57 protein-coding genes and 2 pseudogenes (2 of these 59 running past the window's edge) are annotated in these 55005 nt (G+C 63.2%); 25 read left to right on the plus strand and 34 right to left on the minus strand.

Annotated elements, in window-relative coordinates:
• Positions 1-858, plus strand: the 3' portion of a protein-coding gene (locus NKH71_RS13875) for an NAD(P)/FAD-dependent oxidoreductase (protein WP_023720634.1). 363 nt of this gene lie to the left of the window's left edge; 858 of the gene's 1221 nt are visible here — the last part of the coding sequence; its start codon lies off the left edge, out of view; it ends in the stop codon at positions 856-858.
• Positions 859-981: 123 nt separating this feature from the next.
• Here NKH71_RS13875 and NKH71_RS13880 read toward each other — a convergent pair whose 3' ends face one another.
• The 8 genes from NKH71_RS13880 to NKH71_RS13915 all read right to left on the minus strand — a co-directional run bounded on the left by NKH71_RS13880 (position 982) and on the right by NKH71_RS13915 (position 6351).
• Positions 982-1146 carry a hypothetical protein gene (locus NKH71_RS13880; protein WP_352589569.1) on the minus strand — a complete coding sequence of 55 codons (165 nt, stop codon included), beginning with the start codon at positions 1144-1146 and terminating at the stop codon, positions 982-984.
• A gap of 113 nt (positions 1147-1259) precedes the next feature.
• Positions 1260-1826 carry a hypothetical protein gene (locus NKH71_RS13885; protein ID WP_023720632.1) on the minus strand — a complete coding sequence of 189 codons (567 nt, stop codon included), beginning with the start codon at positions 1824-1826 and terminating at the stop codon, positions 1260-1262.
• Entirely contained in the window at positions 1823-2602 is a 780-nt protein-coding gene (locus tag NKH71_RS13890) for a DsbA family protein (protein ID WP_352484015.1), read from the minus strand. The genes NKH71_RS13885 and NKH71_RS13890 overlap by 4 nt, the downstream gene beginning before the upstream one ends.
• A gap of 51 nt (positions 2603-2653) precedes the next feature.
• The gene (locus NKH71_RS13895; RefSeq protein WP_023720630.1) at positions 2654-3337 is read right to left on the minus strand and encodes an SCO family protein; all 684 of its coding nucleotides are present in this window, start codon (positions 3335-3337) and stop codon (positions 2654-2656) included.
• A gap of 67 nt (positions 3338-3404) precedes the next feature.
• Entirely contained in the window at positions 3405-3932 is a 528-nt protein-coding gene (locus NKH71_RS13900; RefSeq protein WP_352494452.1) for a TlpA disulfide reductase family protein, read from the minus strand.
• Positions 3933-3939: 7 nt separating this feature from the next.
• Positions 3940-4380, minus strand: coding sequence for a DUF411 domain-containing protein (locus NKH71_RS13905; protein WP_023720628.1), 441 nt, complete (start codon positions 4378-4380; stop codon positions 3940-3942).
• A gap of 28 nt (positions 4381-4408) precedes the next feature.
• Positions 4409-5845: a multicopper oxidase family protein gene (locus tag NKH71_RS13910; protein WP_352494451.1), complete on the minus strand. Its 1437-nt coding sequence runs from the start codon at positions 5843-5845 to the stop codon at positions 4409-4411.
• Between the two features lie 131 nt (positions 5846-5976).
• Positions 5977-6351, minus strand: coding sequence for a hypothetical protein (locus NKH71_RS13915; protein ID WP_023720626.1), 375 nt, complete (start codon positions 6349-6351; stop codon positions 5977-5979).
• Positions 6352-6497: 146 nt separating this feature from the next.
• On the opposite strand from NKH71_RS13915, the gene NKH71_RS13920 reads away from it, so the two are divergent.
• On the plus strand, positions 6498-7094 hold the full coding sequence (locus NKH71_RS13920; protein ID WP_023720625.1) for a cation efflux transmembrane domain-containing protein: 597 nt from the start codon (positions 6498-6500) through the stop codon (positions 7092-7094).
• A 198-nt stretch (positions 7095-7292) separates the two neighbouring features.
• On the opposite strand, the gene NKH71_RS13925 is transcribed toward NKH71_RS13920, so the two are convergent.
• Positions 7293-7715 carry a hypothetical protein gene (locus NKH71_RS13925; protein WP_023720624.1) on the minus strand — a complete coding sequence of 141 codons (423 nt, stop codon included), beginning with the start codon at positions 7713-7715 and terminating at the stop codon, positions 7293-7295.
• A gap of 188 nt (positions 7716-7903) precedes the next feature.
• On the opposite strand from NKH71_RS13925, the gene NKH71_RS13930 reads away from it, so the two are divergent.
• The 4 genes from NKH71_RS13930 to NKH71_RS13945 all read left to right on the plus strand — a co-directional run bounded on the left by NKH71_RS13930 (position 7904) and on the right by NKH71_RS13945 (position 12953).
• On the plus strand, positions 7904-8716 hold the full coding sequence (locus tag NKH71_RS13930) for a class I SAM-dependent methyltransferase (protein WP_031194473.1): 813 nt from the start codon (positions 7904-7906) through the stop codon (positions 8714-8716).
• A 611-nt stretch (positions 8717-9327) separates the two neighbouring features.
• Positions 9328-10857 (plus strand): DUF2778 domain-containing protein, encoded by a 1530-nt coding sequence (locus NKH71_RS13935; protein WP_023720621.1) that lies wholly within the window; start codon positions 9328-9330, stop codon positions 10855-10857.
• A gap of 196 nt (positions 10858-11053) precedes the next feature.
• A complete protein-coding gene (locus tag NKH71_RS13940) occupies positions 11054-11839 on the plus strand; it encodes a ThuA domain-containing protein (protein ID WP_352788121.1) in 786 nt (261 codons plus the stop codon).
• Between the two features lie 55 nt (positions 11840-11894).
• The gene (locus tag NKH71_RS13945) at positions 11895-12953 is read left to right on the plus strand and encodes a Gfo/Idh/MocA family protein (RefSeq protein ID WP_352589575.1); all 1059 of its coding nucleotides are present in this window, start codon (positions 11895-11897) and stop codon (positions 12951-12953) included.
• A gap of 103 nt (positions 12954-13056) precedes the next feature.
• Here NKH71_RS13945 and NKH71_RS13950 read toward each other — a convergent pair whose 3' ends face one another.
• Positions 13057-13755 carry a TetR/AcrR family transcriptional regulator gene (locus NKH71_RS13950; protein ID WP_352548881.1) on the minus strand — a complete coding sequence of 233 codons (699 nt, stop codon included), beginning with the start codon at positions 13753-13755 and terminating at the stop codon, positions 13057-13059.
• Between the two features lie 183 nt (positions 13756-13938).
• On the opposite strand from NKH71_RS13950, the gene NKH71_RS13955 reads away from it, so the two are divergent.
• Positions 13939-14415, plus strand: coding sequence for a RidA family protein (locus NKH71_RS13955; protein WP_352494445.1), 477 nt, complete (start codon positions 13939-13941; stop codon positions 14413-14415).
• A 306-nt stretch (positions 14416-14721) separates the two neighbouring features.
• Positions 14722-15153: a DUF6841 family protein gene (locus tag NKH71_RS13960; protein ID WP_352788226.1), complete on the plus strand. Its 432-nt coding sequence runs from the start codon at positions 14722-14724 to the stop codon at positions 15151-15153.
• A 24-nt stretch (positions 15154-15177) separates the two neighbouring features.
• Here the strand turns inward: NKH71_RS13960 and NKH71_RS13965 are convergent.
• Positions 15178-15375 (minus strand): annotated as a pseudogene (locus NKH71_RS13965) (polar amino acid ABC transporter ATP-binding protein); the annotation flags it as partial.
• Between NKH71_RS13965 and NKH71_RS13970 the strand changes: the two are divergent.
• Positions 15349-15564, plus strand: a pseudogene (locus NKH71_RS13970) (Gfo/Idh/MocA family protein); the annotation flags it as partial. The pseudogenes NKH71_RS13965 and NKH71_RS13970 overlap by 27 nt on opposite strands.
• Positions 15565-15866: 302 nt before the next feature.
• Positions 15867-16289 carry a hypothetical protein gene (locus NKH71_RS13975; protein ID WP_023720612.1) on the plus strand — a complete coding sequence of 141 codons (423 nt, stop codon included), beginning with the start codon at positions 15867-15869 and terminating at the stop codon, positions 16287-16289.
• A gap of 143 nt (positions 16290-16432) precedes the next feature.
• On the opposite strand, the gene NKH71_RS13980 is transcribed toward NKH71_RS13975, so the two are convergent.
• The 6 genes from NKH71_RS13980 to NKH71_RS14005 all read right to left on the minus strand — a co-directional run bounded on the left by NKH71_RS13980 (position 16433) and on the right by NKH71_RS14005 (position 21209).
• Positions 16433-17161, minus strand: a complete 729-nt coding sequence (locus NKH71_RS13980; protein WP_031194468.1) for an amino acid ABC transporter ATP-binding protein — start codon at positions 17159-17161, stop codon at positions 16433-16435.
• Positions 17162-17190: 29 nt separating this feature from the next.
• A complete protein-coding gene (locus NKH71_RS13985) occupies positions 17191-17865 on the minus strand; it encodes an amino acid ABC transporter permease (RefSeq protein ID WP_023720610.1) in 675 nt (224 codons plus the stop codon).
• The gene (locus NKH71_RS13990; RefSeq protein ID WP_352494443.1) at positions 17862-18533 is read right to left on the minus strand and encodes an amino acid ABC transporter permease; all 672 of its coding nucleotides are present in this window, start codon (positions 18531-18533) and stop codon (positions 17862-17864) included. The genes NKH71_RS13985 and NKH71_RS13990 overlap by 4 nt, the downstream gene beginning before the upstream one ends.
• A 113-nt stretch (positions 18534-18646) precedes the next feature.
• Positions 18647-19435: an ABC transporter substrate-binding protein gene (locus NKH71_RS13995; RefSeq protein WP_023720608.1), complete on the minus strand. Its 789-nt coding sequence runs from the start codon at positions 19433-19435 to the stop codon at positions 18647-18649.
• Between the two features lie 110 nt (positions 19436-19545).
• Positions 19546-20709, minus strand: a complete 1164-nt coding sequence (locus NKH71_RS14000) for a saccharopine dehydrogenase family protein (RefSeq protein ID WP_352641020.1) — start codon at positions 20707-20709, stop codon at positions 19546-19548.
• Positions 20706-21209 (minus strand): Lrp/AsnC family transcriptional regulator, encoded by a 504-nt coding sequence (locus NKH71_RS14005; protein WP_023677254.1) that lies wholly within the window; start codon positions 21207-21209, stop codon positions 20706-20708. Before NKH71_RS14005 ends, NKH71_RS14000 begins: the two co-directional genes overlap by 4 nt.
• 385 nt (positions 21210-21594) lie before the next feature.
• On the opposite strand from NKH71_RS14005, the gene NKH71_RS14010 reads away from it, so the two are divergent.
• Complete coding sequence (locus tag NKH71_RS14010; protein ID WP_023720606.1) at positions 21595-22449, plus strand: hypothetical protein; 855 nt, start codon at positions 21595-21597, stop codon at positions 22447-22449.
• Positions 22450-22613: 164 nt separating this feature from the next.
• Here NKH71_RS14010 and NKH71_RS14015 read toward each other — a convergent pair whose 3' ends face one another.
• From NKH71_RS14015 to NKH71_RS14025, 3 genes are all read right to left on the minus strand, one after another.
• Positions 22614-23660: an acyltransferase family protein gene (locus tag NKH71_RS14015; protein WP_352788128.1), complete on the minus strand. Its 1047-nt coding sequence runs from the start codon at positions 23658-23660 to the stop codon at positions 22614-22616.
• Between the two features lie 207 nt (positions 23661-23867).
• On the minus strand, positions 23868-24593 hold the full coding sequence (locus tag NKH71_RS14020) for a 3-keto-5-aminohexanoate cleavage protein (RefSeq protein ID WP_023720602.1): 726 nt from the start codon (positions 24591-24593) through the stop codon (positions 23868-23870).
• Between the two features lie 180 nt (positions 24594-24773).
• Complete coding sequence (locus NKH71_RS14025; RefSeq protein WP_352895124.1) at positions 24774-26660, minus strand: tetratricopeptide repeat protein; 1887 nt, start codon at positions 26658-26660, stop codon at positions 24774-24776.
• Between the two features lie 37 nt (positions 26661-26697).
• Here NKH71_RS14025 and NKH71_RS14030 point away from each other — a divergent pair, with 37 nt between their 5' ends.
• Positions 26698-27441 carry a 2OG-Fe(II) oxygenase gene (locus NKH71_RS14030; protein WP_352549784.1) on the plus strand — a complete coding sequence of 248 codons (744 nt, stop codon included), beginning with the start codon at positions 26698-26700 and terminating at the stop codon, positions 27439-27441.
• 24 nt (positions 27442-27465) lie between these two features.
• Here NKH71_RS14030 and NKH71_RS14035 read toward each other — a convergent pair whose 3' ends face one another.
• Both NKH71_RS14035 and NKH71_RS14040 read right to left on the minus strand, forming a co-directional pair.
• Complete coding sequence (locus NKH71_RS14035) at positions 27466-28821, minus strand: sigma-54-dependent transcriptional regulator (protein WP_352788133.1); 1356 nt, start codon at positions 28819-28821, stop codon at positions 27466-27468.
• A 6-nt stretch (positions 28822-28827) separates the two neighbouring features.
• Positions 28828-30687 carry a sensor histidine kinase gene (locus NKH71_RS14040; protein ID WP_352895125.1) on the minus strand — a complete coding sequence of 620 codons (1860 nt, stop codon included), beginning with the start codon at positions 30685-30687 and terminating at the stop codon, positions 28828-28830.
• Between the two features lie 236 nt (positions 30688-30923).
• On the opposite strand from NKH71_RS14040, the gene NKH71_RS14045 reads away from it, so the two are divergent.
• The 3 genes from NKH71_RS14045 to NKH71_RS14055 all read left to right on the plus strand — a co-directional run bounded on the left by NKH71_RS14045 (position 30924) and on the right by NKH71_RS14055 (position 34217).
• Positions 30924-32255, plus strand: coding sequence for a dicarboxylate/amino acid:cation symporter (locus NKH71_RS14045; protein WP_352788138.1), 1332 nt, complete (start codon positions 30924-30926; stop codon positions 32253-32255).
• 474 nt (positions 32256-32729) lie between these two features.
• Positions 32730-33794 carry a glycosyltransferase family 2 protein gene (locus tag NKH71_RS14050; protein WP_023720595.1) on the plus strand — a complete coding sequence of 355 codons (1065 nt, stop codon included), beginning with the start codon at positions 32730-32732 and terminating at the stop codon, positions 33792-33794.
• A 114-nt stretch (positions 33795-33908) separates the two neighbouring features.
• Complete coding sequence (locus NKH71_RS14055; protein WP_352788141.1) at positions 33909-34217, plus strand: HigA family addiction module antitoxin; 309 nt, start codon at positions 33909-33911, stop codon at positions 34215-34217.
• Positions 34218-34258: 41 nt separating this feature from the next.
• Here the strand turns inward: NKH71_RS14055 and NKH71_RS14060 are convergent, their stop codons facing one another.
• The 6 genes from NKH71_RS14060 to NKH71_RS14085 all read right to left on the minus strand — a co-directional run bounded on the left by NKH71_RS14060 (position 34259) and on the right by NKH71_RS14085 (position 39590).
• A complete protein-coding gene (locus tag NKH71_RS14060) occupies positions 34259-34546 on the minus strand; it encodes a DUF982 domain-containing protein (protein WP_352481695.1) in 288 nt (95 codons plus the stop codon).
• A 90-nt stretch (positions 34547-34636) separates the two neighbouring features.
• Positions 34637-35443 carry an ABC transporter permease gene (locus NKH71_RS14065; protein WP_023720592.1) on the minus strand — a complete coding sequence of 269 codons (807 nt, stop codon included), beginning with the start codon at positions 35441-35443 and terminating at the stop codon, positions 34637-34639.
• 4 nt (positions 35444-35447) lie between these two features.
• Entirely contained in the window at positions 35448-36281 is an 834-nt protein-coding gene (locus tag NKH71_RS14070) for an ABC transporter permease (RefSeq protein ID WP_031194462.1), read from the minus strand.
• Positions 36282-36298: 17 nt separating this feature from the next.
• The gene (locus NKH71_RS14075) at positions 36299-37414 is read right to left on the minus strand and encodes an ABC transporter substrate-binding protein (protein ID WP_352494434.1); all 1116 of its coding nucleotides are present in this window, start codon (positions 37412-37414) and stop codon (positions 36299-36301) included.
• Positions 37415-37481: 67 nt separating this feature from the next.
• Positions 37482-38576 carry an ABC transporter ATP-binding protein gene (locus tag NKH71_RS14080; RefSeq protein WP_352788144.1) on the minus strand — a complete coding sequence of 365 codons (1095 nt, stop codon included), beginning with the start codon at positions 38574-38576 and terminating at the stop codon, positions 37482-37484.
• Between the two features lie 123 nt (positions 38577-38699).
• Complete coding sequence (locus NKH71_RS14085; RefSeq protein ID WP_352641004.1) at positions 38700-39590, minus strand: LysR substrate-binding domain-containing protein; 891 nt, start codon at positions 39588-39590, stop codon at positions 38700-38702.
• A 75-nt stretch (positions 39591-39665) separates the two neighbouring features.
• Between NKH71_RS14085 and NKH71_RS14090 the strand changes: the two genes are divergently transcribed.
• Positions 39666-41258, plus strand: a complete 1593-nt coding sequence (locus NKH71_RS14090) for a zinc-binding metallopeptidase family protein (RefSeq protein ID WP_352788228.1) — start codon at positions 39666-39668, stop codon at positions 41256-41258.
• Positions 41259-41291: 33 nt separating this feature from the next.
• On the plus strand, positions 41292-42224 hold the full coding sequence (locus tag NKH71_RS14095) for a dimethylarginine dimethylaminohydrolase family protein (protein ID WP_352788147.1): 933 nt from the start codon (positions 41292-41294) through the stop codon (positions 42222-42224).
• Between the two features lie 80 nt (positions 42225-42304).
• Here NKH71_RS14095 and NKH71_RS14100 read toward each other — a convergent pair whose 3' ends face one another.
• Positions 42305-43312, minus strand: a complete 1008-nt coding sequence (locus tag NKH71_RS14100; RefSeq protein ID WP_023720585.1) for an ornithine cyclodeaminase family protein — start codon at positions 43310-43312, stop codon at positions 42305-42307.
• Between the two features lie 158 nt (positions 43313-43470).
• On the opposite strand from NKH71_RS14100, the gene NKH71_RS14105 reads away from it, so the two are divergent.
• Positions 43471-43932, plus strand: a complete 462-nt coding sequence (locus NKH71_RS14105; RefSeq protein ID WP_023720584.1) for an Lrp/AsnC family transcriptional regulator — start codon at positions 43471-43473, stop codon at positions 43930-43932.
• 106 nt (positions 43933-44038) lie between these two features.
• Here the strand turns inward: NKH71_RS14105 and NKH71_RS14110 are convergent, their stop codons facing one another.
• Both NKH71_RS14110 and NKH71_RS14115 read right to left on the minus strand, forming a co-directional pair.
• Entirely contained in the window at positions 44039-44422 is a 384-nt protein-coding gene (locus tag NKH71_RS14110) for a YybH family protein (RefSeq protein WP_023722391.1), read from the minus strand.
• A 160-nt stretch (positions 44423-44582) separates the two neighbouring features.
• Positions 44583-45332, minus strand: coding sequence for an SDR family NAD(P)-dependent oxidoreductase (locus NKH71_RS14115; protein ID WP_023722390.1), 750 nt, complete (start codon positions 45330-45332; stop codon positions 44583-44585).
• Between the two features lie 97 nt (positions 45333-45429).
• On the opposite strand from NKH71_RS14115, the gene NKH71_RS14120 reads away from it, so the two are divergent.
• Positions 45430-46323 carry a LysR family transcriptional regulator gene (locus tag NKH71_RS14120; protein WP_352788150.1) on the plus strand — a complete coding sequence of 298 codons (894 nt, stop codon included), beginning with the start codon at positions 45430-45432 and terminating at the stop codon, positions 46321-46323.
• 72 nt (positions 46324-46395) lie between these two features.
• Here NKH71_RS14120 and NKH71_RS14125 read toward each other — a convergent pair whose 3' ends face one another.
• Positions 46396-46818 carry a VOC family protein gene (locus NKH71_RS14125; protein ID WP_023722388.1) on the minus strand — a complete coding sequence of 141 codons (423 nt, stop codon included), beginning with the start codon at positions 46816-46818 and terminating at the stop codon, positions 46396-46398.
• Between the two features lie 217 nt (positions 46819-47035).
• On the opposite strand from NKH71_RS14125, the gene NKH71_RS14130 reads away from it, so the two are divergent.
• Positions 47036-48238 carry an MFS transporter gene (locus NKH71_RS14130; RefSeq protein WP_023722387.1) on the plus strand — a complete coding sequence of 401 codons (1203 nt, stop codon included), beginning with the start codon at positions 47036-47038 and terminating at the stop codon, positions 48236-48238.
• Positions 48239-48325: 87 nt separating this feature from the next.
• On the opposite strand, the gene NKH71_RS14135 is transcribed toward NKH71_RS14130, so the two are convergent.
• The gene (locus tag NKH71_RS14135) at positions 48326-49228 is read right to left on the minus strand and encodes a sigma-70 family RNA polymerase sigma factor (protein ID WP_352788153.1); all 903 of its coding nucleotides are present in this window, start codon (positions 49226-49228) and stop codon (positions 48326-48328) included.
• Positions 49229-49434: 206 nt separating this feature from the next.
• Between NKH71_RS14135 and NKH71_RS14140 the strand changes: the two genes are divergently transcribed.
• Positions 49435-50841, plus strand: a complete 1407-nt coding sequence (locus NKH71_RS14140; protein WP_352589600.1) for a DHA2 family efflux MFS transporter permease subunit — start codon at positions 49435-49437, stop codon at positions 50839-50841.
• Between the two features lie 56 nt (positions 50842-50897).
• Here NKH71_RS14140 and NKH71_RS14145 read toward each other — a convergent pair whose 3' ends face one another.
• Positions 50898-51197, minus strand: a complete 300-nt coding sequence (locus NKH71_RS14145) for a P-loop NTPase family protein (protein WP_156948281.1) — start codon at positions 51195-51197, stop codon at positions 50898-50900.
• Positions 51198-51402: 205 nt separating this feature from the next.
• On the opposite strand from NKH71_RS14145, the gene NKH71_RS14150 reads away from it, so the two are divergent.
• From NKH71_RS14150 to NKH71_RS14165, 4 genes are all read left to right on the plus strand, one after another.
• Positions 51403-52596 carry an acyltransferase family protein gene (locus tag NKH71_RS14150; protein WP_352788157.1) on the plus strand — a complete coding sequence of 398 codons (1194 nt, stop codon included), beginning with the start codon at positions 51403-51405 and terminating at the stop codon, positions 52594-52596.
• A 3-nt stretch (positions 52597-52599) separates the two neighbouring features.
• Complete coding sequence (locus NKH71_RS14155) at positions 52600-53703, plus strand: glycosyltransferase family 2 protein (RefSeq protein ID WP_023722381.1); 1104 nt, start codon at positions 52600-52602, stop codon at positions 53701-53703.
• Positions 53704-53766: 63 nt separating this feature from the next.
• Positions 53767-54738, plus strand: coding sequence for a glycosyltransferase family 2 protein (locus NKH71_RS14160; protein ID WP_031195092.1), 972 nt, complete (start codon positions 53767-53769; stop codon positions 54736-54738).
• Between the two features lie 9 nt (positions 54739-54747).
• Positions 54748-55005 carry the 5' end (the start) of an ABC transporter ATP-binding protein gene (locus tag NKH71_RS14165; RefSeq protein ID WP_502895814.1) on the plus strand. 1527 nt of this gene lie beyond the right edge of the window, so only the first 258 of its 1785 coding nucleotides appear in the window; the start codon lies at positions 54748-54750; the stop codon falls past the right edge of the window.

Here is a 55005-nt window from a genome sequence, read left to right on the forward strand (position 1 = left end):
CGATCGGCGGGTGTCGAAATCTTCCAGCCCTGCCGCGCCGTCGCCATCGACCGGGACGGCGAGATGCAAAGGGTACGAATTCAAGCCGGGGACGAAACGGCGATGTTGCGCGCCCCGGTGATTGTCGCCGCACACGGCTCCTGGGAACCGGGGCCGCTGCCCAGCCAGCTCGCAAAGGCCAATCGCCCGTCGGACCTGCTCGGCTTCAAGGCGCATTTCACCGGGTCGTCGCTGGCGCCGGATTTGATGCCTCTGCTGGCCTTCCCCGGCGGCTATGGCGGCATGGTCTCGGCCGATCATGGCCGCTTGTCGATCTCGTGCTGCATTCGCCGCGATATGCTGGCGCGGTTGCGTAAACAACATGGCCCCAAACACCGGAGCCATGTGCCGGCCGCCGATGCGGTCTCCCGCCATCTCGTCGACTCATGCCGGGGCGTGCGGGACGCTCTGGAACCGGCGCTTCTCGACGGTCCGTGGCTTGCCGCAGGTCCGATCCGGCCGGGAATTCGCTCGTTCTACGAAGAGGACATCTTCCGCGTCGGCAACGCAGCCGGAGAGTCTCATCCTGTTATCGCCGAGGGTATCTCGATGGCGCTGCAGTCCGGCTGGCTGCTGGCTTGCGAACTCGCATCCGCGCCAGGTGGCCGAGCAGGGCGCGAGGCTGCCGCCAGGCGCTATGAGGCGGCCTGGAAAAGACTGTTTTCGACACGGGTCTACGCTGCCGCGGCCCTTGCCGGAATTGCCCTTCGCCCCGGCAGCGCCACCTTGATGGCGGCGATCGTCCGGAATTTCCCGCAGACACTGACACTGGGCGCGCAACTGAGCGGCAAGACCAAGCGGGTTCCCGGCTTTGCCTGACGAGTGACGCGGCGTCGTGCTGCCCTGGTCGCCTTACATGCCACCGCCACAGTTGGCAGCAGCTGGCTCCTTCTCCCCGGAATTTGTCATCGCATAGTCGTATACCTGACTGCGTCCGCGGCTTCAGGTTCGCAGGTATTTGACCAAGGCTGCAATCGCGAGCAAGAGGGCGACGAACACCAGGACCCAGACGAGTGCCATGCCGCCCATCATCCACGTATCCATTGGACCATTCATCATTGCAATCACCTTTACGGTCAGTGAAGGCCCGCCTTCGTCGGTAAGCATCGGCGACTGCGAAGGCAATTAGCTCGCCGGGGACTTCGGTCAAGACGACCAGGAAACCGATCGGCCGCCTGTCGCCTTGTCCCGCCAACCGGAAGTGTCCTGTCCTGTCCGTCTCACATACCTCCGCCGCAGCCGTCCGAGAGATCCCAGACGTCGACGACCTGCTTGCCGGTGAAACCTTGCTCGCGGATCAGGAACTTCGCCAATCCGCCATACACTTTCCAGCGCCAGCATTGGCAGCAGCAAGGGCCTTTCTCGTTGGAATTGGCCATCGCATAGTCATAGGCCTGCTGCTCGTCGCCGGAGAGTTTCACATCGTAGTAGGGCATCATCTTCTGTGCGATGCCGGCCGGAATATCGTACGGATCGTTCGGGATCATCGCGATCTCGCGGTACCTGGCCAAACCGTTCACCTGCTCGGCATAGCGCTTTGTCTCCATTGGGCTGCAGCACGAGCCCGTGATCCGCGACATCGCCGGCATGGTCGCAATCGACTCCGTGAACTTGGCCGAACACGTGCTGTTGCCGTTCTGGCTGAGATATTTGAAGCGGCGCACCAGATCGGAATCCTCCGCGGCGATCGTCAAATCCGGCCCCTTGAGCAAGCCGACGACCGCAGCGACGCCAAAGGCGCTGCCCAGAACAACCGTCCGTCGGGTTGGATGGCATATCCGGCTCATTTGCTGTTCCTCGCTTGCTCGATCAGTTTCTTCATCGTTGCGAGGTCGGTCGCGCCGGGGAAAATCTGCTCGCCAACGACGAAGCTTGGCGTTCCACTGATCTTCAGCGCCTGTGCCAGTTGCGTATTCCGGTCGATCGACGCCTGGATATCGGGCCGCTGCATGTCGGTCTTCAGCTTAGCCACATCGAGACCGACGTCGGCAGCAACCTTCAGCACGACCGCTTCGGTCACCCGCGTCTTCACCGCATACAAGGCCTTGTGGAATGCCATGTACTTGCCCTGGCGCATTGCGGCGAGAGCCGCCTTGGAAGCAAATACGGAATCCGTGCTGAGGATCGGGAATTCCTTGTAGACGATTTTGAGCTGCGGATCGTCGGCCACGGCTTGCGCCAGGATCGGCGCAACCTGGCGGCAATAGGGGCAGTTGTAGTCAAAGAACTCGACCATGATGACGTCGCCTTCGGCGTTGCCGCCGACCGGGCTCGCCGGGTCCCGGAAGATATCGTCGGCCTTGGCCGCCAGGGCAGCCTTCGCCTCTTTTGCCGCGGCCTCGCGCTGGCGGGCATCGAGGCTCTGCAGCGCCTCCATGACGACCTCGGGATGCGCGAGGATATAATCGTGGATGCGCTGGTCGAACTGGTCCTGGGACATCTCGCCCGCGGCGATCGCCTGACCGTGGATACCGAGCGCGAGCCAGGCCGTCGCACCGGCCAGGACGAAGGCACGGGCCATTTTGCCGATGGCTCCGCGCCATGAATTGGATTTGTGGATCACAGGGTTCTCCTTCCCTCTGTTTCGCCGGACCGCCGGCATGTGAATGGTGCCTCAGAACATGCCCTTGATCGTCGCCCACCATCCCGTTTCCGGCTCATGGTGCGGGCGCTCGACATTGTTGGTGAGCGCATTGACGAAGGTGACGAGATTGACCGCAGCGAAATTCAGGCCATGGAAATTCGCCCGCCAGCGGCCCTCCTTGTCGATCACATGGGTGACGGTGCCGTGCATCTGATAACCATCGTCCGTCAGTGTGAACTTGTGGCCGAAGGCCTCCGCCAGTCTGCGGGTCGCATCCTCCGGCTGATCCGCCGTCGTGGTCAGGAACAGCCAATTGACGGGATCGAGCCCGTGCGTCTGCCCGTAGCTGCGCAGCACGTCCGGCGTGTCCCTGGCGGGGTCGGTGGTGATGGTCACAAAGCTGACCTGGCCTCTCATCGGCGTGCCGTTCACCATTTTCTGGACCTCGGCGATCTTCTCGGCATGCAGGGGGCATACATCCGGGCACGATGTGTAGATGAAGTGGAGGACGACCACCTTGCCGCGCAGATCTGCCGTTCGCACGACACGCCCATCGGCGGTGCGCAGCGTGAATTCAGGCGCCGGCTTGTCGATCGTTTGGAAATATTTCTCGTCGCCCTCAAGCATGGTGTCGATTTCGTCGAGCGAGTGGGCTTGCGCCCGATACGAAAACCCCACGGTCAGCGCCGCAATGGCAATGGCGCCCAGCAGCAAACATCTCCACTCGTTCAAAGCCGATGCAAGGCAGTGAGCCTTCAACCCGGACATATCTGTTCCTTTCTCACTCGGCAGCGATGCGGCTGCCGATGAAGTCGACCATGTCGGGCGCGTCCCATTCGGCCGGCCCAATCAGCCGGCCGATCTCCTTGCCGTCGCGATTGATCAGCAGGGTTGCCGGAAGGCCGACGGAGCCGATGGCGAACATGGCCTTGCCCGAGGCATCGATGTTGAGGGCGAGGTGCTTGATGCCGATCTCGGCAAAGAACTTCTTCACAACCTCCGGACCGGCACGGTCCATGGACAGCGCGACGACCTCGAAATCCGGACCGCCCAGTTTGGCCTGCAGACGATCGAGCGTCGGCATCTCCTTGCGGCAAGGCGCGCACCATGTCGCCCAGAGATTGAGCAGCACGACCTTGCCGCGGAAATCCGCAAGCGTTTTCGGCTTGCCATTGCCATCCTCGAAGCTGATTTCCGGTACGGGGACGGGCGCCTCGTGAACGACAAAGTTCTGCGGCGGCTCGGCGGCTGATACCGGCAGCGAAAATGCCAGCAGCATGCCAATCAGGACCATGGCCAGTTTGCTCACAATAGCCTCACTCTGTCGCGTAGACGGTGGGCGCCTTGCCGTCCTTGGTGAAGGCGTAGACGACGAAGGGGCCTTGCTTCTCACCACCCATGCCTGGAGCGCCCGTCGGCATGCCGGCCAGCGTTATGCCGGTGATGGCAGGGCGTTCGGTCAAAAGCTTCTTGACGATTTCGACCGGCACCAGGCCATCGACGACATAGCCGTCGACCATCAGCGTGTGGCAGCCTTCGAGGTCGGCCGGCACGCCGGCATCGCTGCTGATCTGAGAGAGATTGTTGACCGGCTTGATGTCGACCTTGAAGCCGTTGTGCTCGAGATAGTTGGCGTAGGATTCGCAGCAGCTGCATTGCGGGTTCTTGTACATGACGGCGTTGATCGTGGCGGCAAAGGCAGGCAGCGGCGTTGCGATCAGCAGGGACAGTGCGGCTAGGCGGTAGGTCAGTTTCATTGCAGTTCTCCTTGGTTGGACAAAACTTTCAGGTCACGCGGAACACTGTCATCAGGCCGGCCATCTGGTGATCGGCGACATGGCAGTGCAGCATCCAGTCACCGGGATTGTCGGCAACGAAGGCGCATTCGATCGTGTCCTTGGGGGCGAGCAGCACCGTGTCCTGCCATTGCCGGTGCGGTACTGGCGAGCCGTTGCGCGAAAGCACCGACAGGCTGAAGCCGTGGACGTGCATGGGATGCCACCACGCGGTTTCGTTGCGCATGGTGAGACGGCAGGTGGCGCCGCGTTCCAGCGTGAACTGTGGCGCCATGCCCGCGTGGCCGTCGCCGGTCATCGACATGCCGTTGATTGCCCAGGCGGCGGCGCCGCTCATGCCGGGCATCGCCATGCCCATCATGCCGCCGACGCCGGCCAGCTTGCCGCCGCCCATCATGCCGCCCTGCAGGACGATTTCATGCCGTTCGGCCTTGGCCAGGTCGGGGGCCGGCAGCGGATTGGCCGGCAGACGAAGCGGCGCATCGAGAGGATGGTCGCGCAGCGGCGCGCCGGCGTCGTAGGCGAGCGTGGTCAGGGAGTAGGCAAGGCCGTCGTAGAACTCATCGATCACCGCGTAGCGCTTGCCCGGGTCGCCCTGCATGTCGAGCACGACATCGATGCGCATGGCAGGCGCCAGCACCAGGCGTCCGCCCTCCGGCTCATGCGGGTCGCAGGGCTGGCCGTCGATGGCGACGATGACCGGACGGTGGACTTCGAAACGCAAAGCCATGATGCGAGCGAGTGACGCATTGGCCAGCCGCAACCTGACGCGCTCGCCGGCCTTCACGGTCAGGTCGGCCGGCGGTGCACCGTTGACGGTGACGACATTGCCGACGCGGCCCGACATCGCTGCATCCATCATGTTGCCGAAGCCGGCAGCGATTTGCCCATCCTTGGTGAGCCGCCAGTCCTGCAGCAGCCATAGAAGCTCGCGGTCGACCGCGACCGGTTCGGCTTCCTCGACGATCAGTGCGCCTGCAAGGCCACGGCCAAGCTGAACCAGGCTGTCGGCATGCGGATGGTACCAGAAGGTGCCGGCATCGGGCGGGGTGAACTCGTACACGAAATTTTCGCCCGGCCTGATCGGCGGTTGGGTCAATCCCGGCACGCCGTCCATCGCGTTCGGCAGCCGGATGCCGTGCCAGTGAACCGTGGTGTCCTCGCCCAGTCCGTTCTCAACGATGATGCGAGCGGGCCGCCCCTGGCGTAAGCGCAGTGTCGGGCCGGGGACCGTGCCATCATAGGCCCATACCGGAGTGCGCGGACCATCGGGGCCGGTGAGCCGTGCCTGGCCTGGCGCCACCCTGATCCGGTGTTCGCCGGTAGCCAGCGCCAGTGCAGGGCGGATCGGCACGGAGGCGGCAATGCTCGCTGCCGCAAACAGGAATTTGCGGCGCGTTATGAACGGACTTGAAACGGAATTCACCCTTGTGACCCCTGCGGTAACCGACGGCGAACGTCGCGACGTCGATTGGATTGCTGCCGCGCCCGCTGCGCATTGTGCGCAGCCGGACGATCAAACGCCGCCAATCAGCCGCGGAAACGGCAGAAACGGCGTCAGACGAGAGCGCTGGGTCTTGGAGGGAATGGCTCGGGCAACAGACTTCGCCCGTGCAGGAACGCGGCGGGAAGCGCCGGCGGCAGCTCTGCCCGCAGCAGTCCCGTCACGGGGAGAGCTTCCGGCAGCACCGCCAGAACCGGTGCGACGCAGGTCGGCGCACATTGCATCGGTTTGTCGTTGTCGGCCGAGCTCTTGAGGCAAGCGCTGCAGTCGCCGCCCTTGGCATCGGCCATCTTGGCCATGTCGGCGTCGGTGGTGCCGGCATCTGCGGCCATGGTCATGCGGCTGTCGATCGCCATCCTGGCCGACATGACGGCAGCCTGAGCGGCGGACAGGCTGAACCCGGCGATCACGAGGACCGCGAGCAGCATAGTCAGGAGGTGTTTTGGTGACAGACGTGCCATGTTCGGCCTAGGCTGGCCTCAAATAGCGGTTTTTGCAAGCCCCTGCGAGATCGAGACCATCGAGAGCCGGGGCGGCCAGCAATAACATCAACACCATCACATCGGGACAGACCATGCAGCAAGCCATTACGTCGGACGGCCTTCGCCGGGTGGTGCTTGTCGTCGCGCTGCTGAACCTCGGTTATTTCGGCATTGAATTCGCCGTGGCGCTGGCGATCGGCTCGGTGTCGCTGTTCGCCGACAGCGTCGATTTCCTGGAAGATGCCTCGGTCAACCTCCTGATACTGCTCGCCATGGGATGGTCGCTGCGTGCCCGCTCGCGGGTCGGCATGGCGCTGGCACTTATCCTTTTGGTGCCGGGCCTGGCGACGCTGTGGACCGCGTGGGAAAAGTTCAACATGCCGGTGCCGCCGCAGCCAACGGCCCTGACGCTGGCGGGGTTGGGCGCCTTGGCGGTCAACCTGTCATGCGCCTACATGCTGGCGCGCTACCGCCACCACAGCGGCAGTCTTACCAGGGCGGCATTCCTCTCGGCCCGCAACGACGCCGTCGCCAACATCGCGATCATACTGGCCGGACTGGTGACCGCCTTCCTATGGCGCTCGGCATGGCCGGATCTGATCGTCGGGCTGGGAATTGCGGCACTGAATGCAGACGCGGCGCGCGAGGTCTGGGAGGCTGCCCGGGAAGAGCACCGAGCCGTTTCGTGAAGCCAAACGCTCAGCGCGCTGCCGGATTGCTAATCCGCCAATGCAGGGCGCATACCGGCCGGCAGTGATCCAGAAACTTGCGTGATCTCTAATATAAACGCACACTTGCAAAGCGGACCGAGAGAGAAACCGCCACGAACATCATCAAAAAGGCCCGCGTCCCGGACGAGGACGCGGGCCGGTTTTCGTTGGCATGCGCTAGGCAGGTATCAAGACGGCGATGCGGTGGATGCCGACCACCTTGCTGGTGTTGGCTGCCGCCTCGGTCTTGCCCTTGGAGCAGGTATACATGTCACCTTCCTTGAGCTTGAATTGCTTGTCGGCTTTCTTGATCGTGAATTCACCGGCGGCAATGGTACATACCATGTCGTTGTCCATTACCATTGCGGGAGCGGCTGCTCCCGGCTGAAAGACCACATCGACAATTGAGATGCTCTTGTAGGCGGGGATATCGGAATTGCCGGTGCCGACCTCAACTACCCTGACGCCGGGGGCTATTTCCCTGCCTTCCTTCGGGCCGTATTTCTTGGCCTTTGCAGCTGCCGCCAGCGTGAACAAAGGCGTTACCGCGGCCGCCGTCACGCCGAGCGCAATTGCAGACCTGCGATTTATGGTTTTCATCGCGTCCTCCCATTATGTTGGCCGCGCACCAATGTGCATGGCCACTCTATGTTAGCACATTTGCAGATAACTGCAGAACGCCGTTTCGGAGGGTCCATGAGCGAACCGCCGCTCGGTCGAATGCGACCGAAAAACAGACAATTCCATGCTATGCTGACGAGCCATAAAACGGACGGCGGGGGATAGCAATGTTGGAAACGGACAAGGTGTTCGCTGGCTCGATTCCGGAAAACTACGACCGCTATATGGTGCCGTTGATTTTCGAGCCGTTCGCCGCAGATCTTGCACGACGGGCCGCGTCCTTGTCGCCCAGGGCCGTTCTGGAAACCGCCGCGGGCACCGGTGTTGTGACCCGCGCATTGGCGCCAAAACTGTCCTCCGGTGCAAGCTATGTCGTAACCGACCTCAACCAGCCGATGCTCGACTACGCCGCTTCGCGGCAAGCTCCCGACGATCGCATCGAATGGCGCCAGGCCGATGCTCTGGCGCTGCCGTTTGAAAATGCGGCCTTCGATCTCGTTTGTTGTCAGTTCGGTGCGATGTTCTTTCCCAACCGCTCATCTGCCTACCGCGAAGCCCGGCGAGTTCTGAAGCCTGGCGGACATTTCCTATTCAGCGTATGGGATCGCATCGAGGAGAATGTATTTGCCGACGATGTGACGAATGCTCTGGCGCGGATTTTTCCGAACGATCCGCCGCGCTTTCTGGCCCGCACGCCGCATGGCTACCACGATACGGCACTGATCCGCCGCGAACTGGAGGACGCAGGTTTTTCCGGTGTGGTGATCGAGACGAGGGCCGAACAAAGCCGTGCCTCCTCGCCGCGCCTTCCGGCCGTTGCTTATTGCCAGGGCACTCTCCTTCGCAACGAAATCGAGGCCAGGGAGGCGGGAAAACTGGATGCTGCAACCGACTACGCCGCAGCCGCGATTGCAGACAGGCATGGCAGCGGCGGGGTTGCTGCCAAAATCCAGGCTCACATAATCATGGCTGTGGTCTGAACGGTTCATCGTTTTCCGGGCGGAAAACCGTTTCACACTTTTCCTGGAATTTGCTTGAGGTGCTGGATATTCCGTTCCAGCGCTGAGCAGCAAACGTCTTGCCGCTATCCTGAATTCCCGGACGTTAATCGTTCATTCGCCCGAGTGGCAGGTCGACAAGTGGCAGGTCGATAATCGCCAGTTCGACCGATCGCCGGGGCTTGATGGCGGCGGCTGCCGGCGGCGCGATTCTGGTCGGCCTGGCTTCACTTTGGCAGCCGTCGCCGACTCCGCCCAGCAAGGTCTAGTCATTTCGCTTTCTTGACTCGGCCGACAAAAACGGGCAGCAAAGTCATCATTGGAGGGCAGTTTTGCCAACTATGCAGGTTTTGGAGGGCGTTTTTCGGTGTGACCGTCGCCCAATCGGCGGTCGGTAGAGGGATTGGTTAACCAACTTTGTCCATCTTTTGAATCAATCGGCAACAGACGCGAAGTGTGCTGGGGGCACCAGGCGAACTGTGAATGTCACGGCTGCGAAATCCGCTAGCCGGCAACGGCCGATTGAGAGTGGTTGAATGGCGTTTGTAAGTGCGAAAACCCGGGGTGACAGTCCTGCAACTGGATTGACTTCGATGAGGCCCGGCCTGCGCTGGGTCGCGGTTCCGGCCGTCGGCGCAGCCATTGCTTTATGGTCGGTGGCGACCTTGGCCGGCCTTTATTCGATGGGAACCTCGCTCACCGCCGCTTCCAACGGTCTCCCGCAAAGCCTGCTCGCGCCGCGCACCATCGCGCTCGCCGATCCTCGCCGCAGCCTTGCAAAGGCGCAGGCCCCGACATGGGCCGCGGCAAACGCAGCGCTGTCGGCCCAGTTGCTGCAGCACGGATGCGATGCCAACTGCCTGCGGTCGGCGTCGAACTTCGTTCACCAGGGAAAATCGGCGCGTCTCAAGCGCAATACCGTGCCGCTTGTCGCCGATGCATCGCGGCAATCCAGCTTCGACGACGTGGTGGCCAAAGCCGCGCTGTCGCCGCAAAAGCTTGCCGCTGCCTTTGCCCGTGCCTCCTCCGGCTCACCCGTCATGCTCGCCAGCCTGCCGGCCGATGCCCGGTTCGCCGAGCCGGTACGCATACCCGACCCGAATGGCCCGCCATCGGTGCGCTTCGGGCCGGCGGTGGCGGAGATCGAACGCTCGTCGCGCCTGGCGCTGGCGCTGGCGAATACGTTGCCGGAGCAGATGATCGACGTGCTCCCGGCAGCCGTCATGGCAAGCGAGCCCGCGGCTTCACAAGAGCCGCAAGAACCTGAGGTCCAGTTGGCCTCGCTGCCGCCGCAGGACGACATGCCCGACAGCATTCCGCTGCCGACGCTGCGTCCGCGGGCGGTCATCGATCAGCCGGCGCCCCAGACTCAAGCCTCGAAAGACCGGGCGCCGAAAGACCGGACGCCAAAGGATCAGGCAGCAAAAACGGAGCCGCCCCAGGCATCCAAGGCCCAGGCATCGAAGACCCAGGCATCCAGGGCGAGCAAGGTCCAGACGGCCGATGCTCCGCCGGTCGAGACGCAACCCGGCAGCCTGTCGCCTCGCAATTCGTCACAAGCGGCAGTGCCGGCCGTGTCGGGCAAGCCGGGCAAACGGTCGAAGACGCAGGGCGGCGACATGCTGGCCTATGCCAAGCCCGACATGCCTTCCGGCGGACTCGGCGGGGCCTTCAGGAACCTGTTCACCACGCCTGGCATGGGCAGCGGCGTGGCCGTCTACGACATCTCGGCCAAGACCGTCTATATGCCCGACGGCTCGCGGCTGGAGGCACATTCGGGATACGGTTCGATGGTCGACCAGCCGCGCTACGTTCACAAGAAGAATGTCGGTCCGACGCCGCCCGACACCTACAATCTGACGCTGCGGGAATCGCGCTTCCACGGCGTCGAGGCACTGCGTCTCACCCCTGCCAGCGGCAGCAACAAATATGGCCGCGACGGCCTGCTCGCCCACACCTACATGCTGCGCGGCGGCCGCGCCGAATCCAATGGCTGCGTCGTCTTCAAGGACTATGCCCGCTTCCTCGCCGCCTACAAGAAAGGCAAGATCAAGCGCCTTGTCGTGGTGCCGCGGCTGTCGAAGCCGCTGACACGCGTCGCCCAAGAGGGCCGCGGCGCTTAGGTTATTCGCAGGCAGCGCAAACATGTGAGATGTCGGCGGGAACAGCGCCGGCATCGCTGGTTTTGCCGCGTGGACTTTCCCGCCCGATTTCCAACAGATTGTCAGCAGCCGGCCGCGAAACGGTTTTCATTCCCGGCCGGGGATATTATGACTGACCGGTCGGGCGGCTCCAGCTTCAAACAATCAAGAGGACATCATGACAATACGCGCTGTCGTTTGGGGCGAGAATATCCATGAGCGGACCAATGAGGTGGTCGCCGGCATCTATCCCGCGGGCATGCACGCGACGATTGCCAATGCGCTGAAGCTCGACCCGGAGATTTCGGTGTCGTGGGCAACCCTGGAGCAGCCGGAGCATGGGCTGCCGGCCGACCGTCTGGCCGAGACCGATGTCTTGCTGTGGTGGGGGCACAAGGACCATGGCGCCGTCGCCGACAAAGTGGTCGAGCGTGTGGCGCGCCGCGTCTGGGAGGGCATGGGGCTGATCGTTCTCCATTCCGGCCATTTCTCGAAGATTTTCAAGAAGCTGATGGGCACGCCCTGCACGCTGAAATGGCGCGAGGCGGGCGAGCGCGAGCGGCTTTGGGTGACCACCCCCAACCACCCGATCGCAGCCGGGATCGGCGAGTATTTCGAGCTCGAGAACGAGGAGATGTATGGCGAGCAGTTCGCCGTGCCGGAGCCGCTCGAGACCGTGTTCATCTCGTGGTTCCAGGGCGGCGAAGTGTTCCGGTCGGGGCTGACCTATCGCCGCGGCGCCGGCAACATCTTCTATTTCAGGCCCGGCCACGAGACCTATCCGACCTATCACGACGCCACCGTCCACAAGGTGCTGCGCAATGCGGTGAGATGGGCGCACAACCCGCTCGGCTCCAATCCGGCCATCCTCGATGCGCCGAACGTGCCGGCGGAAAAGGCGCTCGAGCCGATCGTCGAGCGCGGCGGAAAACTTCATTCCGCCGGCGAAGCCGGCTTTCGCTAGACCACAAATCCATGGTCGAACAAGAAGATAAAGCCCTGTCCTAAGGATAAGAATCATGCGCCTCTTGATACTCGGCACCGGTTGGATGGCGGAGGAGCACGCCAGGCAGTTCGGCAAGATCGAGGGCGTCGAACTGATCGGCGCCGTCGATCTCGACCGTACGCGTGTCGACAAGTTTTCGGACATCTACGGTATCCCCAACCGGTTCGCGTCGCTGGACGAGGCGCTGGCATGGGGCAAGTTCGACGCGGTGGCGAACGTGACGCCGGATCGCATCCACCATCCGACCACCATGATGCTGATCGCGGCAGGCAAGCCGGTGCTGTGCGAGAAACCGCTGGCCGAAAACTTCGAGAAGGCCAGTGAGATGGCCGATGCCGCCGAGCGGGCCGGCATCATCAACATGGTCAACCTGACCTATCGCAACGTCGCGCCGCTGCAGAGAGCGCGCGCCATGGTGCTGGCCGGCGAGATCGGCACGGTCAGGCATGTCGAGGCGTCCTATCTGCAGAGCTGGCTGGTGTCCAAGTTCTGGGGCGACTGGCGCACCGATCCGAAATGGCTGTGGCGGCTGTCGCGCGGCCATGGCTCCAATGGCGTGTTGGGCGACGTCGGCATCCACATCCTCGATTTCGCCAGCTATGGCGCGGCGCTCGATATCGACCATGTGTTCTGCCGGCTGAGATCCTTCGACAAGGCGCCCGGCAACCGCATCGGCGAGTACGGGCTCGACGCCAATGACAGTTTCACGATGTCGCTGGATTTCAGCAATGGCGCCTTCGGCGTCGTCCATGCCAGCCGCTGGGCGACCGGCCATTTGAACGAACTCCGTCTGCGCATCTACGGCGACAAGGGCGGCATCGAAGTCGTGCACAATCTGACCGGCTCAGAGCTGAAAGCCTGCATCGGCGAAGACGTCGAGAACGCCAAATGGCAAGTTCTGGACACCGGAACGGTGCAGACCAACTACCAGCGCTTCGTCGATGCAGTGCGCAACGGTGTCCAGGCCGAACCGTCGTTCCGGCATGCTGCCGAATTGCAGAAGGTCCTCGACCTCGCCGTCGTCTCGGATGAGAAGCGGGCTGAATTGAGCACGCACGCGGATGCGCAATAGGCCTGGGTTCCTCGCGGCGGGGCGGGGGCGGTCAGGGTCAAAACAAAACCGAGTTTGCATCTCCGCCATTCACGGCAGGAAGTCACGGCTCTGAAAGCAGAGTTCATTGTCTTGGAGAGAGGCCATCGAGCAGGAAGCCGAGGCCTTTCCGGAAAGCACCATCCCAATCGTTATCCAACAGCAGACGAGAGCGTTCGATCGTCGGATAGCGTTCGCTGAGCCCTGTAAGGCGCTGCTGCGTGTCGGCTCTGCCGTCGTCCGAGAGGTCGAAGTTCGCCCGGCTGATGGTGGCGCCCATCACATAGTTCCACAGCGACCATATCGCGACGTTCAAATCTGCGTCCGCCACACCGGCCCTGGACAAGGTCTTGCTCAGCAGTTCAAGGCGACTGAGGATGTTCGCGCCGAGCGCCCGGCGCGGCAACAGCGATGCCGACCAAGGATGGCGCAGCATGCTGGCGCGCCAGTCTTCGAGCATATGGACGACTTCTCCGCGCCAGTCTCGAGGTTCAACCAGTTGCGGCGGTCCGCCATATTCGAGCACCGAATCGAGCGCCAGATCAAAGACATCCTCTTTGTTGTCGACGTGCCAATATAGGCTCATCACGCCCGAGCCGAGGCGATCGGCCAGCCGACGCATCGTCAATCCGTCGACCCCTTGAGCGTCCAGCAGTTCTACCGCGGTCGCCACGATACGTTCCCGCGAGAGAGGCGGTTCACTGCGCGGCTTCTGCACGGGCTGGAGCGACCCGCTTGTCCGCTGAGACCGCGTGCTCCGGGCGCCGCTACGTTTGGCTGCCATCCGTCTTCCTCGCTGTTCGGGCCGTCGATTTTGACCGGCAACGCGACGAATGTCGATCCTGAACGATTGACTCGTACGACGTACCATGCGACTGGCTCGTGCGGCGTACGAGTCGATCGCCGATATCAATCATGCCGGCCGCGAGGGTGTCTTGCTCGCAGTCGGCAGAGCCAAGAGAAAATCATGCCACGCGCCAAGCGCCTGCTTATCGGAGGGTTAATCGTGATGACCATGGGCGTTTCCACTGCCACAGCGAATGATCTCAAGCTGACCATCGTCAATCCACAAAACCTCTATGACCCATCGCCGAATGGCTACAGCACGGCGGTGATCACGCCCCGCGGAGCCCGGCTGGCCTACATCTCCGGACAGGGCGGCCAGGACAGCACGGGAGCCTTGTCGCCCGACTTCGCTGTCCAGGTTGCGCAGGCCTACGCAAATTTGCGCACCGCCCTCGATGCGCTCGGTGCCAGGCCGGATCAGGTCGCCAAGCTCACGGTCTTTGTGGTCGATCACGATATGTCCAAGCTTGGGGTCTTGACCAGGAACGTCAAGGAGATGTTCGGCGAGGCGCTGCCGGCGCAGACTCTAATTCCCGTTCCCAAGCTTGCAATCGACCCGATGCTCTTCGAGGTGGAGGCCGTGGTCGTGCTTGACTAGGGGCGCGGCTATAGCTCCGATCGCCCAAATCGAGTGGGTCGAGCGCGCCGCTAGCCGCGCGCTCGCCATCACGAAAGCCGAGCAACAGGGCTTCGCTTGTTGCGTCTGCGGCGACAAGGGTGGCATCGAAGTCGTGCACAATCGGGTCGCACCACGCATTCGTCATCCCAGGGTCTGCGCCGCGTCGCTTCGCTCCTTGCTCCACCCCCGGGACGAAGTCATCATGGCTGAGGCCATTGCGGATGTCGGAGATCGGCGGAGCGTTTCCTGCTCCCACCCAACATAGCCTCACCTGGAGATGAAATGATGGAAACCAGCGTAAGGAAGCTATTCGAGAGATATGAGCGCTTTTTCAACCAGTCCCTCGGCGGCGACATGGACATGGATGAAGTCGCATCGCTGTATGCTTCGGACTTCATAGCGGCTTCGCCCGCCGGGGTCATGACTGGAAAGAACGATGGGCAACTCAAGCAGGTCATGGCGCAAGGCTATGCGCACTATCGCGCGATAGGTACGAAGGAAATGCGGATACGCAACCTCAGGCTCTCGCCGATAGACGAACATCATTGCGTGGCCCATGTCGCCTGGACGGCAACCTATGCCCGCAGGGATCAATCGAAGGTGGCGATAGATTTTGACGTCCACTACCTCGTGCAGAAATTGGACGCGGAGCCGAAGGTTTTCGGCTGGATATCAGGCGACGAGCAGGCGCTGTTGAGAAAGCACGGCATCGTCTGAGGTCCGCTTTGTCCTAATGCCCTCCTAATGCCGCAGGATCTTGCTCAGGAAAGAGCGGCTGCGGTCGGTCTTCGGGTTGGAGAAGAACTCGTCCGGGGTGCCGCTCTCGACGATGGCGCCGGCGTCCATGAACACGACGCGCTGGGCGACCTTGCGGGCAAAGCCCATCCCGTGCGTCACCACCATCATGGTCATGCCTTCCTCGGCGAAGACGTCGAGAACGCTAAATGGCAAGTTCTGGACGCCGGAACGGTGCCCACCAACTACCAGCGCTTCATCGATGCAGTCCGCAACGGCGTCCAGGCCGAACCGTCGTTCCGGCATGCTGCCGAATTGCAGAAGGTCCTCGACCTCGCCGTCGTCTCGGATGAGAAGAGGGCCGAATTGAGCACCCACGCCGATATGCAATAGGTTTGGCTTCCTCGCCCCCGCCAAGCGGGGGGAGATGTGGCCGCAAAGCGGCCGGAGAGGGGTCTTTGGCAGCGAGGGCCTTCGCAAGAACGAAATGTCTTTAATGTCGGGACAAGGTCGCACGCAATGACATGGTCAGCGCAATTTCCCCTCTCCGTCTCGGCGACCCGAGTGGTTTGTGAAACTCGCTAGCCGCGAGCGAGACTGAACTAACTCGGAAGGTCAGTTGACTCTTCGCCGCAACGGCCCATCGTTGATTGTTGGCCTGCCTTTCCGACCAACTTTTGAACAGGGAGGAAACAATGGAAGCCGTCAATCGTAGATCCACACTTGCACTCGGTCTTACACTGGCCGCAACGCCTCTGATCGCTTGGGGGACACCAGCAGCCGCCCAGACTTACGGCCCCGATGAGGGCAAAGAGGTCTCACCCGGCGTCAGAGTTGTAGCGCTTGGCGAGCGCAAGTCGGTCATACCAGCCTATGCAACGGTGAAGCTGCGCGATGTTGTCATTCAGCCCGGAGCGAAGACGGCTGACAACATGATGAAGAACGACATGCTCTGCCACATGACTGAGGGAGAACTTTCGGTCGTTCACAACAAACAAAAGTTCACAGTCAAGAAGGGCGATGTTTGGGCCTGCGCTAATGGCGCTACGACAGAAGGCACCCAGAACACGAGCAGTGCGGTCGCGATCATGCGGGTCATCGATTTGATGCCCGCATAAGGGAAGCGGCTGGTGGAAGTGCGGCAATGGCCGCCCTAAGAGGAAGCCCGGCGCGCATCTGTCGTATTAGGGAACGTCCAGCGAAGGGCCGCTTTCCATCCATCTCGGCCATCGACGACAGCCAACTGAGTTGAGTTTGAACCCTAATGCCGCAGGATCTTGCTCAGGAAGGCGCGGCTGCGGTCGGTCTTTGGGTTGGAGAAGAACTCGTCCGGGGTGCCGCTCTCGACAATGGCGCCGGCGTCCATGAACACGACGCGCTGGGCGACCTTGCGGGCAAAGCCCATCTCGTGCGTCACCACCATCATCGTCATGCCTTCCTCGGCGACCGCAACCATGACGTCGAGCACTTCTGAGATCATCTCGGGATCGAGCGCCGAGGTCGGCTCGTCGAACAGCATGATCTTGGGGCGCATGCCGAGGCAGCGCGCGATCGCCACGCGCTGCTGCTGGCCGCCTGAGAGCTGCGCCGGATAGGCATCGACCTTGTCGGCGAGGCCGACCTTGGCGAGCAGCTCGCGCCCGGCCTTCTCGGCCTCAGTCCGCGGGATCTTGCGGACATGGATCGGCGCCAGGGTGACGTTCTCGAGCGCCGTCTTGTGCGGATAGAGGTTGAACGACTGGAAGACGAAGCCGATCTCGGTACGCAGTCGCGTCATGTTGGTGGCGGGGTCGCCGAGGCGCTGGCCGTCGACCGTCAGGTCGCCGTCGCGGATCGTCTCCAGCCCGTTGATGCAGCGGATCAAGGTGCTCTTGCCCGAGCCGCTCGGGCCGCAGACGACGACCACTTCGCGCGGCTCGACGCTCAGCGTAATATCCTTCAGCACGTTGAGCTGGCCGAACCATTTGTTGACGCCGCGAAATTCGATCATGCCGGCACCATTCTTGCTGCTGAGGTTCGTCATAGCTGCACCTCGCCATGGGCTGCGCCCATGCGCTGTTCCAGCCGTCGGGCCAGCATGATCAGGGGGTAGCAGACGATGAAATAACCGACGCCGACGAGGAAGAAGACGAGCAGGCCGTTCGGCACACGCTGCACCACCAGCCACCCGACGCGGGTGAGATCGGTGAGCCCGATGGCCGAAACGACCGAGGAATCCTTGATCAGCAGCACATATTGCCCGACCAGCGGCGGCAGCACGATGCGCATCGCTTGCGGCAGCACCACCTGGCGCATGCGCTGCCAGCGCGACAGGCCGGACGCCAGCGCCGCCTCGACCTGGCCGGTCGGCACCGAGCGGATGCCGGCGACGACGATCTCGCAGATGAAGCAGGCGGCCAGATTGGTCAGCGCGATGATGCCGGCGGTGAAGGCGTCGAGCTCGATGCCGAGTTCCGGCAGGATGAAGAAGATCAGGAAAATCTGCACCAGGAACGGAGTGCCGCGGATCAGGTCGACCCAGCCGCCGATCGCGCTGCTGATCAGCCGGTTGCCGCCTGTGCGCAGGATGCCGAGGCCGAAGCCGAGCAAGGTGCCCAGCACCAGGCTGATCAACGACAGCACCACGGTCATGCCGAGGCCGCGCAAGGCGAGGGGATAGCTGCCGGCGATGCTTTGCAGTTGCTGCCAGATCATGTCCGTGCCCCCGCCAGGCCGAGCCAGCGCCCGGAGAGTGCCGCCAGTCCCTTCAGCCCGTAATAGAGCAGCAGGTAGAAGGCGGCGATGGTGATAAAACCTTCGGCCGGCATGAAGCGGTCGGAAGCGAGCAATTGTCCGGCGCGCGTCAGTTCGGCGACCGAGATCAGCGACAACAGCGCGGAATCCTTGACCAGCACGATCGCCTGGCCGAGCAGCGGCGGGATCGTCACCTTAAACGCCTGCGGCAGGATGACGAGGCGCATGCGCTGGACATAGGTCATGCCCGAAGCGACGCCGGCCTCCACCTGGCCGCGCGGGATCGACAGGATGCCGGCGCGGATGATCTCGGCGACATAGGCGCCGCTGTTCAGCGACAGGGCCAGGATGCCGACGACGAGCTCGGGCAGGACGAAGCCGAGCCGCGGCAGGCCGAAATAGAGGAAATAAAGCTGCGCCAGCAGCGGCGTGGCGCGCACTGCATCGATATAGGCCTTGGCCGGGGCGCGGAACAGCCGGCCGCGCTGCAGGTTCATCGCGGCGAGTACGATGCCGACGGCGAGCGCGCCGGCAAAGGAGAGGACAGACAGCCACACGGTCGTGACGAGGCCCTGCCCGAACAGGGGCAGATATTCGACGATGGTGCGGAAGCTGAAGTTTTCGAGCATGGTGAGGCGGTGACTGGTGACTGGTGAATGGCGAGTAGCGAGTAGCGAGTAGCGAGTAGCGAGTAGCGTTCCCTACTCCCTACTCCCTACTCCCTACTCCCTATTCCCTCTACTCAGTGATCCTTCTTCCAGGCGTCGGAATTGACCCAGTAATCGAGGTTCTTCTGCAGGCGGCCGTCGAGGCTGACCTGGTCGAGGAACAGGTTCATCCAGGTCAGCAGGTCCTGCTCGTCATAGCGCGTGGCGAAGGCCAGTGGCTCCTTCGACAGCATGTCCGGCATGATGATGAAGCTGCCGGCCGGATAAGCGGTTGACTGGCCCTTGACCGCCGAGACGTCGTTGACGCCGCAATCGGCCTGGCCGTTGTTGACGGCGTCGAGCAGCAGCGGGCCGCCGCCCTTGTAGCTCTTGATGTCGGCATCGGGGAAGGCGGCCTTGGCTTCCTTCTCGCCGGTGGCGCCGAGCAGCACCGCGATCTTGGTGCCCTTGGCCTTGCAGTCCTCGGTGGACTTGAAGGCGGTCCCAGCCTTGGTGAAGACGGTGCTGCCCGTGTACATGTAAGGCTTGGTGAAGGCGACCTTCATGCCACGCGCCAGTGTCGGCGTCATGTCGGCAACCAGAAGATCGGCCTTGCCCGACAGCAGCGCCGGGATCAGGCCGTCCCAGTCGAAGTCGAGGAAGGTGATCTTGACGCCCATTTCCTTGGCCATCAGTTCGGCGAGTTCGACCGAACTGCCGGTGCGTTCGCCGGCGGCGCCGACCAGCGAGAAGGGCGGTCCCTGCGTCTGCACGGCGACGCGCAACTCACCGCGCTTGGTAATCTCGTCGAGCGTTCCGGCACTGGCGGCAGCGGTGAGGCCGGCGAGCGCAAGTCCGGCGATGAAAAGCTTGGCAATCTTCATTTGGGCATTCCTCCTTGTTGTCGTTTGTTGTTCCACTTGTTGTTTCACCCCATCGGGGCGCCTTTTGAGCGGCGGCGCCGTTGCCGGCGGCAACCACCGTTCGAAAATCTTCAATCCCAGCTCACCGTTTCGGCGACCTTGATGCCGCGCCTGGCCAGCTCGTCGAGGAAGCGGCCATCGGGCACATGCAGCAGCGGGTTGAGCAGGCCGGGCGTGGCGATCTCGCGCCGTGCCAGCATCTGCGCCACGATACTGGCGGGATAGCCGACGCCAAGGCTCATGCCGAACAGGCCGGAGGCGAGGTCGCGTTCGATGACCAGCTCCGAGGTCACCGTCTTGCGGCGGCCGCCTTCGCTGCCGACAAAGACGTTGCGCATCACGCAAAGGTCCTTTTCGTCGGCGCCGTATTGCAGTTGCGGACCGAGCAGCCGGCCGAGGAATTCGCGTGGGCTGACGCCGGTGCCGGGTACCTTGTCCTCGGACAGGAGGCCAAGCTGCTTCAGCGGCGCCCAGAACGCCGACCAGCCGGGCCAGCGCAGCGAATAGCGGCCGGAGCGCTGCAGCCCCTTGGCGGCGGCGAGCATGCCGGCATAATGCGGCGCGTCACCATTGGGGAAGGCCTCGAGCCTGCCCAGCCCGGCGATCTCGATATCGTGGATGAAACGATTGTCGTGCTGGCGGGCGGCCGGCACATCGACCCGGTTGCCGTCCTCGACCAGCACGCTGTCGCGGTTCTGGCTGACCAGAACCATGTCGAAATTCCAGCTCACCTTGTAGCGGAGCGGCTCGACCACCGCCTTCGGTTCGGGAATGCCGCCGCAATAGGAATCGATCGCGGTGATGGTGTCGAACTGGCTTGCGGCGCGCGCGTAGAGCACAAGGTCGATGCCGGGGTCGAGCCCGCATTCGGTGACGATCGAGACGCCGGCCTTTTCGGCCTCGGGAGCGAGATCGGCGATGGCCTTGCCGTAATTGGTGGTGACCAGCGGCGTGCGCGTCGCGATCGCCGCCTGCACCGCCTCGCGCATCAGCGGCTGCGGCAACAGGTCGATGACCGCGTCGACGTCCTTCATCACATCGGCCAGCACCGGACCGATCGCGCCCTCCGGCACGACAAAACGCACCCGGGCAAGGTCGGTCAGGCCGCCAAGCCGCGCCGCGCCGTCGGTTGCGGTGTCGAGGCAGACCACTTGCTCGACGCCGTCGCTGGCAACGAGATCGGCGATCGCCGCCCGGCCTTGCAGGCCGAGGCCGCCGAGAACCGCGATCTTCATGCCATTTCCTTTCGCGTCTCGTCCGACCAGCAGCCTTCAGGCAGGCTGACCCATTTGTTGCAGGACGCCATGACGACGAAGGTCTCGCTGCGCACGACTTCGCCCGGCTCACCGGCGCCGGGGATCAGCTCGCTGGTGACGCGGTAGAGATCGGCGACATCGCCGGCCACCGTTACGTCGACGATGATGTCGAAGCGTCCGGTGACGACGGCGGCCGAGTTCACGAAAGGCAGTTCGGAGATGCGCTGCGCCAGTTCACGCGCCCGGCCGCGCCCTTGCGCGTTGATGCCGACGATGGCCGAGATCAGCTCGGGGCGTTCGGTCAGGTTAAGCAGTCCGACGATCTTGAGCAGGTTGCGGTCGAGCAGGTTGCGCAGCCGCATGCGCACCGTCGGCACCGAGATCGCCATCTTCTCCGCGAGGCGGTTGACGCCAAGCTGCGCATCCTGCGACAGCAGCTTGACCAGTCGCCGGTCGGTCTGATCGAGATGTTCCCGCAAACGCTCAGGCTTTCATAAAAGGAAATAAACGGTCGGATTTTCTTTCTGATATGAAAATACCTTATGAGAGATTTTTAACAACGGCAAGAGCCACGTCATCCGCGGTGCCCCTGTGCCTGTCGGCAGTTTCGTCGCAGATGCCACATTTTGTTCTTGCTTTGTGCCGGCAGCTATGCTACTAATTTGGGTATGGTGCTAATCGCGCCGCCGACCCGCCCTCCCGAGGCGGGTTTTTTGTTTTCCGGATACCCTTTGAAGGTTCAGCGCCGCCGGCTTGAGTTGGCGGTACAGCGCCGTTCGGGACGCGCTGTGTTCGAGGGTGAAAGAAGCAAGTGGCGCAAGAGGTGCCTGGAATCCATAGCTTAGAAAGGAACGGTAGATCGACATGAAGAAGATTTCTCATCTGTTGGTGCTGACGGCAATCTGCACCATTACCGCCGCCATGGCGCCAGCTGGCGCCGCATATGCCCAGAATGCGCCCTACTGGCGAGCGGACTGGGAGGAGGGGCCTTGCACCGGAGCCTCGTGCTATACCGACTGGTCTTTCGTCCAGGCGGAGAATCCGGCGGAAGCCGATCCCAGCCTGAACGCAATTATCAGCGGCCTGGTCTCGACCGGCGCAGGGAATGTATCCTCGCACGGCGGCAACAGCTTCGGAAAGTTCGAAACGACGCTGGCTGCCATCAATGCCGGGAAGCCCCACTCCAAAGTCTACAAGGAGTGGCTCTTTGCAGGCGGCCTGGCCAAGAACGACGCTTTCGGACGTCCGCTCCAGGCGGTGTCGCCGTCAGGGATCGATGGAACTTATGTCGCGTGGTTTTTCATTTCCTCCGATTACCAATACGCGGGAAACGGCTGGACGAATATCTTCCAGTTCAAGGTGACCGAGCAATCGCCTTTCAAGCAAGACCCAACATGGTGGGTCAACCTGACCGACAATCCGACTGACGATGTGGTGATGCTGCATGTGGAGAATGCGGCGGCCGGAGTCCACAATCCGGCTAACGATGTTCCCGCCCCGAAGGGGCGCTGGTTTCAGCTGCGCGCGGATCTCTATGAAGGGGTAGGCATCGATTGGTATCTGGACGGGGTGTTTTGGCAATCGTCGTCGAACGCAACCTGGCCGGTCGGGCGGGATTCCGACGGATCAGGTACACCTCAGTCATTCGTGTTTGGCGTGGGCCACTATGGTGGAGTTGGCAAACTCTACACTGACGATGCCTACATGATTGCAAAGTAGCCACTGACACATTGTCGAAGTGCATAACAAGCTGCTTCGGGTCCAACCGGGCGGCTATTTTTGTACCTAGAGCGCGTCGCATTGAACGGATCCTGCGACGCGCTTTAAGTTTCTTGTTTTATGCATGTCGTTGTCGCAAAATCGTTGCGAGGCGCAACCGCAACTTATTGTGCCTTCACCTGATAGGCGGAGAGGCTCATCCGAGATATCGCCAAAAGCGGCTTCTCAATAAAACTATAGCTGGCCAGGGAGACGGCAATGCAGGCGGTGACAATAACCATGCCTGCGAGCCATGGTGATACATAGGCGCTTGCAACGACAGGAGCGGTCGCAAGCAGCACGATAGGATGTGTCAGATAGAGAGAGTAGGAAGCATCACCCAACCTTGCCAGCACGCGAGGAGCAAGAAGCCGGAAGTAGCTTTCCAGGCTTATGCAAGCCGCGACAAGGATCAACGCCGGGATTCCCTGAGCAAGGGTTCGCGGCAAGTTGAAGCCAAGGCCCATCACCAGCATGGACACGATGGCGAACACGAGTGCCGAGACACCCAGGACGGCAGGCGAACGCGCCAGCCTGCCGACCAGGTGGCCGAGAGCCATGCCGGCAAGGAACTCAAACAGGATTGGCGTGGTATAGAAAAACAGCACAGTATCGGCGGCGGGTTTGAAGATGATGCGCGCCGCTACGGCGATTGCAAAGACAACGCCGACCATGGCCATTTGCGTCAAGGTGCCAAGACCCATAGTTGCCGCGAACAGAATGTAAAACAGGATTTCCAGATTGAGCGTCCAACCCACGCCAAGCACTGGTTGGACATAACCTGTAACAGTGTCGAGATAGGGAATGAAAAGCAGGCTATTGGTGAGCTGCTCAAGAGACACTGCACGACCGGCAAACAACCAAAGTGCGGCGACCATGACGAAGGTCATAACCCAATAGAACGGAACGACGCGCGTGAAGCGCTGCATCAAAAAAGCACGATGGTCGCGACGTCTGTTCTCCGTCGAGAGAACCATGACAAAACCGCTGATGACGAAAAACAGATCGACACCACTGTTTAGGATGGGAATACCCAGATCGAGCATGCCCAGTGCGGCCGGAAGATGATAGATAACAACCATGAGGGCTGCTAGCCCCCGCAGGATCTGTACCGATGTATACTGTTGAACCCGGCGCGGCGCAGCGTGATCATTCTCTGGAATGATGTTCATCGAAAAATGGTCCCCTGTGCGGGGAGCATTAACACACGGGGTCGTTGATGTGCTGATTAATTGCTGGTTTAATTAATGCGTAAAGTTTTAGATAAGTTTTACTGACACCAGCACGCGGCTATACTTTAGACCCGCCCGACTTTGGCCTGCCTCTCTGTCAAAACCTGGCATCTCCCCAGTGAAGAGGAGATTGGCTGTTTCCCCGCGCTAACGGCTGGTCTCGAAGATAGCGACGGCTGCCGCTGTCAGCGCGGCGTTACCGGGTGCTACTGTTCCATCAGGAAGCTCCTTGCCGTCTTCCAGCCCGACGCGCGTCGACCAACGGCGTTCCGCCGCCCGGTGCACGAAAGGCCAGACCGTGGCGTCGGCACCGTGCAGCAGGATCGCCCGGCGCATCCCGGCGCCGTCGAGCACGGCGGCGATATCGTCACTGACCTCCAGCGCCGCGTCCAAGGGCTGCTCGGAGATTTCGAGCAGGATGCGCAGCACCCGTTTGCCATGGTCGAGGCTCACCAGGCGTTCGGCGTCGGCGACGGAGGCAAGCCCCGCCTCGATGCCGATGCCGCGCTGGCGCAGACTCTCCATGACGGCGGGCGCGGCGTCTTCGCTCAGATTGACCGAGGCATAGTCGGGCAGCTCGCTCCAAGCGGCGATCGCGGCCAGCGTCCGCTCGTCGTCATTCTCGATCCAGGCGCCGGTCGACACGCCGATCAGCGTTCCAGGGCAGGCGCGACGAAGCGCTAGCACAGTCTGGTCCATCGCCGCCGGAGCCAGGCTTTCGCGGCCGTCCAGCCCGCGCGCATGGACATGCAGCTCAGCCGCGCCGGTGGCGACGCAGGCGGCGCCGTCGCGCGCCATGGCCTCCGCGTCGAGCGGCAGGTTGGGGTGGAAATCGGCGCTGCGCGCGCCATTGATGCAGGTCTGGACAATCATGCTATGGGCAGTCCGGTTGCGGTTGCTGCCAGTCTAGCGCGGGCCAGTGAAAACCGGAATCGCGCTGGCGAAGGCTCCTGACATATGGACGTGGCACAGCCTGAATCAGTCTGGCAGAATGCACCTATATCGTGTTGTTCGGCTTAGTCTTCTTAGCAAACGAACATCCGTCGGGCAGAGTTACGGCGAAACACCCAACTCGCGTAATGCAGCGTTGGCGGCACGGTATTCGATAAAACTCTTTGGACAATGGCTGACGGTATGCCTGTAAAGCCATAGGGCGTGATCGCGTTGCCCTTTGAGCCGGCTGAGTTCTGCGTTGTAGAAACCGATCTCGCAAAACTTGCCGTGTTTCTTGGTTGGATCCGAGTCATCGGCGTCGTTCAATGTCGCGGTGGGCGTCTTTTCGCCAAGCAGCATTCGAACCACAGGCGCCGGCCACTTCGTCATGTCGAGCTTGGAAGCTGCCTTCCGCAAATGGCCCGCCGCACCGTTGCGTCGTTCAACAATATCCAGCCAGATGGCAAAATAGGCGTAGTCGGGCCTGAGCGCGGCCGCCTTTTCAAAGTCAGCCTGCGCCTTGGCCAGCGAGCCAGAATAGAAATAGAGAACACCCCTGTTTGAGTAGCTGTACGGATAATTCGGATCGAGCAGGATCGCTTGGTCGAAGTCAGCAATGGCTCGACCGTCGCCGGCCTTTCCCATCCAGGCAATGCCGCGGTTGTGGTAAATTCTTGCATTTTTCGGATCGAGACCAATCGCCCGGTCGTATTCGTCGATGGCCCGATCGTACTCACCTCGCTTGTTCCAGAGAAAGCCTCGGTTGCTGTAGGCGATGGCAAGTGTTGGGTCGATATCGATTGCGTGGCTGTAGTCCGCGAAGGCGCGAACATCGTTCTCCTTTGCCACCCAGGCCAAGCCCCGATTATTATACGCGAGGGCTTGTTTCGGGTCGAGCTTGATCACCTGGTCGTAGTCGGCGATGGCGCGATCATTGTCTCCCTTGCTAGCCCAGGCGATACCTCGATTGAAGTACGCTTTGGGGTCTTTCGGATCGAGGCTGATCGCCTTGTCGTAGTCGGCGATGGCGCGGTCATTGTCGCTCTTGCCTGACCAGGCCACCCCTCTGTTGTACCAGATGCTCTCATCGTTCGGATCGAGGCTGATCACTTGGTTGTAGTCGGCGATAGCACCGTCAAAATCGCCGCCCGTCAGCCGGGCGTTGCCGCGCCGGTAGTAGGCATGTGCGTTTTTCGGATCGAGGCTGATCACCTTGTCATAGTCGGCCAGCGCGCGCTCCTCTTCGCCCCTGCCGGTCAACGCATCGGCTCGGCCATTCAGGGAACCGACGTCGTTCGGGTTGAGCCTGATGGCCCGGTCGAAGTCGGCTATCGCGCGGTCGTCGTCGCCTTTGCGTGACCAGATCAGCCCACGATTGTGGTAATTTCTGCCGTCTTCGGGATCGAGGCTGATTGCCCTGTCATAGTCGGCCAAAGCCCGGTCGTCCTCGCCCTTGAAGGTCCAGGCGACGCCGCGGTTGTAGTAGGCATCGCCATATTTCGGGTCCAGGCTGATCGCCTTGTCCAGATCGGCGATGCCCTTGTCGTAGTCGCCCTTGAAGACCCAGCTGATGCCCCGGTTGTAGTAGCCGCTGGCGACGGTCGGTGCGATGCCGATGAACGCGCTGTAGTCGGCGATCGCGCGGTCATAGTCGCCTCGTTCCGTCAGGGCATTGCCGCGCTTGAAATAGGCAATACCGCGGTTTTCGAGGGGCTCTGTCGCATCCTCGATCATGCGCGTGCAGGCGGCGATCCGCGTGCTGGCCTCGACCTTGTCGTCGCTGACGCAGTCGCTGCTGGCGGACAAGGCCGGGAGCGCCGAGACCAGCATCGCGACGAGGCAAACGAGGAATTGCCGGACTGCCCCCTCCCTTTGTCGAACCCGTCCGCTCAATTCGCCCCCCCCCATCGCGGCAAGCCCCGCTGCATTGTATTCAACGAAATCCCCGAGACAATCGCTAACGAGTTCACCCGGCAAGAAACGGGTGGTCCGCGCGCGCCGTTTCACCCATCTCAATGACAGAGAAGCCACAGGAGGCGAAGCCATGACCATCCATTCGATAGGCGCGAAAGCGGCGGTGAAATCGGCGGAGGTGCGCGTTGCCGGATATGACTGGCGGAAGCTGGCCGATGAGTTGAGCGGCTATGGCTGCGCGGTGATGGAAGAGCTGCTGACGCCGCAGGAGTGCCGGCAGATTGCCGGACTTTATCCGGACGAGAGCCATTTCCGCAGCCATGTCCACATGGCGCGGCATGGTTTCGGCAAGGGCGAGTACGGCTATTTCCGCTATCCCTTGCCCGATCTGATCGGCGGCTTGCGCACCGCGCTCTATCCGCGCCTGGCTGCGGTCGCCAACGACTGGAACGAGCGCATGGGTATCGCGCAGCGCTATCCCGACGAACACGCCGCGTTCCTCGAGCAATGCCACGAGCAGGGCCAGACGCGGCCGACGCCGCTCCTGCTGCAATATGTCCCCGGCGACTTCAACTGCCTGCACCAGGATCTCTACGGCGATCTTGCCTTCCCGCTGCAGGTGGCGATCCTGTTGTCCGAGCCCGGCAAGGATTTCACCGGCGGCGAATTCGTGCTGACCGAGCAGCGTCCGCGCATGCAGAGCCGCGCCGAGGTGGTGCCGCTGCGCCAGGGCGATGCAGTCGCCTTCGCGGTCCACAATCGTCCGGTCCAGGGCAGCAAGGGCAATTACCGCGTCAACCTCAGGCACGGCGTCAGCCGGCTACGCTCCGGCATGCGCCACACTGTCGGTATCATCTTCCACGACGCCAAGTAACCGAGCCTCTCGGCCCGGCGGCGATTACCTGGAAAAATCGCTGCGCACGATGCCGTGGCGCTGGAGCTTGTCGTAGAAGGTCTTGCGCGGAATCCCCAGCGCTTCGATCGTGCGCCTGACATCGCCCTCGTTGCGGCCAAGCGCCTCGCGGATGATGTCGGCCTCGTAGCGCTCCAGCCGCTCCGGCAGCTTCATGGCGGCGTTCGATTCAGTTGGGGCAGGGGGTTGTGCTTCGGCGCCTTCCTCCAATCCAAGCACGAACCGCTCGGCGAAATGCGCCAGTTCGCGCACATTGCCCGGCCAGTCATGGTCGCTCAGATGGCGATGTACCGTCGCCGGCACTGCCGGCACCCGACGATGGAAGCGGGCGGCGGCGCGCTCGGCGAAATAGAAGAACAGCAGGGCGACGTCGTCGCGGCGCTCGCGCAGCGGCGGAATGGAGATCGTCACCACGTTGAGCCGATAGTAGAGATCCTCGCGGAAGGCGCCGCGCTGGCGCGGATCGCCGAGATCGACCTTGGCGGCGGCGACGACGCGCAGATCCACCGGCCGCACCTCGTTGGTGCCGAGCGGAGTGACCTCGCGCATCTCCAAGACGCGCAGCATCTGCACCTGTGTCGAGACCGGCATGCTTTCGATCTCGTCGAGGAACAGCGTGCCGCCGCTGGCATGCTCGATGCGGCCGATCCGTTTCTTCTGCGCGCCGGTGAAGGCGCCGGCCTCATGGCCGAACAACTCGCTCTCGATGACGGTCTCCGGCAGCGTACCGCAATTCAGCGCGACGAAATTGCCCTTGGCGCGGCGGCTCCAGCGATGCAGAAGGCTTGCCACCACCTCCTTGCCGGAGCCGGTCTCGCCGGTCACCAGCACGTCGACATCGGTGTCGGCGATCTGGCGCAGTGTGCGGCGCAGCCTGTCCATCGCCGGTGTCTGGCCGATCAGCGGCAGGCCGTCCTGCGCCTCTCCGGCCGCCTCGCGCAAGGCGCGGTTCTCCATCACCAGGCGGCGCTTTTCCGCTGCGCGACGCACGCTCTGCACCAGCCGGTCGGCGGCGAAAGGCTTGGTGATGAAGTCGTAGGCGCCGTCCTTGATCGCCTTGACGGCCATGGCGATGTCGCCATGCCCGGTGACGAGGATGACGGGAATGTCGGCATCCAGCCGCAGGATGCGGTTGAAAAGCTGCAAGCCGTCGATCTGCGGCATGCGGATATCGGACACCACGACGCCGGCAAAATCGGCGTCGAGCCTGGCCAGCGCCTCGGCCGCCACCGCAGAGGCCGAGATCGAGAAGCCGGCAAGCTCCAGCGTCTGCGCGGTGGCCTTGAGGAGATCGCGATCGTCGTCGATCAAGATGACCGGCGCGGCATTGTCGTTCGTCATGATGGCTTACGCTGCTTTCATGAGATGGATGGAGAAGCGGGTGCCGCCGTCGTTGCTTGAAACCTCGATGCGGCCGCCATAATCGGCGACGATGTCCTTCGAGATGACGAGGCCAAGGCCGAGGCCTTTTTCCTTGGAGGTGTTGAACGGCGTGAACAGCGACTTGAGAATCCCGGGCGGAATGCCAGGTCCGTTATCGGACACGCCGACCGTCACGCCGTCCGCGGTCTCCTCGACCGATACCTGCACATAAGCGTCGTCGCGGCCGTCGAGTGCTTCGAGCGCGTTCTGGAAGAGGTTGATCAGCACCTGTTCGAGCCGGACCCGATTGCCCATGACTTTGAGGCTCGGCGGCGGCAGGTCGATGGCCAATGCGTCGAGCCGACCGGCAAAGCGGCTTCTCAACAGCATGACCGCGCCCTCGACAACACCACGTAATTCAACAGGCTCGGCGGCGGTGCGGCCCTTGCGGGCAAATGCCTTCAACTCCTCGGTGATTGAGCCGATGCGTTCGGTAAGTGCTGCAATGGCGCCGAGGTTTTCCTCGGCCGGCCCGGTCTGCTTGCGGTCGAGGAAGGTGCGGGCATTGTCGGCATAGGCGCGGATGGTGGCGACCGGCTGGTTGATCTCATGGGCGACACCGGCGGCGACCTGGCCGAGGATGGCGAGGCGGTTGGCCTGGACCAGATCCTGCTGCACGATTTGGAGCTTGGCTTCGGTGCTGCGGTGGCCTGCTATCTCGGCCTGCAGCCGGTCGCGGGCTTGGCTCAGATCCTCGGTGCGTTCGACGACGCGGCGTTCGAGTTCGGTGCGCGCCGCCTGTTCGGCGGCAATCCGCATCTGCGCCGACTGCCGCCGCCACAACAGATACGCGGCCAGGCCGAGCAGCGGGACGACGGCACCCAGTGCCAGAAGCCGCATTTCGCGGACGGCAGCGGCGATCGGCGCTTCGGCCGGGATCAGATAGTCGAGCTGCCATGGGGTCGAAGGGACCGGCGTGGAAAGGCTGAGATACTCCGCCTCACTGCCGCCGGGCGTCACCGCGTGGACGATCGACACATCCGGGCTGAGCGCCTGCCGGTGCATGATCGGCAGCGGAACCAGCGGCGCGTCGCCGAACTGTTGGCTGTCGCGGATCGCGGCTTGCTCAGGTCCGGCCAGCGGCGCGGTTGTCATGAAGCGCCAGGACGGCACGCTGGTGATCAGCACGACGCCGTTCTCGTCGCTGACATAGGCCGGGCGGTTGGCCTCGCGCCAGTCGGCTTCGAGCTGGTCGAACTCCATCTTGACGACGACGACGCCGAGCGGTGCGGCGGCATCGCCGACGCGTCGCGAAATGTAGAGGCCGGGACGCTTGCTGACATTGCCGAGCGCAAAGTACTCGGCGGTTCCGGCCTGCATTGCGCCGGAGAAATAATCGCGAAAACGGTAGTCATTGCCGACGAAGCTGATCGGCTCGCGCCAGTTGCTGGAGGCGATCGCCAGTCCGTCGGTGCCGACGACATAGAGCACCGACGCCTTGGTGCCGGAGACCAGCCCCTCGAGCTTGCGGTTCAGAACATCGATTGCCGCGGCATTTTTCTGCGACAGCGCGTCACGCACTTGCTCGTCCGCGGACAGAAGCAGCGGCAGGGCGCGCGGGCTTTCGAGCACGGCGCGCAGCAGCGCGACCTTCAGATTGGCGTCGGTACGCCCCTGCGCCGCCAGGGTCCCGACCTCGGCGGTGCGGCCGTAGAGGCCGGCACCGTAGAGCGCTGCCGTGACGATCAGCAGGGCGACGGCCGCAAACAGCAGCCAGGCTCGGCGCGCCCGCCTGGCGAGTTGCTCGGGCGTCGAAGACAAGGCACCGGCGGGGCGTTGCAGCATCGCCCATTTGTGCATGAACTCGCACAAAACACAATTCGACCTATGCGGAGATTCGCACTTGTCTGTGTGTCCAGCAGTGCGGACATTTGTGAATGCTCAACAAAATCAATGATGAAAGGCCCTTCTGCGTATCTGGCACGGCTGTTGCAAACACGAATTCAGCAGTCGCGAGGCTGCTGGTCAAAACAACTGCCCCGGGGAGTCGAGCTTTCGATCGGGGCGCCATGGAGGACGTCATGCAGACAGCAATCGCTGCCGCCGAGCCGCGCGGCAAACTTCCCTTATACCGGCATCTTTATGTGCAGGTGCTGGCGGCGATCGCCGCCGGTGTGCTGCTCGGCCACTTCTATCCGGAAACCGGCGAGGCGATGAAGCCGTTCGGCGATGCCTTCATCAAGCTGGTGAAGATGGTGATCGCGCCGGTGATCTTCCTGACGGTGGCGACCGGCATCGCCGGTGTTTCCGACCTGCAGAAGGTCGGCCGCGTCGCCGGCAAGGCGATGATCTATTTCCTGGTGTTCTCGACGCTGGCGCTTGTCGTCGGCCTGGTCGTCTCCAATATCGTCCAGCCCGGCGCCGGCATGCACATCAATCCGGCCACGCTCGATACCACCAAGGTGACGGCCTATGCCGAGAAGGCGCACGACACAACCATCGTCGGCTTCCTGATGAACATCATCCCCGACACCATCACCGGCGCCTTCGCGCAGGGCGACATCCTGCAGGTGTTGTTCTTCTCGGTGCTGTTCGGTGTCGCCCTGGCACTGGTCGGCGATCGCGGCCGTCCGGTCGTCGATTTCCTGCAGGCACTGACCACGCCGATCTTCCGCCTCGTCGCCATCCTGATGAAGGCCGCACCGATCGGCGCCTTCGGCGCCATGGCCTTCACAATCGGCAAATACGGCATCGGCTCGATCGCCAACCTCGCCATGCTGATCGGCACATTCTACCTGACCGCGCTGCTGTTCGTGCTGGTGGTGCTCGGCGCGGTTGCCCGCTACAATGGCTTCTCGATCCTGGCGCTGATCCGCTACATCAAGGAAGAGCTGCTGCTGGTGCTCGGCACCTCGTCCTCGGAAGCGGCATTGCCGGGCCTCATGGCCAAGATGGAGCGCGCCGGCTGCAACCGCTCGGTGGTCGGCCTGGTCATCCCGACCGGCTATTCCTTCAATCTGGACGGCACCAACATCTACATGACGCTGGCGGCGCTGTTCATCGCGCAGGCGACCGACACGCCACTCACCTACGGCGACCAGATCCTGCTGCTCGCCGTCGCCATGCTGAGCTCCAAGGGTGCCGCCGGCATCACCGGCGCCGGCTTCATCACGCTGGCGGCAACGCTTTCGGTCGTCCCCACCGTGCCGGTCGCCGGCATGGCGCTGATCCTCGGCGTCGACCGCTTCATGTCGGAATGCCGGGCGCTGACCAACTTCATCGGCAATGCGGTGGCGACAGTGGTGGTGGCACGCTGGGAGGGAGAACTCGACCAGACGAAGTTTGCCGCCGCCATGGCCGGCGACTTGCCCGAGGAAGTCGACCTGTCGCTGCCGGGTTTGCAGGCCGCCTGACTGTCTCGGCCACGTGACTATAAGCCCCGGAGGCGGTTCGCCGGCTCTGGGGCAAAAGCACCGGCCCGTCGCGGCATGCCGCCTGTAACGCAACCTGAAGTGGCCCTGTTTTCGATGCGGGGCTTGTTCCAGCCGCATTTGAAGGCCAGTATCCGCCATGCCTTCAAGGCACCCGTCCGCTTCGCTCCTGACCTGATCGCGAGGCGAGACATTTTCCGTCGGGCTCGGTTGCGACATCACCTTGGCCGAACCGTCTGGGCTTTTGCTGCCGCCGACCCCTTACCATGGCAGCAGCCCTCGAAGGCATGGCGGCCTCAGTACGAAGTCGCAAAGCGAAACGTGACCCGTCTCCTGATAGAAAGCGCAGGCTTTCTCCCAGGGAACTCGTTGCGCGCCAAGAGGGCGCTTGAAGAGGGGGGGCAGGCCCATGAGCGGGCCTTTGCCGAACCAAAGCAAGATGCGAGGTCAAACGCGATGCAGACTGTCCCGAGAATTCCGGTATCCATCATCATCCCGAACTACAACTACGCGCGGTTCCTCAAACGCAGCATCGACAGCGCCCTCGAGCAGGACTACGCGGATGTCGAAGTCATCGTCGTCGACGATGCATCGCAGGACAATTCCACGACAATCATGGAATCGTATCGCGACGAGATCCTCGCATGTCCGCGAGCGCAAAATGGCGGACACGCCGCGGCATTCAACACCGGCTTCGCAGCGAGCTCGGGCAAGATCGTCCTGTTCCTCGACGCCGACGATTATCTCTATCCGACCGCCGTCTCCACCATCGTCGAGACCTGGGACGAGGCAACCGCCCAGGTCCAGTCCAGACTGCACATCGTCGACGAAGGGCAACGCATCAAGGATGTCTTTCCGCCGCCCGAACTGGCTTTCGACAGCGGCGACGTCATGCCGAAACTCCTGCACAAGGGCCGCTATCAGACGACCGTGACCAGCGGGCTCGCCTTTGACCGCGCAACGCTCGAATCGATCATGCCGATACCGGAGCCGGAGTTCCGCCAGGGCGCTGACGGCTATCTGGCAACGCTGGCGCCGATGTACGGGCACGTCCAATCCATCGACGAATGCCTCGGCGCCTACCGGATCCACGGCGCCAACCATTCGGTCTTCGGCGAAAAGCTCGCCGAGCGGGCACGCTGGCGGGTAACCCACGATTTCCGCCGCATGCAGGCACTGTCGGACCAGGCCTCCGGGATCGGCCTGACCATCGTGCCGTCGGATGCTGTCCGCCACGATCCGGTCCACCTGGAGGAGCGGCTGGCGTCGCTCTGCGCCGACAGAGACCGACATCCGGTGGCCGACGATTCCCGGCTGGCGCTCGGGGCGGCCGGCGCCGTCGCCAGCCTCGAAATGACCGCATCCCTGCGGCGGCGCGTCATCCTTGCCGCATGGTTCCTGTCGGTCGGGGTGTTGCCGCGGAAAATGGCCACGGCGGTGCTGTCGTGGAAGCTCGATGCGTCGTCGAGGCCGGCATTTTTGAGCCGCCTGTCCAAGAGAATCCGCCACGCTATGGGGTAGTGGGTGGCGCAGTGACACAACGCCGCCAGGTTTTCGGGAGGTCTGGCAACCCGGGTAGATTTCGAGCAATATCACTATGGGCACGTGGCGACCCAACCGAAGGACAACCAGCCCATGACCTGTTATAAGCCGATGCGTCCGATGGAGCGCTGCCCATCCCACCCTGGGGCGCCGCTCGACGACATTATCCCGGCAACCGGAAAGACCAAGGTGGAAATCGCCAATCTGCTCGGAATCTCGCGCCAGCAGCTTTACGACATCATCCGCGAAAAGAAGCCGGTCTCGCCGGCCGTCGCGGCGCGCCTTGGAAAGATGTTCGGCGACGGCGCCGCGATCTGGCTCAGGATGCAGGCCGCTTACGATGCGTGGCACGCGGAGCGCGAGGTTGACGTCAGTGCCATTCCAAGGCTGCATGCTGCCTGAGATGCAATAGATCGGCCGAACCACCGAGGCTCACAAATCGATCACGGTCCCGCCTGCCTGGACCGGTCCTGCGGTTCAACGGCTCGCTCGACCAGGACATGCGCTTCCCGCGCGGCCTCGATGAACGCGTCCCTGGCGGCTTCGGTCCAGCGGTCGTCGCTCATAGCGCGGCGGCATGTGCGCCGTGCCAAGCCGTGTTTGGCGCTGCCAGCGTCGCGCCAGTGGGCTTCCAGCAATTCGACAGCCTGCCGTGCGTTGGAAATGTTGCGGATATCTCCCACGATGCCGACCGCAACCGCAACCGGCTTGGAAAACCATCCTTGATTCATGGCGAAGCCTTCGACGTGTTGAACTACCTATAACGAAAATCGTGGCGCAAGGTTTCATTCGCGCCAGTCACCGCGGCAGTGAGGCGGCCCTCACTGCGCCGCGCGCAGCCTGACCACGACGCTGCGCGCCACAAGCACCAGCACCGTGATGACGATCAGGATCACCGAGAGTGCGGCGATCGCCGGGTCGATGTTGTCGCGCAGGCCCATCCACATCAAGCGCGGCAGCGTGATGGCGTTGACCGAGGTGATGAACAGGGTGACGCCGATCTCTTCCCAGGACAGCACGAAGGACAACAACGCCGCGGTGACGATGCCGAACTTGATGTTGGGCATGATGATGCGGGTGGCGCGCTCCCACACGGTGGCGCCGAGGCCGCGCGCGGCAAGATCGATGCGGCGGTCGAGCTGGCTGAGCGACACCAGGATCAGCACCGTGGCGAAGGGCACCGTCATCACCGCATGCGCCATGGCGACACCCAGCCAGGTGTCATAGCCGAAGAACGACGAGAAACCCGAGATCGAGGTCAGCAGGAAATAGAGCGTGATTGCCGAGACCACCGGCGGTACCACCATCGGCAGCAGCACGAAGCCGACCAATGCTGCGGTGAAGCGCGGCTGGAACATCCAGACGCCGAGGCCGAAGCAGAGCGCGAGCACGGTGGAAAAGGCGCTGCTGACGACGCCGATCCTGATCGAGAGCAGGATCGAGTTGATCCAGCGCGGATCCTCGATCAACGCCCGGTAATGGCGCAGCGACAATTCGCCCGACGGCATCGCCAGCATGCGGCTCGGCGTCAGCGACACCGGAATGACGGCGAGCAGCGGCAACAGCAGAAACAGCGCGACCAGGGCGGCGAGGACCAGCGAGACGGGACCGGGGCGATAGGTCGGCATCGCGCTACACCAACTGCTTTGGTCTGATATAGCGGAACAGCAGCGCCATCAGCGCGCCGACGAACAGCACCAGCACCACGCTGATCGCAGCGCCCAGGCCCCAGTCCGGGCTCTGGAAGATGCGGAGATAGATCAACTCGGCGATCATCACGCTACGACCGCCGCCGAGGATCGCCGGCGTGACGAAGAAGCCGAGCGAAAAGACGAAAACGATCAGCGCCGAGCCGATGATGCCGGAGCGGGTCATCGGCACGAACACCGACCAGAAGGTCCGCATGCGGCTGGAGCCGAGGCCGCGCGCCGCCAGCAGCACGCGGTCGTCGAGACTGCGCATCGAAGAGGCCAGCGGAAACACGGCGAAGGGGATGAGGAAATGCGTCATGCCGACGATGACGCCGAACTCGTTGCGCACCAGCGCCAGCGGCTCCGAGATGAAGCCGACCGCCTGCAGCCAGGTGTTAATCAGGCCGCGATTGGACAAAAGCGCCACCCAGCCGAAGGCGCGGGTCAGCACCGAGATCCAGAACGGCACCAGGATGCAGAATTCGGCCACGACGCGCTGCACCGGCGTGCCGCGCACCCAGACAACGGTGATGGCGTAGGCGGCGGCAACCGAAACGATCGTCACGATCGCCGCGATGCGCAGCGTGCGGATAAAGACCGACTGCACCAACTGATCCGTGAGCAGCGCATTGTACTGCCCCAGCCCCGGCGTGGGCAGCGTAAAACTCCATTTGACCACGCCGAGGAATGGCCAGGCATAGGCCAGCACAAGAAAGAGGAGCAGCGGCGCCATCAACAGCGCCGCGCCCATCCTGTCGGAGAGGTATGCTCTCATCCGGTTATCCCGGCTTGTCAGGCGGAGATGATCTTCGTGTATTCGTCGAGTGCTGCCCCATAGTTCTTGGCGTACCAATCCATGTCGAGCGGGATCTGCTTTTTCATGTTCTCGGGATCGACCGGGTTGATGCGCTTCTTGTCGGCGGGGATCAGCGCATCGGTGGCCGGATTGGCCGGACCCTGGCCGAGCTTGTCGAACATGATGAGTTCCTTCTCCGGGTCCTGGGTGCTGGCGATGAACTTCATCGCCGCGTCCTTGCCGCCGGGATTGCCCTTGAGCACGGCGAGCGCGCCGGGCGAGATCAGGCCCTGGTCCCAGATGAACTTGATCTTGCCGCCGGAATCCTGCTCGATGAGCGAAGCCCGGGTCGACCAGACGATCGCCATCGAGGCCTCGCCATTGAGCAGCACGCTCTGGCTTTCGGCGCCGCCACCCCAATAGGCGACGACGTTTTCCTTGAAGGCAGCGATCTTGTCATGCGCGCGCTTGAGGTCGAGCGGATAGAGCGAGGCCGGCGCGATGCCGTCGGCAAGCAGGACCGCTTCCCAGCTCGACACGCCCCATTTGTAGAGCGAGCGCTTGCCGGGGAATTTTGCCACGTCGAAGAAGTCGGCCATGCCGGTCGGTGCCTGGCTGCCGTATTTCTCGGCATCGTAGGCGATGACGTAGGAGAAGAAATAGGTCGAGGCGGCGTGTTCCCAACCGAACCCCTCGCGCATCTTCTTCTTGTCGACGATCGTATAGTCGATCGGCTCGAGCATGCCCTGCGCGCCGAGCGTGATGGCCGAGAACGGATCGACGTCGACCAGGTCCCAGGTCGGGGCGCCGCTCTTGAACTGCGCCGCGATTGCGCCTTCGGTCGGGCCGGAGCCATCCATCTTAACGACGATGCCGGTCTCCTTGGTGAAGGCCTGGCCGTAAGCCGCGTCATAGGCGGTGATGGCGTCGCCGCCCCAGTTGACCAGCACCAGTTCCTTCGCCGCGGCAAAGGCGCCGGTCGAGCGCAGCAGCATCGGCGTGCCGGCCAGCACCAGCGCGGCCAGCTGCGTGAACTGCCGGCGCGAGATCTCTCCGCGCACGGCCCTGGCGGACAGCGCCTCGATGGAATGTTTCTTGGTTTGGTTTGTCATGTCAGTTCCCCTTTTTTGTCGTTGGTATTTCCTGAAAGTCAGCTTGGCGAATTCGCCACGCCGATCGTCATTGTCCTCCATCCGGAAGGAGGAAACCTTTCTCCGCCGGCCAGGTCAGCCAGACGGAATTGCCTTGGCTGAGCGCGGAAGTGGCAACCTCGTTCGGCACCGAGACCGTCATCTTGGCGCCTTGGCGCGTCGTCAGATCGAGCCGCGTTGCAGCGCCGAGATAGGTCGAGGCGACGGCAGTCGCGGCAATGCCGTTCTCGCCTGCGGCGGCTTCGCGGGCGATCGACATGTATTCGGGCCGGATCGCCAGGATGGCGTCGCCCCGGACCTTCTCGGCCTTGCAGCGCATGCTGATCGCGCGGTCTTCGCAGAGGCCCGTCGAGCCATTGTCGGCCGGGCGCACGCCCTTCAGCGGCAGCATGTTGATCTCGCCCAGGAACTCGGCGACGAAGCGGTTGTCCGGCCGATCATAGACCTCGTCCGGCGCGCCGACCTGCAGCAGTTTGCCATGGTTGAAGATGGCGACGCGAGACGACAACGCCAGCGCCTCGCTCTGATCATGGGTGACGAAGACGAAGGTGGTGCCGGTCTCCTGGTGCAACCGCTTCATCTCGGCCTGCATCTGGCCGCGCAGGCCCTTGTCGAGTGCCGAAAACGGCTCATCGAGCAAAAGTACGCCCGGCTCGAACACCAGCGCCCGCGCCAACGCCACGCGCTGCTGCTGGCCGCCGGACAATTGCGACGGCAGTTTCTTCTCGTGGCCCTTGAGCCCGACGCGCTCGATCATTTCGCCGACGCGGCGTTTGATCTCGGCCGCCGGTTTCTTGCGCACCTTGAGCGGGAAGGCGATGTTGGCCTCGACGCTCATATGCGGGAACAATGCGTAGCCCTGGAAAACCATGCCGGCGGCACGCTGCTCGGCCGGCCGCTCGGTGATGTCGACGCCGTCGCTGTAAAGGCGGCCGTCGGTCGGCTGAATGAAGCCGGCAAGGATCATCAGGAAGGTGGTCTTGCCGGAACCGGAGGGGCCGAGCAGGGTGAGGAACTCGCCACGGCCGATATCGAGCGTCAGATCATCCAGCGCACGGAACGAGCCGAAGCTCTTGCCGATCCCGATTGCCTTGATCTCTGCGGCCCGGCCGGGTTGCTGCATCCTGCCCTTTCCTTAGCGTAGGCGAAATCGTAGGCAGGGCGGCGGCTCACCGCAACCGAATAGTTTTCGCCTGATCGGCAAATTTGATTCATCTATGCGCCAATCTCCTCCTCAAGGGGGAGATTAGCGCTCCTTGTTCTCCGACAGCTTCGACCTCAGCCATCGCCCAAACGCCTCCAGCACCGGATGCGCTGCCTTGGCGTGCTCGGAAACCAGAAAATACGAGCGCGGCGAATTGATCGCGATGTCGAAGGGACGCACCAGCCGGCCTTCGCTCAGCGCCCGGCGACTGGTCAGCTCGTCGCCCATGGCGATGCCCTGGCCGGCAATCGCCGCCGAAAAGACCAGGTTCATGTCGGAAAAGAAGATGCCGCCTTCCGGGTCGGGGTTCTCGACCTTGGACAGGGCCAGCCAGCGCGCCCAGTCCTCGGTGTCACCGAGATGCAGGAGATTGGCGCGCAGCACGTCTGCCGGCTTGGAGAAGCCGCCGATCTTGTTGAGCAGCGTGGGGCTGCACAGCGGCGTGAAGGAGATTTCGCACAATGGTTCGACCACGCGGTTCGGCCAGTTGCCGACGCCGAAGGCGATGAAGGCGTCGGCCTCGGCATTGCTGACGTCGTCGAGGCGCCGCGGCGTCAGGATGCGCAGTGCGACATCGGGGTACATCTGCCGGAACTCGCCGATATGGGTGCACAGGAACAGCGAGGCGAAACCCGGCGTACAACTGACACTGAACGAGCCGCCGATGCCGGTGCCGGCATGGCGTGTCACCGCGTCGCCTAGCACCGTCAGCGCCTTGCGCACGTCGCTGGCATAGCGTTGGCCGCGTGGCGTCAGCGCCACGCCCTTGCCGATGCGCGCGAGCAGGTCGAAGCCGAGATCGCGTTCGAGCAGGCGCAATTGATGACTGACCGCACTGCGGGTCAGATGCAGTTCGTCAGCGGCGCGCCAGACGCTGCCGTGGCGGGCAAAACTGTCGAGCGCGCGCAGCGCCTGCGTCGAGGGAATTCTCAAGAGGTGAACCGAATTTGCATGAGCCGGGAAAACATATCACTTTTTGGCGAGGCGCTTCACTGCTTTCTTTCCGCCATGGAGAAACCGGTGACCTCGGCGCAAGCGACCGCGCTTGCCTGTCTGGACGACATCCAGCCGTCGCTGTCGGCGTGGACGCGGACCATCTTCGACTTCGGCGAGACCGCCTGGCGCGAATACCAGTCGGCCGCCTGGTATGTCGAGCGCCTGAAGCACGAAGGCTTTACCGTTGAAGAGGGCTCTGGCGGCATGCCGACCGCCTTCTGCGCCCACTGGACCAACGGGACCGGCCCGACAATCGGCATGTATGCCGAGTACGACGCGGTGCCTGGCAATTGCCAGGATGCGGCGACGGTGAAGCGACCGCGTCCGGGCCTCGGCGAACAGGCCGGCGGCCACACCGATCCGCATTCCGGGCTCGGCATTGCCAGCCTCGGCGGGCTGCTGGCGACCAAGGCGGCGATGCAGCGCCACGGCATATCGGGCACGCTGCGCTTCACCGGAGAGCCGGCGGAGAAGGTGAGGGGATCGAAGCCGATCCATGCCGCGAAGGGCTATTACGATGGGCTGGCGGGCATGATCTCCTTCCATCCTTTTTACATGCTGCCGCTGTGCAACACGGCGCGCTGGGACACGCATTGCGGTGCGGCCTATGCGATGATCTACCGCTTCATCTGCGACGAGCCGGAACATTGGGCGAGGGCGGCAGGCAACGCGGCGCCGATCCCGCAGGCGCATTCGGCGGTCCGGGCGCCGGGCGCCAACGACGCGCTCATGATGATGTACATGGCCTCGAAGGCGCTACGCGATTCCGTGCTGCCGCATCAGGGCGGCTGGTCGATCAGCGAGGCGATCCTGACGGCGGGGCAGGCGACCGCCGACAATCTGCCGGCCGGGCTGGCCGAGATCCAGTACATGATCCGCGTGCCGACGCTGGCGATGGCCGAGCAGGTCACCGCCGTGCTTGACCGCAATGCGGAAGCCGTCGCGGTGATGGGCGGCTGCCGCTATGAGCGGCACTGGGTGTCGAAGTCGCGGCCGGGGCTCGCCAATCACGTAATGGCTGGCATTGCCTTCGACGCGCTGGCGGCGGTCGGGCCGCCGCGCTGGGACGAGACGGCTAAGGCGATCGCCCGCGAAATCCAGGTCAATGCCGGCGGGGTGGCGAGCGAGGAGCCTTTCATCGAGGAACTGGAACTGCTGATCGAACCTCGCGAGGCAGAAGCGATCCTGCGCCGCGACCTGGCGCCGTCGCAGGTGAATTCGACGTCCGACGACTACACCGACATGTCATGGCATACGCCGACGGCGCGGTTCTATGTCGCTCGCCCGGCATTGCGCTCGGAGAACGGTCACGCCTTTCCGTCCTGGGCGATGAATGCGCTGGGCGGCATTTCTGCCACCATCGACCCGATGGTCATCTGCGCCGCAAAGACGGTCGCGCTGGCAGCACTTCGCCTGTTGGAAGACGAGGCCGCGCGCGACGCGGCGATGGACGAATTCGTCGCCCGCACCGGTGGCGGCATCGGCGGCTCGAACTGGATCGCGCCGCTCTGCGACTACGAGCCGCCAATTGGATTTCGCTGGCCGGAATACATCACCTCCCCGCGCGGACGGGACTGGTGGATACCGAGCAACCAAGCCGCATGACTCAACCAAGCCGCCCCTTCACGAGGAGAACCCATGACCGTCCATGACCGCATCGTCACCGAGCCGTTTTCGCTGCAGCGCCGCAACCCGGCCGGCGGCACCAAGAAGCTGACCGCCTGGGGCTTCGCCAACGAGACCGACGTGCTGACCGACGTGCTGCTCGGCTCGCCCAATTTCCTGCGCCATCTCTCGACCAGCTCGCTATCGCGAAAACATCTGCGCGAGGCGCCTTGCAATGTCCAGATCGCGCAGGCGCAGCACAAGGACCTTGTCGCCGCCTATGAGCATTTCGCCGTCAACATCCACTGGCATGAGCCGACGCCGGAACTGCCGATGCAGGTCTATTCACGCGATTCCAGCGTGATGACGCCATATGGCGTCATCATCACCGCGATGGCCAACTGGTGGCGGCGCGGCGAGAACTACGCGGCGATCCGCACCTATGAGAAGCTCGGCATCCCGGTCTATGACATGGTCACCGCCGGCACATTCGAAGGCGGCGACTTCAACGTCATCGAGGACGGCGTGGTGCTGATCGGGTGCGGCGGCGCCCGCACGCAGGAGGAGGGCGCCCGCCAGGTCCAGGCCTGGTTCGACAAGGAGGGCTGGGAGACCCGCATCGCGTTCATCGACGAATATTACGTCCATATCGACCTGATGGTGGTGCCGATCGCCGAGAAGCTGACCGCCGTCTGCCTCGCCTGCACGGAGCCGGGCATCGTCGACTGGCTGAAGGGCAAGGGCCACGAGATCATCGACGTGCCGTTCCAGGACACGATGGCGCTCGGCTGCAACTTCATGTCGCTGGGCAAGGACAGGGTGATCGCGCCGACGTCCAGCCAGGCGCTGATCGGCCAGCTCAAGGCACGCGGCTTCGAGGTCGCGGCCATCGATATGAGCGAGATCTCGAAGACCGGCGGCGGCATCCACTGCATGGCACAGGCGCTGAAGCGCGAGCCGGCCTGAGGGGCCGGCCTTTAGCCCCAACGCTCCCACGAAAGCGCCATTGTCAGCAACGTCGAACCCGCCTGGCTCGCGGCACGCGCCTACAGCACGATGAGCTTTCCCTTGCGCAGACGCTTGGCGCAACGATAGGCGAGGTCGGCGGCGACCATGTCTTCCATCGCAATGCCCATCGCCTTGTAGGTGGTGATCTGTTGATTCGAAACGCGACCCGGCGCGCGGTCGAGCAGCATGGCGCCAAGCTCGGTGCCGAAATCCGGGTCGAAGCCGGCAAGCTCGCAAGAACCGACCGGGGTCGGTTTGAACGCATCCTTGGTTTCGACAAAAAGACTGGATTTGCCGATGAGCTCGATCGGCATTTCTCCGCCGGGCGGCGCCACCCCGACCGACGAGACATGCGTGCCCGGCTGGACCCAGCCTGCGTCGATCACCGGCTGGTAGGAGTGGGTCGCCAGGCACACCACGTCCGAACTGCGCACTGCCGCCTCGAGGTCGGCGACCGCCACCACCGACGGATGCAGCCGGGCAAGCGCTGCCGCATCGTCGAAGCTCTTCGAAGCGACCCGGATTTCGGCAAAGTCGCGCACCAGCGGCAACAGATGCAGGTGCTGGTTGGCCTGCACGCCGGCGCCGATCACTGTCGCTATCCTGGCATCCCGGCGGGCAAGCGCGCGCACCGACAGCACGGCGGAGCCGGAGGTTCGCACCGCGGTTATGAAGGTGCCGTCCATGATGCAGACCGGCAGGCCGGACAGCGGATCGAACAGGCTGATGGTGGCGAGATGGCTGGGCAGGTTCTTGGCCAGGTTGCCTTCGAAGACATTGACGATCTTGACGGTCAGGTTCATGTCCTCCATCCAGGCCGGCATGGCGAGGCTGTAGCCGGCTCCGGGGATGTCGAGCTGTGGTCGGGGTGGATTGACGACCTTACCTTGTGACAGCGCCTTGAAGCCGTCTTCCAGAACGTCGAGAAGCTGGCTGAGGTCGATGCACGCCATCACGTCGGCTTCGCTCAGCACCAGGATCTCGGTCGCTCCCTTGCTGATTTCCGCCGCACTCTTGCCGGCTGGGCTGCACGCTTCCTTGGTCATCCTGCACTCCTGTGTTCGTCGAAATCGGCTCACCACATCTGCTTTGAGTGGGTGAGGGAAGCGCAGGCTATTGCGAGGTTTTATGTGATGAAATACGTTGATTTTGGCATCTGTGCGTGAATTAAGCACACAAATCCCTGAGATAGAGTGGATTGTGAATGGACGATCTCGACCAGATAGACCGCAGCCTGCTCCGGCTGCTGCAGGAGGATGGGCGCCGGACGACGCTTGATCTTGCCGGGCGTGTCGGGCTGTCGCCGACCGGAACCAGCCAGCGGGTGAAGCGCCTGTTCCGCGACGGGTTCATCACCGCGGTCAGGGCTATGCTCGATCCGCGCAAGGTCGGCAGGGGAACGCTGGTGTTCATCGAGGTCAGGCTTGACCACACGGCGCCGCATGTCTTTGACCGCTTCGCCGAAGCCGTGGCGAAAGCTCCGGAGGTTCTGGAGTGCCATATGGTGGTTGGCGGTTTCGATTATCTGGTCAAGGCGCGGATCGCTGAAATGGCGGTGTTCCAGGATTTCCTGCAGCGGGTCATCCTGCCTCTGCCCGGCGTGCGCGAAACGCACACTTTCGCCTCCATCGCCGATGTCAAGCCGAACGCCCTCTTGCCGGTGTAATCAGATGGAGGAGGGGAATGCTGTTCAGGGCGACGTTGAACGCATCTTCGCCACCTTGTCGCTCCCCCTAGCGCGCCTCCTGGTGCAGAGATGCCGGAGACCGGCTCTAGCCTTGCAGGGTCAGCAGGTTAGCGTCGCGCGCGAGCCGCCACTCACCATCTGGCTCCTTACGCAGGAGCGTCAGCGCATATCCCGATCGATGGACCGGCTCGCCATTCGGCGGGGTCGCGGTCATGTCGATGCGGCTGCGGATGAAGGCCCAATTGCCGAGAAGCTGTAGTTCCACGATATCGCTCGTGCCGTCGATATGAACGCCGGCCGTCTCCTGCGCGGCCGCCGCGAAGATCTCCTTGTCGAAGGGTTCCCGGCCGGGAACCATGAAGATCGCATCGTCCGTCATCAAGCTGAGGACAGTCGCGATGTCTCCACGCTTACTCGCATCCATCCACGTCTCGACCAGCTTTCGGATTGCTGTTTCGTCGCCCGTCATCCGTTACCTCCCTGGCATCTCGCCGTCATCGATAGCGCACGGCGCTTCCCCCTCGCTGAAACATAGGGCTTAGATCGCTGTCGTCATCGATTGCGGTGGTCCTCGACGTCGCGCGGCGTGGGGCATGGTCCGTGAAACGGCAGGTCCGCGCCCTCCATGCCTATCGCCAGCCGCCCGAGGCGGTGATGCGCTCGCCGGTCAGCCATGACGCCTCGTCGGAGGCGAGGAACACCGCGACGCGGGCGACGTCATCGGGCAGGCCGAAGCGACCGAGCGGGGTCATGGCGATAATCTGCTTCTCGAATTCGCTGCCGACGATGCCGATGCGCGCGAGGCCTTCGGTATCGATGCCGCCGGGCGCGATCGCGTTGACGCGGATGTTGCGTGCGCCGAGCTCCCGCGACATCGACAGCGTGATCGTGTCCACCGCTCCCTTGGTGGCGGCGTAGACGAGCGAGTTCGGCTGCGGATTGCGGCTGGCAACCGAGCTTATGTTGATGATGCTGCCGCCGCCCGGGCCAAAATGGCTCACTGCTGCTTGCGTGGTCAGAATGATGCCCAACACATTGGTGTCGAACTCACGGTGGAACTCGGCCTCGGTAACCGCTTCCAGCGGCTCGAACGCGAAGACGCCGGCATTGTTGACCAGGATGTCGAGCCCGCCAAACTCCGATTTCGCCGCCTCGAACAGGCGGCGCACGTCGGCCGCTTGCGACACGTCGCCCTGGACGGTGACGGCGCGGCCGCCACGGTCCTCGATCTCGGCGACGACGCGGTCGGCGCCTTCCTGTGACGAGGCGTAGTTGACGACCACCGCGGCGCCGGCCGTGGCAAGACCCTTGGCGATGGCAGCGCCGATACCCTTGGAGGCGCCGGTGACGATGGCGACCTTGCCGTTCAGCTTGCTCATCAAATCTCTCCTTTGTCGATGATGAGCGGTATTTAATGATGATCAGAAATCGTATTAGGATCATCATGATCCATTCTTTCGTGCCTGGAATTCCGGAATGACCACCATCCTCGAAAAGACCGCCGGTCTCGTCGCCTTCGTCCGCACGGTCGATGCCGGCTCGTTCCATGCCGCCAGCCGGCTGGTCGGCTCCAGCCCATCGGCGGTGTCGAAAAGCGTGGCGCGGCTCGAGCGGCGGCTGGGCGTCAGGCTGATCAAGCGCTCGACGCGCCGGCTCGGGCTGACCAGTGAAGGCATCGCTTATTACGAGCGCGTGGCGCCGCTGCTCAGGGCGCTGGACGATGCCGAAGACATCGTCCAGCTGGCCGATACAGCGCGCGGCCTGCTGCGCGTCACAGCGCCGGTCGAACTCGGCCGCGGCCTGATCGCGGCATGGGCGCAGGCGTTCCTTTCGCGGCATGGCGCAGTCAAACTAGAGCTCAGCGTCACCGACCGCCACGCCGACCTGATCCGCGAAGGCTATGACGTTGCGGTGCGCATGGGGCAGCTCTCGGACACCGGGCTCATCGCGCGCAAGATCGCCAATCTGCCGATCGTGCTGGTGGTCTCACCGGCCTATGTCGAGCGGCGCGGCCGTCCGGCATCGGTCGAGGATTTACCGAACCACGAATTCGTCCGCTACCAGATGGCCGGCCGGCCCTATCCCGTCACTTTTGCCGACGGTACGATGATCGTGCCGGATGGGCGGCTCGATACCGATGATGGTGGTGCCATCCGCAATGCGGCACTTGCCGGCGCCGGCATCGCGCATCTGATGCGGTTTGCCGTGCAGGACGATCTCGACACGGGCCGCCTGGTCCGCATCCTGCCCGAGGTGGCGATGCCGACCATGCCGGTGTACATCGTCCATGCGTATGGGCGACAGCTACCCGTCCGGGCGCGGCTGTTCGTCGATTTCCTGGCGGGCCAGATGGCGGCGCTGATGCGATAGCGCAGCGCGGAATGACCTCCGCAGCCGATCCGACGCCGTCGCAAGCAAGATTCTTGCCCCATCACCCGATCTTCAGAACGCAATCTTCACTGACTCGGCGCTGCGGTTGGCCGGGCCGTGGTGGACGGCCTCGATATTGTTGCCGTCGGGATCGAGCAGGAAGGCGGCGTAGTAGCCGGGATGGTAGTGCTGCCGCTCGCCCGGTGCGCCATTGTCCGTGCCGCCGCCATCGAGGCCGGCCCTGTAGAAGGCGTCGACCATGGCGCGGTCCTTTGCCTGGAAGGCAAGGTGGTGGCGCCCCGTCAGCTTTCCCTGGGCTGCCGGGCTGTCGGGGCTGGAGATGAACAGCTCGTCGGCCCAGAAATAATCCTCGGCGCTGCCGCCGATCGGAATATCGAGCACCTTGAAAACCGCCTCGTAAAAGCGCCGGCTGGCCTTGAGATCCCTGACCACCAACTGGATGTGGTCGATGAGACGGCCGCGATGAAGTTCCATACCTGATAGCTCCTTATCGCCAGGCTGGAAATCTAGCTCAGCACTGTGCACGGTCAATGCAATGGAGCAATTGAGCGGCGCAATTTCTTGACTGGATAAAAAATGCAACCGGATTGTCGGATTCAAAACGTCTCCAACGTCCTTCGGACGCAAGCGGCTCGGCGAAGCTCGAAAAGGTCGTGCCGTATCAACGCTTCCGGCATGGGAGAAAAGTGAAATGAGCCTTCCCTATCGTTGGGTTATCGTCGCGGCTGGCGCGCTGATGACCTGTGTCGCCCTCGGGGCGATGTTCTCGCTGGCGATCTTCCTCGAACCGATGGCGCTCGACACACAATGGTCGCGCGCCGGCATATCGAGTGCGATGACGCTGAACTTCCTGGTAATGGGCCTCGGCGGCTTCGCCTGGGGCGCCATTTACGACCGCTTCGGCGCTCGCATCGTCGTCATGACCGGCGCCGTATTGCTTGGCCTGGCGCTGGTCCTGGCCAGCCGCACCGGCTCGCTGCTCGTTTTCCAGCTGACCTATGGCGTGCTCGTCGGCCTCGCGGCAAGCGCCTTCTTCGCGCCGATGATCGCGCTGACCTCCGCCTGGTTCGACACGAACCGCAGCCTCGCGGTCTCGCTGGTCTCGGCCGGCATGGGCGTAGCGCCAATGACCATCTCGCCCTTCGCGCGCTGGCTGATTTCGGCCTATGACTGGCGCACGGCGATGTTCGATATCGGCATAACCGCGTGGGTGCTGCTACTGCCGGCCGCGCTTCTGGTGCGCCAGCCGCCCCAGCCCGCTGCCGACGGCGCTGCCCCAACCGTTGCCGCCGAGGGTGCCGGCATGACGGTTCCGCAGGCGCTGCGCTCGCCGCAATTCATCGTGTTGGGACTGACCTTCTTTGCCTGCTGCGCAGCGCATTCGGGGCCGATCTTCCATATGGTGAGCTATGCGATGCTGTGCGGCATAGCGCCGATGGCGGCGGTCAGCATCTACAGCATCGAGGGCCTGGCAGGGCTGGGTGGCCGGCTGCTTTACGGCGTGCTTGCCGATCGGCTGGGCGTCAAGCCGGTGCTGATCACCGGGCTGGCCATACAGGCGGTGGTCATCGCCGCCTATCTGGCGGTCAGCGAGCTTGGTCAATTCTACACGCTCGCCGTCATCTTCGGCGCCACCTATGGCGGTGTCATGCCGCTCTATGCGGTGCTGGCGCGCGAATATTTCGGCCAGCGCATCCTCGGCACGGTGTTCGGTGCCGTAACCATGCTGTCCAGCCTCGGCATGGCTTTCGGCCCGCTCGCCGGCGGCATGGTGTTCGATGCCTATGCCAGCTATTCCTGGCTGTTCATCGGCTCGGCCCTTGTCGGGCTTGGCGCGATGGCGATTGCGATCGCCTTCCCGCCGCTGCCGCGCCGGGAGTTGCAACCGGCTTAAAGCCGGATCAGCAGAAAAGGGCGGCCGCTTGGATGGCAAGCGGCCGCGATCTGGCAGTGCTTGTTCGGCATTATGAAAAGCGAATTGCTATGCTCGCAGAGGCACCACCTCGGCGCCATCAAGCGTGTAGCGCGCATAGCGGAAATCGCGAATTCTCGCCAATCTGTCGCCCGTCCATTCCAGCAGGATAAAGTATCTTGGCCCTCCGGCCGAGTCATCCGGATCGATGACAAGTATGGCTGGGTGCCGATCCACCAGGCCTGGAAGCAGCCGCCAATCGTGGATACCCGCGTAATTGTGGAAGTACCGGCCCACTTTCGTGCGGCCGCTCGCCCGGAGCCGGTTGACGAGGTCAAGCCGCACGTCCTCGGCCAGCATGTCGCGGATCGTATCGAAGTCGCGGGCGTTGAACCGCTCCACATAGGCTGCCAGACGCGCCCGCTCGGGCTCGGCCAACACCGGCACAGGCCGATCGTTAGGCTCGCCGGCGACTTCGCGCAGGCGCAGACGGCCGCGATGCAGTGCGGCTTTCACCGCCGGAACGCTGCTGTCGATAATGTTGCCGATCTCTTCGATCGTATAGCCGAGCACATCCATGAGGATGACGCTGCTACGCTGCGCCGCGGGGAGGCGCATGAAGGTCTGCAGGCTTGCGGCTGCAGTGTGTCGACCCTCGGCCGACATGCCGGGGTCAGGTATCATGTCGATATCCTCGATGGCATGCGCGGCATCCACCCTGGCGCGACGGCGCAGGTGGTCGAGCGCTGCATTGTGCGCGATGCGGAACAGCCAGCCCTCGACATTGGCTATCGGTCCGGTCCCTGGGAACGCCTCGAGCGCCTTGACCGTAGCTTCCTGGACGACATCCTCGGCATCGATCACCGAACCGGTCATGCGGGCACAATAGCGGTGCAGTTTCGGCCGCAATTCGCCGAGCAGCCGGTCAAATGGCTCCCGTCCTTCTGGCGTGCCGGATGCGGATCCGGTCATCGCACAAGGATCGATTTCATTGCGTGTCTCCCAGGGCAGGCGCGCCCGCCATCAGGCGCAGCGTCTTATAGACGCTCGACGATGGCAAAAGGATTCGGTCGAAAAAACTTTCTTTAGCTGGAATCCTTTGGTGGTGCCTCCGCGTCTCTGGATCATGGGACCGCGAGACTGGCGGGCCCTCTGTTCAAGCCGGAGGCGCCATAATCATGAGCAAGCAAAGTGCGGGATCAACGAAGGTCTGGGTTCTCGCCCTCACGTCGATAGGCTCCTTGATGGTCGTTCTCGATGCGATGGTCGTGGCGACCGCATTGAGCACGATGCGGGTCGAACTCGATGCCTCGCTGGAGACGCTGCAATGGACGATGAACGCCTATAATTTGAGCTTTGCCGTCCTGCTCATGACCGGGGCTGCGCTCGGTGACCGGTTCGGTCGCCGCCGTACGCTCGTTGCCGGATTGGCGTTGTTCGTCGCAGCGTCGGTTGCCTGCGCGCTCGCTGGAAATGCCGGATTGCTGATTGCGGCCCGTGCGGTTCAGGGCGCGGGTGCTGCAATGGTCATGCCGCTGGCCATGGCGCTGCTGAGCGTCGCTTTTCCCCCGGAGGAACGAGGCAAGGCGCTGGGTATCTTCAGCAGCATCACCGGCCTGGCCCTGATCATCGGTCCGATGGCGGGCGGTGCGATCTCCGAAGGCCTCTCCTGGCACTGGATCTTCTGGCTCAATGTTCCGGTCGGCATCGTTCTCATCCCGCTGGTGCTGCGTCGGATTCCGGAGAGTTACGGGCCGGGCACGGCTATCGATGTCCTCGGCGTCGTGCTGGTGACTGCGGCGGCATTTGGAGTGGTCTGGGGTCTGATGCGCGGCAACATCGTCGGCTGGAGCAGCTCTGAAGTGCTGTCGGCGCTGACGGCCGGGCTGGTTCTGGCCATCGCATTCGTCCTTTGGCAGCTGCGTACCCGTGAGCCCATGCTGCCTTTGCGGTTCTTTCAGGCGCGCGCATTCTCCTCGGGCGTAGGGGCGAACTTCCTGCTCTGCGCCGCCATGTACGGCCTCGTATTCCTGCTGCCGCAGTTTCTGCAGTTTGCCCAGAGCCGTGGGCCGCTCGGGGCCGGCATGGGATTGCTGCCCTGGACCGCCACGCTTTTCGTGGTCGCACCGATCGCCGGCAGCCTGATCAACCGCGTCGGCGAGCGCTGGCTTGTCGTGGCCGGATTGATCCTGCAAGCGGCTGGAATGGCCTGGCTGGCGCAGATCGCAGCACCTGATCTGCCCTACATCCAGCTAGTCGCGCCCCTGATCATTACCGGTGCCGGCGTGTCGATGGCCATGCCTGCCGCGCAGAATGCGGTCCTCAATGCGGTCGCGCGGCCGGAGGTCGGCAAGGCTGCCGGCACGTTCAATACATTCCGCTTTCTGGGCGGCGTATCCGGGATCGCGATCGCCGGTGCGGTGTTCGCCGGCACTGGAAGCTTCTCGTCCACCGACGCGTTCAGCGATGGCTTCACCGCGGCAATCGACGTCTCCGCGCTGCTCTCGCTCGCCGGCGCGCTCGTCGGAATGGGGCTTCCGGAGCGTCGCACAGTGGCGCTCGCGAATGCCGGCAAGGAGGCGTAATTGTCGCTCGGAGGCGGGAAGCTCGCGCGAAGCGGGTCCCCGCTTCAAAACGCCTTCTACTGCCCGGCGGATGCGAGGGTGCCGCTCGCCATGAGGCCCCACAACTGGTCGGCGCTCAAGTGCCTGGCGGATCCGTCATAGGCCACGCGTCCGAGGCTGAGAACCACGATCCTGTCGGCCAGCGCCCGCACCGTGGCGAGATCGTGTGTGACGAGGCTGACGCCAGTGCCGCTGGCGGCGATCGAACGGATCAGCTTCACGCGTTCCGTGATGGCGGCGAACATGCTGCATCGCAGCACCCTGCCGCCGATATCGGCGGGCCAAGGCAGCGCGCGAAAATCGTCAAAAATGGACAATTCGGGCTGGCTCCCGCTGTTTTTTGGCTTTGATTAGCCGCGCCTCACGTTCCTGTTTCAAATATGTCAACTTTTTGTGTTGCGTTGCACAATGGTGGCGCCTTATCCTGCGTGAGGGGGGCGCTTCCGATTGGAAATGCGCCGTGAACGACGCCGCTATGTTGACCGATTGGCAGTTTCGCCGTCCCGCCGGCGCACGCCGCTAATGGGAAATGCGCGCGACACCCAATTGGACGCGCTGAGGGCCATCGCCGTGACGATGGTGCTGTACGCACACTTCTTCGCGGCCGGAGGATCCTCGTTCTGGGGCCATATCGGCGTACGTCTGTTCTTCGTGCTGAGCGGCTTTCTGATTACCCGCCTGCTGCTCGAAGCCCGCTCGGCCGCCGAATTCGAAACCGGACCGGCGCTGAGATCCTTCTATATCAGGCGGGCGCTGCGGATATTCCCGCCCTATTTCGCCGTGCTGGGTTTCGTCTGGCTTACGGACATGGAGCAGTCGAGAGGATCGCTGGCCTGGCACGCGCTCTATCTGTCGAATTTCTGGTACGCAGCGCAGAATGAATGGACGCCCTGGCTGCTCTGCCATTTCTGGAGCCTGAGCATCGAGGAGCAGTTCTATATCGCCTGGCCGTTGATCGTGCTGCTGGCGCCGCGCCGGCGCCTCGAAGCGATCTGTATCGCCGTTATCGGGCTGTCGCTGGCCTACCGGTTTTATTGGCCGATCGCGGGAACACCCGGTTTGTCGCGCGACCTGCTGCCGCCGGCGTCGATGGACGCGCTGGCGTCAGGGGCGCTGCTTGCCGCTTACCGGTCAAGATCCGCTGGCCTGCCGCAATGGCTTCGAGCTGGCTGGCCGTGGCTCGCCGCGGCGTTTTTCGTTCTGCAGTGGTTTGCGCCGGCGCCGGCAAATCCGCTGCAGGAATGGGGCCTCTGGCTGCTGTTGCAGATCCTGCCTCTCGTGCCGCTGGTGGTCATCGTTGCAAGCTGTTCGACAGGCGTTTGTGGCTATATCGGAAAAGGTCTCGAACTGCCGCCGCTGCTTGGCCTTGGCCGCATCAGCTACGGCGTTTATCTCTACCATCCGATAGTGCTGTCGCTCGTCGTCAAATCGCAGCCCTGGATTCCGCTCAACGTCTCGGAACAAGGGCCGGGACGGTTCCTGGTGGCGGGAACGGTGACGCTCATGCTGGCGTCGGTTTCATGGCTGCTTTTCGAGAAGCCGCTCAACAGCCTAAAGCGCCACTTCCCCTATGTTGCCCGGAGAGGCCGAGCCGGCTTCCCGACAGGCATCGATACGACCAACAGCGGTTGGCTCGCGGCAGGAGCATATCCGAGCAGGCCGCTTGATGGCGCATCGCGCTTGCCACGCAAGTTGCAACGAAGCGGTCGGGGCTGACCAATGGCTGCTCCCTTAGTCTCCGTTCTGCTGCCGACCTACAATGCGGGACCTTATCTTGCCGCTGCGCTGGGTAGCATCCTGCGCCAGGATTACGATCGTCTGGAGGTCATCGCCATCGATGATGGCTCGACCGACAACTCACTGCAGATCCTACAGAAATACCGCCAGGCCGACAATCGCATCTCGATCATCTCACGCGAAAACCGTGGCCTGATTGCAACTTTGAACGAAGGCCTGGCCATGGCCCGCGGCGATCTGGTCGCCAGGATGGACGCCGACGATGTCGCCTATCCCCGGCGCCTGTCGCGACAGGTCGCGCTGTTCAACCAGCAGCCTGACCTCGCGCTGTGCGGCGCGGGTTTCGACACCTTGCTCGGCAACCGCATCGTCAGGGGTTCGCCCGATCCGATATTCCAGGACAATAGCCTGCGCATCTTGTCGATGTTCTTCACGATCTGCATGCATTCCACGGTCGTCTACAACAGGAAGGTCATCGAAGAGAGCGTTCTATTTTATAACGAAAGGTACAAGCACGCCGAAGACTTCGACCTGTTCAGGCGGCTGACCGACCGCTACCCGGCGGCCATGATCCCCGAAAGCCTGATCGCCTATCGTATCCATGACGACAGCGTGACCAACAGGCACAAGCGCGAAATGCGCAGGACGCATTTGAAGATCGTCGCCGAGAACCTCGAGCGCGAGGGGCTCGCGGAAGAGACGCAAGACCTCCGCGACATCGGTGAGGTCCTGTCGATGGGCACGGTTCGCCGTGCCGCCGAGTGGATCCTTGCGCTGGAAGAAAGGATTGCCGCGCTGCCGGCCGAGGCGAGGCCGAGCTACCAGGCCGGCACGCTGAACCTGTTCTACTTCCTCTATCAGCTCATATCGGGAGAAAGACAGCCGTTGCTGATGCACGAATTCCTGACGCGGACCGCGAAATGGAAGCTCATCCGGCGCCGCGAGCAGTACGTGTTTCGCACCGGTGCCTTCGCGCCGCGCTTCAGTCTCGCCTCGATGTCGGTCACCAGGCAGGTGGATGCCCTGTCGCGGTATCTGCAATCCGTGCCGGCCGCGGCGGTTTTGCCTTCGAACCAGTTGAGCTAGCAACGCATGTTCGTCAAATCGCACCAGCTCCAGCAGCGCGGCCACTCGACGGTGCCGGCGGCCATGTCGCCGCGGCCGCAGCATGGACCGGCGCCGGCGGTCAGCTTCATCGTCTGCACACGCGACCGCGTCGCCGTGCTCGAGCCCTGTATCAGGTCGATCCAGGCCGCGTGTCGTGCCCATGCCGACTTTGCCGCCGAGCTGGTGGTTGTCGACAACGGCTCGACCGACAGCACCGCCAAACGGCTGGCCAGCATCGCCGAACTGTCGGACATCCCGTTCACCGCTATTCGCGAACCACGACCTGGACTGGCGGCCGCGCGCAACGCCGGGCTGGAGCGGGCGCGGGGCCGCGTGCTCGTCTTCGTCGACGACGATTGCGCAGTCCACAAGGATTATCTGCACGATCTGCAACGGCACTATTCGGCCGGCGAACGGGTCATCCGTGGTGGCCGCGTCGAGATCGGCGATCCCCGCGACCTGCCGTTCACCATCAAGCGGTCGCCGGTGCGCGCGCGGCTTACGCCGGATGTCCATCCCGGTGGCTTCGTGCTTGGCTGCAACATGACGATGCACCGTGATGTTGCAGCCCGCATCGGCCGTTTCGACGAACGCTTCGGCGCCGGCGGCCCGCTGCGCTCGGCCGAGGATACGGACTATCTCGTGCGGGCGGTGCTGCTTGGGATTCCGGTCGAATATGTGCCCGACATGACGATTTACCACCATCATGGTCGGCGCGATCGCAAGGCCATAGAAAAGCTGCACCGCGACTACAGCATGGGCAATGGCGGGCTTTGCCTGAAACATATCCGGCACGCGCCGTGGCTGCTTCGCCATTTCTACTGGTCCATGAGGGCGGCCTTGCGCGAACTGAGGAAAGGCCCTCTGTTCGACCGTGAACTCAAGCTGTCGCACTGGCCGATCATCGGCATGAACTTGCTCGGCGCGGCCAAGTTCGCGGTGCTTTCGCTGGTGAAATCGCCGCAGCCGGCGCAAATGCGACAGGAGCAACAGGCAAATGCCGAGGCGAGGTGATCCGCAATCATGCGATTGATGCCGCCCAGCCTGCCGATGCTGCGCCGCGCGCTCGGGCAAAAGCAGTTGCGCCTGCTTCCGGCCGTGGTGGTGCTCGGGCTGCTCAGTGCGGCGCTTGAGGGGTTCGGCATCGGCCTGATCATCCCGTTGCTGAACATAATCATGGGGCAGGGGCAGACCGGCATGGCTGGCTTTTCCGCCGTCTTCCAGCATGTCGGATCCAGCCTGAGCGAGCGCGACCGGCTGATCGTCATATCCGTCGCCATC

It is taken from the genome of Mesorhizobium sp. M0983 (assembly GCF_040318975.1).
Lineage (GTDB): Bacteria > Pseudomonadota > Alphaproteobacteria > Rhizobiales > Rhizobiaceae > Mesorhizobium.

What these genes read in the sequence shown, in the direction of transcription:
- NKH71_RS13880 (WP_352589569.1), bottom strand. Translation starts at nt 1,146, where the DNA reads ATGCTTACCGACGAAGGCGGGCCTTCACTGACCGTAAAGGTGATTGCA.
- NKH71_RS13885 (WP_023720632.1), bottom strand. Translation starts at nt 1,826, where the DNA reads ATGAGCCGGATATGCCATCCAACCCGACGGACGGTTGTTCTGGGCAGC.
- NKH71_RS13905 (WP_023720628.1), bottom strand. Translation starts at nt 4,380, where the DNA reads ATGAAACTGACCTACCGCCTAGCCGCACTGTCCCTGCTGATCGCAACG.
- NKH71_RS13915 (WP_023720626.1), bottom strand. Translation starts at nt 6,351, where the DNA reads ATGCTGCTCGCGGTCCTCGTGATCGCCGGGTTCAGCCTGTCCGCCGCT.
- NKH71_RS13920 (WP_023720625.1), top strand. Translation starts at nt 6,498, where the DNA reads ATGCAGCAAGCCATTACGTCGGACGGCCTTCGCCGGGTGGTGCTTGTC.
- NKH71_RS13925 (WP_023720624.1), bottom strand. Translation starts at nt 7,715, where the DNA reads ATGAAAACCATAAATCGCAGGTCTGCAATTGCGCTCGGCGTGACGGCG.
- NKH71_RS13930 (WP_031194473.1), top strand. Translation starts at nt 7,904, where the DNA reads ATGTTGGAAACGGACAAGGTGTTCGCTGGCTCGATTCCGGAAAACTAC.
- NKH71_RS13935 (WP_023720621.1), top strand. Translation starts at nt 9,328, where the DNA reads ATGAGGCCCGGCCTGCGCTGGGTCGCGGTTCCGGCCGTCGGCGCAGCC.
- NKH71_RS13940 (WP_352788121.1), top strand. Translation starts at nt 11,054, where the DNA reads ATGACAATACGCGCTGTCGTTTGGGGCGAGAATATCCATGAGCGGACC.
- NKH71_RS13945 (WP_352589575.1), top strand. Translation starts at nt 11,895, where the DNA reads ATGCGCCTCTTGATACTCGGCACCGGTTGGATGGCGGAGGAGCACGCC.
- NKH71_RS13950 (WP_352548881.1), bottom strand. Translation starts at nt 13,755, where the DNA reads ATGGCAGCCAAACGTAGCGGCGCCCGGAGCACGCGGTCTCAGCGGACA.
- NKH71_RS13955 (WP_352494445.1), top strand. Translation starts at nt 13,939, where the DNA reads ATGCCACGCGCCAAGCGCCTGCTTATCGGAGGGTTAATCGTGATGACC.
- NKH71_RS13960 (WP_352788226.1), top strand. Translation starts at nt 14,722, where the DNA reads ATGGAAACCAGCGTAAGGAAGCTATTCGAGAGATATGAGCGCTTTTTC.
- NKH71_RS13975 (WP_023720612.1), top strand. Translation starts at nt 15,867, where the DNA reads ATGGAAGCCGTCAATCGTAGATCCACACTTGCACTCGGTCTTACACTG.
- NKH71_RS13980 (WP_031194468.1), bottom strand. Translation starts at nt 17,161, where the DNA reads ATGATCGAATTTCGCGGCGTCAACAAATGGTTCGGCCAGCTCAACGTG.
- NKH71_RS13985 (WP_023720610.1), bottom strand. Translation starts at nt 17,865, where the DNA reads ATGATCTGGCAGCAACTGCAAAGCATCGCCGGCAGCTATCCCCTCGCC.
- NKH71_RS13990 (WP_352494443.1), bottom strand. Translation starts at nt 18,533, where the DNA reads ATGCTCGAAAACTTCAGCTTCCGCACCATCGTCGAATATCTGCCCCTG.
- NKH71_RS13995 (WP_023720608.1), bottom strand. Translation starts at nt 19,435, where the DNA reads ATGAAGATTGCCAAGCTTTTCATCGCCGGACTTGCGCTCGCCGGCCTC.
- NKH71_RS14000 (WP_352641020.1), bottom strand. Translation starts at nt 20,709, where the DNA reads ATGAAGATCGCGGTTCTCGGCGGCCTCGGCCTGCAAGGCCGGGCGGCG.
- NKH71_RS14010 (WP_023720606.1), top strand. Translation starts at nt 21,595, where the DNA reads ATGAAGAAGATTTCTCATCTGTTGGTGCTGACGGCAATCTGCACCATT.
- NKH71_RS14015 (WP_352788128.1), bottom strand. Translation starts at nt 23,660, where the DNA reads ATGAACATCATTCCAGAGAATGATCACGCTGCGCCGCGCCGGGTTCAA.
- NKH71_RS14020 (WP_023720602.1), bottom strand. Translation starts at nt 24,593, where the DNA reads ATGATTGTCCAGACCTGCATCAATGGCGCGCGCAGCGCCGATTTCCAC.
- NKH71_RS14030 (WP_352549784.1), top strand. Translation starts at nt 26,698, where the DNA reads ATGACCATCCATTCGATAGGCGCGAAAGCGGCGGTGAAATCGGCGGAG.
- NKH71_RS14035 (WP_352788133.1), bottom strand. Translation starts at nt 28,821, where the DNA reads ATGACGAACGACAATGCCGCGCCGGTCATCTTGATCGACGACGATCGC.
- NKH71_RS14040 (WP_352895125.1), bottom strand. Translation starts at nt 30,687, where the DNA reads ATGCTGCAACGCCCCGCCGGTGCCTTGTCTTCGACGCCCGAGCAACTC.
- NKH71_RS14045 (WP_352788138.1), top strand. Translation starts at nt 30,924, where the DNA reads ATGCAGACAGCAATCGCTGCCGCCGAGCCGCGCGGCAAACTTCCCTTA.
- NKH71_RS14050 (WP_023720595.1), top strand. Translation starts at nt 32,730, where the DNA reads ATGCAGACTGTCCCGAGAATTCCGGTATCCATCATCATCCCGAACTAC.
- NKH71_RS14055 (WP_352788141.1), top strand. Translation starts at nt 33,909, where the DNA reads ATGACCTGTTATAAGCCGATGCGTCCGATGGAGCGCTGCCCATCCCAC.
- NKH71_RS14060 (WP_352481695.1), bottom strand. Translation starts at nt 34,546, where the DNA reads ATGAATCAAGGATGGTTTTCCAAGCCGGTTGCGGTTGCGGTCGGCATC.
- NKH71_RS14065 (WP_023720592.1), bottom strand. Translation starts at nt 35,443, where the DNA reads ATGCCGACCTATCGCCCCGGTCCCGTCTCGCTGGTCCTCGCCGCCCTG.
- NKH71_RS14070 (WP_031194462.1), bottom strand. Translation starts at nt 36,281, where the DNA reads ATGAGAGCATACCTCTCCGACAGGATGGGCGCGGCGCTGTTGATGGCG.
- NKH71_RS14075 (WP_352494434.1), bottom strand. Translation starts at nt 37,414, where the DNA reads ATGACAAACCAAACCAAGAAACATTCCATCGAGGCGCTGTCCGCCAGG.
- NKH71_RS14080 (WP_352788144.1), bottom strand. Translation starts at nt 38,576, where the DNA reads ATGCAGCAACCCGGCCGGGCCGCAGAGATCAAGGCAATCGGGATCGGC.
- NKH71_RS14090 (WP_352788228.1), top strand. Translation starts at nt 39,666, where the DNA reads ATGGAGAAACCGGTGACCTCGGCGCAAGCGACCGCGCTTGCCTGTCTG.
- NKH71_RS14095 (WP_352788147.1), top strand. Translation starts at nt 41,292, where the DNA reads ATGACCGTCCATGACCGCATCGTCACCGAGCCGTTTTCGCTGCAGCGC.
- NKH71_RS14100 (WP_023720585.1), bottom strand. Translation starts at nt 43,312, where the DNA reads ATGACCAAGGAAGCGTGCAGCCCAGCCGGCAAGAGTGCGGCGGAAATC.
- NKH71_RS14105 (WP_023720584.1), top strand. Translation starts at nt 43,471, where the DNA reads ATGGACGATCTCGACCAGATAGACCGCAGCCTGCTCCGGCTGCTGCAG.
- NKH71_RS14110 (WP_023722391.1), bottom strand. Translation starts at nt 44,422, where the DNA reads ATGACGGGCGACGAAACAGCAATCCGAAAGCTGGTCGAGACGTGGATG.
- NKH71_RS14115 (WP_023722390.1), bottom strand. Translation starts at nt 45,332, where the DNA reads ATGAGCAAGCTGAACGGCAAGGTCGCCATCGTCACCGGCGCCTCCAAG.
- NKH71_RS14120 (WP_352788150.1), top strand. Translation starts at nt 45,430, where the DNA reads ATGACCACCATCCTCGAAAAGACCGCCGGTCTCGTCGCCTTCGTCCGC.
- NKH71_RS14125 (WP_023722388.1), bottom strand. Translation starts at nt 46,818, where the DNA reads ATGGAACTTCATCGCGGCCGTCTCATCGACCACATCCAGTTGGTGGTC.
- NKH71_RS14130 (WP_023722387.1), top strand. Translation starts at nt 47,036, where the DNA reads ATGAGCCTTCCCTATCGTTGGGTTATCGTCGCGGCTGGCGCGCTGATG.
- NKH71_RS14135 (WP_352788153.1), bottom strand. Translation starts at nt 49,228, where the DNA reads ATGACCGGATCCGCATCCGGCACGCCAGAAGGACGGGAGCCATTTGAC.
- NKH71_RS14140 (WP_352589600.1), top strand. Translation starts at nt 49,435, where the DNA reads ATGAGCAAGCAAAGTGCGGGATCAACGAAGGTCTGGGTTCTCGCCCTC.
- NKH71_RS14150 (WP_352788157.1), top strand. Translation starts at nt 51,403, where the DNA reads ATGGGAAATGCGCGCGACACCCAATTGGACGCGCTGAGGGCCATCGCC.
- NKH71_RS14155 (WP_023722381.1), top strand. Translation starts at nt 52,600, where the DNA reads ATGGCTGCTCCCTTAGTCTCCGTTCTGCTGCCGACCTACAATGCGGGA.
- NKH71_RS14160 (WP_031195092.1), top strand. Translation starts at nt 53,767, where the DNA reads ATGTCGCCGCGGCCGCAGCATGGACCGGCGCCGGCGGTCAGCTTCATC.